Raw genomic sequence first — 56,102 nt, forward strand, 5'->3', positions numbered from 1 at the left:
ATCCGCGTCGCCCAGCGTGTCCTGGCGATGGCCGCCGCGATCTGGCACAACCACATGACCAACGCCCCGACTATCCGGTCACTGATCGCCTACGACCACTGACCGGCGATCGGACTTACTCGTCTAGGGTGAGCGACTCCAGGCGCCCTCCCCCGGCGAACTCGGATGCTGTCAGGCGGACTCGCGGCGTGCCAGCCGGGCGGGGATGATCATCTCGCTGTACGGCTCGCCCACCTTGCCTTCGAGCCGGTCGAGCAGCCTGCGCGCGCCGGCCTGCCCGATCTCCCTGGCCGGGTTGGCCATCGTGGTGAGCCGGGGCGTGACCATGCTCGCCGCCTCGATGTCGTCGAACCCCATGATCGCCACGTCCTCCGGCACCCGCAGCCCGCGCTCGATGGCGACGTCGAGCGCGCCGATGGCCATGACGTCGTTGGCGCACAGCAGCGCGTCGGGCGGCTCGGGCAGGTCGAGCAGCCGCGCCGCCCCCACGGCGCCACCCTGGCGACTGAAGTGCGTGTGCACCACGAGCCCACCCTCCACACCGGCGCCCACGCCCGCCTCCGCCAGCGCGGCCCGGTAGCCGGCCACGCGTTCGGCGGCCGGCCCCTCCTCGGCGGGACCGCACACGAAACCGATCCGGCGATAGCCGCGTTCCCGCAGGTAGCGGGTGGCCTCCCGGGCGCCGCCCTCATCGTCGCTGTGCACGACGTCCACGCCCTGCTGGATGAGCCTGCCGCCGAGCCTGACCACCGGCATCCCCCTCTCGATGACCGGCAACAGGTCCTCGGCGTGCGTGTTGAACACCGCGAACGCCAGCCCGTCGACCTGCCGGGCGATCATCTGCTCCAGCGCGGCCCGCTCCAGCCGCCGCTCGCCGTCGGTGTTGCTGATGATCTGGTCGTATCCGGCGGGCCCGAGCACGTCCTGCATGCCGCGGGCGAGTGCCGGATAGAACGGGTTGGTGATGTCCGGGATCACCAGCCCGATCGTCTGGCTCCTGCTGGTCCGCAGGCTGCGCGCGAGCACGTTGGGCCGGTAGCCGAGCTCCTCGATGGCCTCCAGCACCCGGCGCCTGGTCCGCTCCGCGACCGGACGGCGCCCGTTGAGCGTGTGCGAGACGGTCGTCGCGCTCACCCCGGCCAACTCGGCCACCCGCGTGATCCCGGCCCGCTCGCCGCGCCGCCCGGCAACGCTTTCCCGAACGTCTACACCCAAGGTCGCCTGCGCCTCCGCGGCCCCTCCACCGCCTTCCGCCGCCCGTTCGGCGGCCCCGCGTACGTGCTCACCCCTGGTCAAGCCGGGAAATCCCTGGCCGAGTACGGCGAGCGCTTCGTCGAGAGCCCGAGCCCCCTGGTCGAGGGCGTCCTCGGGCGGCGTGCCCGTGGCCATGCGCGTCAGGACCGTCTCCCACACCTCACGCACGGGGCTCAGCACGACGGCCGCCAGGATCCCCGGCGTGACCCGGCCCGGTCCGCGGTCGCGGGCGAGCACACCGGCCAGCGCCCGCTCCTGCGCGGCGAACATCTCCCGCCCGAACGCCCGCAGCGCCGGACTGCCGTGATAGACCCGCGCCCGTTCCACCAGCGCGGCCGGGTCGGCCACGGCGGCGGGCAACAGAGTGCGCAGGACGCCCACCACCGACTCCCCGGCCACCCGCCCGCTCACCACCTCGGACGGCACTCCGGCCAGCAGCGGCTCATCCTCGAAGAAGAGCTGCTCCTTGGCGGGAAAATAGTTGAACACGGTCTTGGCGGACACGTCGGCCGCCTCGGCCACCTCGACCACCGTCACGGCGTCGAACCCGCGCTCATCGAAGAGCCGCCGCGCCGCGGCGACGATCGCGCGCCGGGTCTCCGCCTTCTTCCGCTCCCGCCTGGCGGGGACCCGCTCACCAGAGGCCATGGCCAGATCTTACATTGACCCGATCCTTACGTTGACTATAATTTACCGTCACTGAACGAACAGCGGCTAAGGCGCCTCCAGACCGCCGTCGGGCCGCCGCACCCGGACGGCCCACCGCTCATGCAGATGCGTCTCCGGCGGATACCGGACGGCCAACGCCTCATCCAGCTCGATCCCCCACCCGGGCGCGTCGTTCGGATAGAGATACCCGTCGCGCGGCTGCAGGGTGCCGGGAAAGACCTCGTGCACGGCGTCCCCGTACACGTGCCCCTCCTGGATCTGGAAGGCGGGCGTGGTCACGTCGAGCGCCACGTTGGCGGCCGCGCCGACGGGCGAGACGTCGGCGGGAGAGTGCCACGCCGTCCCCACACCCGACAACTCACACAAAGCGACCAGCTTGCGCGCGGGCGTCAGCCCGCCGACGGCCGACACGTGCAGCCGCAGCAGGTCCACCCCGCCCTCGCGGACCAGCCTGGCCGCGTCGGCGACGGAGCCGAGCTGCTCGCCCGCCGCGATCGGCATCGGCGCGGCCTCCCGCACCTCGGGCAGCCGATCGTAGAACTCCGGCGCGATCGGATCCTCCAGAAAGAACAGCCGGTACGGCTCCAGCCGCCGCGCCAGCGCCACGGCCTGCTTGGGGCTGAGCCGGGAGTGCACGTCGTGCATGAGCCCGGGCTCCTCGCCCAGCTCGCTCCTGGCCCGCTCGAAGAGCGCGGGGGTGTCGCGCAGATAACGCTGTACGTCCCACCCGTCCGGGTACGGCTGCCCCGGATACCCGCCGGCCGACCCCGGCGCCCCGTAATGCCCCAGACCCGGCGCCCCCACCTGCAACCGGACATGCCGGTACCCGAGCGCCAGGATCTCCCGGGCCGTCTCGATCGTCTCCTCGGCCGTGGCCCCGCCGGCATGCAGGTACGTGTCGGCCGCGGCCCGCACCCGCCCGCCGAGCAGCTCGTACACGGGCATGCCCGCCCGCTTGCCCGCGATGTCCCACAGCGCCTGGTCGATCCCGGACAAGGCGTTGTTCAGCACGGGCCCGTTACGCCAGTAGGAGGAGAAATGCACCATCCGGGTGATGTCCTCGATGTCGGCCGGGTGACGGCCGATCAGCATCGGGCCCACGTGCTCGTCCACGGTGACGGCCACCGCCATGAACCGCTGGGTGAACGTGGCGCAGCCGATGCCGTACAGGCCGGGTTCGCTGGTGTCGACCCGCACCACCACGAGCGGCACCCCTTCGGGAGCGGTCACGACGGCCCGCACCCCGGTGATCCGCAGCCCGTCCCGCCCCGGCCACGGCGCCTGCGTCTCCGGCATCGTGCCGCTCACGAGGCGGCGCCCATGGTGTGCCGGGCGGCGAAGCCCAGCAGGCGTTCGGCGGCGCCGAGGTCGATGGGCACCGTCCTGCCCGGCAACGCGCCCCGCCGTTCGCTCCCCGGATGGAACCGGCTCAGCAGCTCCTCGGTCGGCACGGCCGACAACGTGTCCGGCGCGGCGACCGACACCACGTGATGCCCCTGGACGGGCCGGGTGACCGCGAGCCACGCGGCCCGGGCGGCGTCCCGCAAGTCCAGGTACGCCCACAACTCCCGGGCCCCGGCCGCCGGGTCCGCGGCCCACTCCTCCTCCGTACGCCGCAACTTCCCGTCCACCTCTCCCAGCCGCGGGAACCGCAGCGCCACGGTCGTCATCCCGAACCGCCGCGTCATCATCTCGGCGGTGGCCTCGTCGGCCTGCTTGGACAGCGCGTACGGATCCTCGATCTGCAACGGCAGCCGCTCGTCCACCGGCACGTACGCCGGATGCAGCGGCCGCGCGGCCCAGGCCAGCCCCAGGACCGACAGGCTGCTGGCGACCGCCGCCCGCCCGACCCCGGCCTGCCCGGCCTCCTCCAGCACCACGTAGGTGGCGCGGGCGTTCATGGAGAACACCTCCTCGGGCGGCCCCAGCACCGGCGCGGGCGTGGCGGCGAGATGGATCACGGCCTCCACTCCGTCGAGCGCGTCACGTACCACGCCGGGGTCGCACGCGGTGCCCACGACCACCCGATCCGCGCGTACCTCACCGGGATCGCGGCGGTCGAGCGCGGTCACGGCCACCTCTTCCGCCGCGAGCAGGGCGAGCACCGCCCGCCCCAGCCCGCCTGCCGCCCCGGTCACCAGCACCCGTCGAGGACGGTCGGCCATCCGGCTTCCCCCAATGCAAATCGATTTGGATCAGCTTCCGCAGCATGCCCGCGGAGGGATAGGGGTGTCAATGCTCAACGGCAGAAAGCCATGGCTTACCAGAGATAGTTGAAAGGCGTACGGTTGACGCATGGCTGCGACCCCAGACACGGTGCACTGGCGCGGCGTGCACCACCTAGCCCTGGTGACCGCGGACATGGACGCCACCGTGCGATTCTGGCACGGCGTGCTCGACGCCCGCCTCGTCACCACCCTCGCCATCCCCGCGTTCAAGCACTACTTCTTCGAGGTGGCCCCGGGTAACACCGTCGCCTTCTTCGAATACACCGACCAGCAACTCGACAGCTTCGCCAAGCCCGCCGGCGTGCCGTACGCAAAGGCGGCCCAGTTCGACCACCTGTCGCTGCACCTGCCGGACGAGGACGCGCTCCTCAGGCTGCGCGACCGGCTCAAGGCGCACGGCTGCGAGGTCACCGACGTCATCGACCACGGCTTCCTGCGCTCGATCTACTTCAGCGACCCGAACGGCATCGCGCTGGAGGCCTCCTGGTGGACCGTCGACCCGACGGGCCGCCCCGTGGACTACTCCGACGAGCGGCTGTTCGCCGACCCCGACCCGGTGCCCGCCGTACGCGAGCTGCGCGAGGCCGGCCGCCTCCACCACACGGTGGCCACGCGCCTGGTGGACGGAATCATCGAGGACCTCAGGCGCGAAGGGATCACCCTGGAGTGAGGACGATCGGGCCCGCCGAAACGGGCCCGATCAGCTCAGATCCGGAAGAACAGGTTCAGGTACCGGTCGGCGAGCGCCAGATCGCCCCTGACGGTCCCGGAGTTGCTCCGCCCGAACGTGGTGAGCACCATGCTCCCCGCGTCGAACTCGATCACCGCGGGCAACCCGTCCAGGCTCTCCTTCCGGTACGTCATCCCGCCGGAGCCCATCGAGACCCGGAAGTCACCCCCGTTGACCCCGCCCACCCGGACCCCGACCTCGAACGGCGTGAGATCCGCCCCTGCCTTGACGGTCGACTGCCACAACACGAACATGAACGGCACCAGCAGATCCGCCGCCTCCCCCGACAGCCCGTGCGCCCGGCCGCTCCCTTGGCGGATGTCCCAGGAGTGCACCGCGTAGTCCATGAGCTGCCCAGCCGCGAAGAAGTACGCGGGCAGCGGCCCCATGTAGAAGTGCGGAACGGTCAACCCGCCCCATTCGTCCTCGCCGAGGTCGCGCAGGATCGTCTGCATGCGCTCGAAGTCCGTCTTGAGCCGGTCGAGCAACTCCTTCTGCGGGACCCCGCGCAGCGCCACGGCCTGTTCGTTCACCCGGGCGCCCATCCCGGTCAGCCCGTAGGCGCCCGCCGGGTCCCCGCCGCCGCGGGCCGCGTCGAAGGCGGCGAAGTACCCTTCCGTCGTGTCGACGATGTGCGCGACCACGTCCCGCGTCGTCCAGCCCGGGCAGGCGGTCGGAGCCTCCCAGGCCTCCTCGGGTTCGGCCAGGTCGAACAGCCGCTCGGCCTCGTCCCTGACGACTCGCAGGATGGTGTCCTTTCCCGCGTACGAGGTGGCATCCCATTCGTTCATGCCGTTCACCTCCTATGGCGAACGACAGACCCGAACGGTTTAAATGTCAATATTCCCGCACGAGAGAATCCTCTGGGCGGCACGAAGCCGCCCAGAGGAGATCGATCAGGCGCAGGTGTAGCCGGAAGGCGTCTGCGTGTTCCCGTTCGGCCGGCTGACCTGGTATCCGAAGCTGGTGCTGGCGTTCGGCGCCAGGGTGCCGTTGTAGCCCATGCTCCTGGCGGTGACGGTCTGCCCGCTGACGGTCACCGCGGCGTTCCACGAGCCGCTCAGCGTGTGCCCGGCGGGCAGCGTGAACGTGACGGTCCAGCCGCTGATGCCGGAGGTGCCGGTGTTGGTGACGGTCACGGGCTGGACCACGTATCCGTTGCTCCACTGGGTCTGCACGGTGCCGGTGGCCGTGCAGCCTCCGCCGCCGCCGGGGCCGGCGATGGTGGTGAAGGTGACCAGCGGCGAGTTGGTGGACAGGTTCCCGGCTCCGTCGCGGGCCCGCACGTACACCTGGTACTGCGTGCTCGGGCTGAGCCCGGTCAGCGAGATCGAGTTGGTGCTGCTCTGCCCGAGCACCGGATCGGTGGTGCCCTGCTCGCGGTAGACGTTGTACCCGGCCAGGCCGCTCCCGCCGGCGTCGGTCGAGGCGGTCCAGGTCAGGGTGGCGGAGTTCGAGGTGACGTTGCTCGCGGCAGGCGCGCCGGGCGTGGTCGGCGGCGTGGGATCGGTGGTGGTGCCGCCCGCCAGCGCGTCGTGCACGGCGGTGTAGGAGGGCTTCTGCTGGTAGTTCTCGTTGTAGATCAGCGCCGCGCCCTGCCCGGGGAACGTGTCGGGCACCCAGGAGTACTTGTCGGTGAAGCCCCAGATCGTCACGCCCGCGCAGGCGGTGACGGCCAGGCAGGCGTTGACGACGTTGCGGTAGTAGGTGGCCTGCGTGGCGTCCTTCGTGGCGTCCCTGGGCGTCTGGATGCGCACGTCCAGCTCGGTGATCCGCACCTGGACGCCGAGGGCGGCGAAGCGCTGGAGGTTCTGCTGGAAGTCGTTCGGGAAGCCGTACTGGATGGCCAGGTGGCTCTGGAAGCCCACGCAGTCGACGGGCACGTTCTGCTGCCGCAACGACGACACCAGATTGTAGATCGCGGTGCTCTTGGCGTTGATCCCCTCGGTGTTGTAGTCGTTGATGCACAGGCGCGCGTCCGGGTCGGCGGCGCGGGCGGCGCGGAAGGCGTCGGCGATGTAGCTCTGGCCGAGCGTGTTGTACCAGAACGAGGTGCGCAGGTTGCCGCTGTCGTCGAAGACCTCGTTCACCACGTCCCAGGAGACCACGGTCGGGTTGCTGGCGTAGTGGCCGACGACCTGGCTGATGTGGTTCTGCATCGCCGTGCGCATGGCGGTGGCGCCCAGGTTCTGCACCCAGCCCGGCGTCTGGCTGTGCCACACGAGGGTGTGGCCGTGGACCTGCTGGTTGTTCTGGGTGGCGAAGTTGACGATGGCGTCGGCGCCGGAGAAGTTGAACTGGCCCTGGCTGGGCTCGGTGGAGTCCCACTTCATCGCGTTCTCGGCGGTGACCTGGCTGAACTCGGTGGCCGCCGTGTTGCGGTACGAGGTCTCGTTGGACAGCGGGCTGGTGGCGAGCGCCGTACCGATGAACTTGCCCCGGCCGGCCGCGTGCGTGCGCAGCGGCGCGGACGCGTCGGCCGAGGTGACGGGCAGGAGGAAGGCTGAGAGCATCCCCAGCAAGGTGAGGATTCTGACTAGCGACGACGAATGCACGGACATCTACCTCCGGAGGCAGGCACTCGATTCCGAAAGTTTCGATGCGGTCACGACCGCACCGCAGACGGTATTGACATGCGAGTGCACGGTCAATGCCAGCCCTCCGCGATCATTAAAACAGCAGTTGGAAGCCAGAAATTATCGGCAGAAAAATGAAACTTTCACAAGGCTTGATCGGCTCTGGCCACTCCGGAAGATTGGTACCAATCACCCTCTATGAAGGGCAGGACCGGATGACGGACGGGCTTGTACTGCCCCGGGCCGCCCGACCAGGCGGCGGTGACCGAATTGCGGGCCCGCTACGACATCCAGCAACTCTCGCCTATCGGCCTGGGCTAGAAGCCCCGTTTTGGCTGCTCTAGCGCGACGTACCTACCGGTCGGTATCGTGATTTATCCGGAATAATCGTCTACAGCGGGAGTTCGGCGCATGTCCCTTTCGCACGCCCAGGCCCAGGCCCAGCTCACCGGACCCGGCCAGCTGTTCGAGATGGAGGAGATCGGCGGCACCGGGATACGCACGTGGAAGCACGCCCCCGCCCACTTCCGCGCCCTGCTGGAGATGAGCAGGTTCCACGGCGACAAGGTCTTCCTCGTGTACGAGGACGAGCACATCACCTTCGAGGACCACTTCCGCCGCGCCGCCACCCTCGCCAACCGCCTGGTCGAGGAATACGGCGTGCACAAAGGCGACCGGGTGGCCGTGGCCATGCGCAACTACCCGGAATGGGTGGTCTCGTTCTCGGCCGTGCTGGCCGCGGGAGCCATCGCCGTACCGCTGAACGCCTGGTGGACGGAGGCCGAGCTGGCCTACGGCGTGAGCGACTCCGGCGCCAAGGTGCTGATCGCGGACGGCGAGCGCGCGGCCAGGCTGGCCTCGACCGGCGTGCCGTTGATCGTCACCAGAGGTGAGGCCCCGGAAGGGGCGCACGCGTTCGGCGACGTCATGGGCGAGATCGCGGCCGACGTCAAACTCCCGGACGTCGAGCTCTCCCCTGAGGACCCGGCCACGATCTTCTACACCTCCGGCACGACCGGCCACCCCAAGGGCGCGCTGGGCAGCCACCGCAACCTGGGCCAGTCCCCCATGACGGTCTCCTACGGGTTCCTGCGCGCACTCGCCATGGCGGGCAAGGACCTCGCGGCGGCGACGGGGACCCGCCGGATCACCCTGCTGACCGTGCCGCTGTTCCACGTCACGGGCTGCTTCTCGGCCCTGACCACCACGATGTTCACCGGCGGCGGCCTGGTGCTCATGTACAAGTGGGATCCCGAGCAGGCCCTGCGCCTGATCGAGCGGGAGCGGATCACCGCGATGATCGGCGTGCCGACCAACGCCTGGCAGCTCATGTCCCACCCCGACTTCGGCAAGTACGACCTGTCGTCCCTGACCACCCTCGGGTACGGCGGCGCCCCCGCCCCGCCCAAGCTCCTGGAGCGCATCACCGAGCACCTGCCCAACCGCGCCCCTTCCAACGGCTACGGCATGACCGAGACGAGCGCTCTGGCCATCGGCAACGGCGGCGCCGACTACCAGGCCAAGCCCGACAGCATCGGCCTGCCGACGGCCGTGGTGGACGTGCGCGTGGTGGACCCGATGGGCAACGAGCTGCCGCCGGGCGAGGTGGGCGAGCTGTGCGTACGCGGCCCGAACGTCATCATGGGCTACTGGAACAAGCCGGAGGCCACGGCGCAGACGTTCGTCGGCGGCTGGCTGCACACCGGCGACCTGGCCAAGATCGACGACGAGGGCTTCGTCTACATCGTGGACCGGGCCAAGGACATGGTGATCAGGGGCGGCGAGAACGTCTACTGCGCCGAGGTGGAGGCGGCCCTGTTCGAGCATCCGGCGGTGGACGACGCGGCGGTCATCGGCGTGCCGGACGACGTGCTGGGCGAGGAGGTGGGCGCGGTCATCCGCCTGGCGCCGGGCATGTCGGTCACGGCCGAGGAGCTGAAGTCGTTCCTGACGGGCCGGATCGCCAAGTTCAAGATCCCGGTGCACGTCTGGTTCCGCGAGGGCGAGCTGCCCCGCAACCCCGGCGGCAAGATCCTCAAGACCCACCTGCGCAGGGAGATCCTCGGCGCCTGACCGGCGCTTGATCGCGCCGCCGCGACCTCCACGGGCAAGATCGTGCTCGGGGACTCCATGATCGGCACCAAGCTGCCCGCCCTCGCGCTCAACGGCCGCGAAGGCCAGTACCAGATCCGCGTGCCCTGGTTCCCGTGGAAGGCGAGCATGACGGCGGCCAACGCCTCGTGATCATGGCCTTCCTGCCGGTGACTGTGTCCGCTGTCACATCACTCGCGTTTCCCCTGGTAGGCACCGTGTTGGAGGCCAGCCGAGGCGGTTCCTTTACCTGAGGCGTAATCGCGGGCCCTACGCCGTGGCTGACATCTTTCACATGTCAGCACGAACCACCTCGGCGAAGGAGCCCGACATGACCGCCCTGACCGTCACCACCGACCGGACGAAGTTCCTGCGCCTCGCGCTCTCCGCCGACGCCGTCGTCACCGGCGGCAACGGGCTGGTCTACCTGGCCCTCGCCGCCCCGGTGAGCTCCCTGCTCGGCCCGGAGGCCGGCGTGCTGCGCGGGATCGGCGCCTTCCTGCTCGTGTACGGCGCCGCGGTCGGCTTCCTGGCCACCCGCCGCCCGATCAGCCCGGCCGCGACCAAGGCCGTGATCGCCCTGAACATCATCTGGACCCTGGGCAGCGTCGCCGTCGTGGTCACCGGCGCGGCCGGCCTCACCACGATCGGCGCCATCTGGGCCATCGCCCAGGCCCTGGTGGTCGGCGTCTTCGCCGAACTCCAGATCACCGGCCTCCGCAAGATCCGCTAACTCAAGGAGAATGACCATGAATCTCATCGAACGCTACGTTGCCGCCTGGAACGAGACCGACGCCGACGCCCGGGCGAAGGCGGTGGCCGAACTGTGGACCGAGGACGGCACCTACACCGACCCCTTGGCCGACGTGGCCGGACACGCCGGGATCGCCGCGGTGATCGAGGGCGCGCAGGGCATGTTCCCCGGCCTGGTCTTCACCCCCGGCGAGGTGTACGACGCCCACCACCACATCGCCCGCTTCACCTGGCACCTGGGCCCGGCGGGCGAGGAGCCGGTCGCGATCGGATTCGACGTGGTGGAACTGGCCGAGGACGGCAGGATCCGCAGAGTCCTGGGCTTCCTGGACAAGGCCCCGGCAGCCTGACCCCCAAACAAGGCCCCCGGCCCCCCGGGGGCCTGCGCCGTTCCCACCCACCCAGGCACGCGCTTGGGCGGTTACCGCGCCTGTCACCCCTCGCTCCGCGCCCGACAAACATCACACCCTTCCCTCCCCAAAGGACCTCAGCCCCGGTCGGCGGGACGGCCAATTCATCTCCCTCTCCGAAAATCGACCATCCGGCCCCGAAAATGCATTTGCCTCGATCGCCACATTTGTCGGACAATCTGACCTCGTGCCCGATGGATTGAAGCGCCTTCTCCGTCACCTGCAAATCGACGTGAGCCCGCTGCGCGACTCTCGCGACTATCGCCTGCTCTTCGGGTCCGGCGTCATCACGATGTTCGGCACGTTCATCACCATGGTCGCGGTGCCGTACCAGATGAAGGAGTTGACGGACTCCTACCTCGCGGTCGGTCTGGTCAGCCTGGCGGAGTTCGTACCGATGGTGGTGTGCGGCCTGTGGGGCGGGGCGATCGCCGACGCGCTGGACCGCCGCAAGATCATCATATTCAGCGAGCTCGGCCTGCTGGTGACCTCCACGGCCCTCATGGTCAACGCGATGCTGCCGAACCCGCAGGTCTGGGTCCTGTACGTGATGGGCGCCGTCTCCACGGGCATCGCCTGCCTGCAGCGTCCGAGCCTGGAAGCCGTGTTCCAGCAGGTGGTCCGGCATGACCAGCAGGGAGCGGCGGCGGTGTTGTCGAGCATGCGGTGGAATTTCGGCGCCATCGTGGCCCCGGCTCTGGGCGGCCTGCTGGTGACGGCGTTCGGCACGGCGGTGGCGTACGGCGTCGACACGGTGACCTTCGTGCTGTCGCTGGCGCTGCTGTGGCGGATCCGGTCGTTGCCGCCCGCCGAGGACGCCGCGCCCGCGTCGCTGAAGTCGCTGGTCGAGGGCGTGCGTTACGCGGTGGGGCGCAGCGACCTGATGGGGACGTACCTGGTGGACATCGCGGCGATGGTGTTCGCGATGGCGACTGCGTTGTTCCCGTTCCTGGCCGACGAGCTGAGGGCGCCGCAGGCGCTGGGGCTGCTGTATTCGGCCGCCGCGGTGGGCGCCCTGATCGCCTCGGTCACCGGCGGCTGGGCGGCGCGCGTGCAACGCCAGGGCCTCGGCGTGATCGTCGCAGCCGCGCTGTGGGGCGTGGCGGTGGCCCTGACCGCCCTGGCCCCCAACGTCTGGCTCGTCTTCGTCTGCATCGCACTCGCCGGCGCCGCCGACATGGTCAGCGGCATCTTCCGGATGACCATGTGGAACCAGACGATCCCCCAGGAGCTCCGCGGCCGCCTGGCGGGCATCGAGCTCCTCTCGTACGCCAGCGGCCCGATGCTGGGCAACACCCGAGCCAGCCTGATGGCCAACTTCGGCGGCACCCGCTTCTCCCTCGGCGCGGGCGGCCTGCTCTGCGTCGGCGCCGTCCTGGCGCTGGGCGCCGCCCTCCCGAAATTCCGCAGGTACGACGCCAGAACGGACGAGCACGCCCTGGCCGAGAAGGCCCGCAGAGAGGCGAGCCAGCAGGCCACCGCCTAGCGTTTCTCCGCCTTGGCGAACACCCTCAACGCCTCGGCATCGGAGTAAACGCTCGTGACGAACTCGGCGATGAACTCCTCAATCCCCTCGAACGCACTCTCGGCGACCAGCCTCTCCCCCACCCGCCCCGCATCGAGCGGAGTCGACCGAAGCGTCACGCCCCCGCTGTCCCCGTCGAGCAAGGCCCACTGCGCCCCGTAGTTCCCATAGGGCATCCCAACCGACCCCGGATTGACCACCAGCACCCGATCGACCAGCCGTACAAAAGGCATATGCGTGTTACCGACCACCAGAGTGTCGGCACTCTCCCCCGCCAGCGCCTCCCCCCACCGCTCCAGCGAGCTGTCCACGAGGATCATCTCCTCATCGCTACGCGGCGTGGCATGCACGAACAACGTCCTGCCCAACCGCCCCAGCTCAAGCACCTGCCGATCGGGCAGAGCCGCCAGCAACCCGACCTGATCGTCGCGCAACCGCCCGGCCGCCCACTGGGTCACCGGATATTCGCTGACCTTCCCCCGGGCGACCTCCACCAGCTCCCTGTCGGCGTTCCCATTGACCCACAGCCCCCGCTCCCCCAGCGAGACCAGCACGTCGAGCGTCTCCACCGGCATCGGCCCCGCGGCCATGTCCCCGGTGAGCACGACCAGATCGGCCGCGGCCACGTCGGGCTCGGCCAGCACGGCTTCAAGCGCAGGCAACACCCCGTGAATGTCGGACAGCACGGCAACACGCATACCGCCACTCTGCCCCAGCCCAGCCGCGACGGGGACACTTGTTCGCAACCGACGAACGCTCCCGTGTATGCATCCGTTCACATGGCGTGAGCGAATTAGATTGGTAGCGTTGGATCATGACGGCCGAAGCGGTGATTCATGAGATGACGATTCACTCAATGCCCGACTGGGCCTTTCCACCGCCGGGGGGCTTCGTCGCAGAAGATCTCGATCACATTACGGATTTGCCTGCGCACACAGAGTTGATTGATGGAAGCTTGGTCTTCGTGAGTCCCCAGGCGTCCTTCCACATGCGTGCCTTCCACATGCGTGCCATATCGCTCCTCGAGAGCGAAGTGCGCCGTGCGGCACCGGAGGATCTCCGTGTGCGTCGCGAGATGAGCGTCATCCTCGACACCGACCAGCGTCCAGAGCCTGACCTCACAGTGATCAGGGCCGAGGCGGCAGCCGGCGGTGATGAGACTTTTTACCGGGCGAGAGACGTAGTTCTTGTCGTCGAGGTCGTCTCTCCTGAGTCCAAGAGCCGCGACCGTCGCCGCAAGCCACTACTTTACGCGGAGGCCGGCATCCCTCATTTCTGGCGGGTCGAGAACGACTCGGACAGGCCCGTGGTCTATGTCTACGCGCTGGATCCCGCCACCAGGTCCTACGTCGCCACCGGCGTCTACTACGATTCGCTGAAACTAACGGTCCCTTTCGACCTGGCCATCGACCTTACCGAGATTGACAAGTTCTGAGTCGGCTCAGCCCGATTCCCGCCACCCCTCATACCGCTCCACCAGCTCATCCACCTTCGCCAGCGCCCCCTGCTCGAGCCCTTCGACAACGACCAGCCACTGTGCGTCCTCGGCGTCGTCCTCCCCCGCAAGCGTCTCCCGCACCACCCGCGGCACCCCAAGCGCCGGAAACCACTCCCCCAGCGCCTCCGCGACCTCCTCGGCGTCATCCCGCGCACCGAACACCAGCAGCTGCCTCATGACCAGATCCTCCCGGGTTCAGCCTGCACGTCTCAACTCCGACAGCGATTCCGCTAGCGTGTATGGCCGTTCACCCGGCGTGAGCGCAATAGGTTGGTAGCGTTGGACCATGACCATGGCTGCCGAAGCGGTGATCCTTGAGATGACGCCTCATCCCTCGCTCCCCGACTGGGTCTTCCCGCCACCGCAGGGCTTCGTAGCAGAAGATCTCGATCACATTCCGGATTTGCCTGCGCACACAGAGTTGATTGATGGAAGCTTGGTCTTCGTGAGCCCACAGCGACACTTCCATCAGATGGTCATCCATCGGCTGCACAACGAGCTGGAAGACCTCGTGCCGGCAGACCACGAAGTGGTCCAGGAGATGAGCGTCAAGACAGCTCCGCAGCAGCGCCCGGAGCCCGACCTCATCGTCGTGGGGCCCAAGGCGATGATCGGGAGTGAGGTCACCTGCTTCAAGGCCGGAGACGTGGTCCTCGTTGTCGAAGTCGTCTCGCCGGACTCCGCGGTGCGCGACAAAGTGCGCAAGCCTGTACTTTACGCAGAGGCGGGGATTCGCCATTTCTGGATCATTGAAGAGCTCGACGGCAAGCCAGTCATCTTCGTCTACGAGCTCGATCCTGTCACGAAGTCCTACGTGACCACCGGCGCCTATCACGACAGGCTGAAGATCTCGGCTCCCTTCGACATCGATATCGACGTCACCAAGCTCTACCAGGCCCGAACCCGGTAAGGGCCGGCACGGCACCCACTGTACCGGCCCCTGAAACGGCTCAGGCGCTACGCAGCTGAGCCCCCACCCGGTCGGCCGCCATCGCCACCGCCGCGTCCCGGGCCGCCGTAGTCTCCTCAACCGTCAACGTACGGTCCCCGGCCCGGAACCGCATCGAGTAGGCGAGCGACTTGTTCCCCTCGCCCACCTGCGACCCCGCATAAACGTCGAACAACCGGATCGACTCCAGCAACGCCCCGGCCCCGTCACGCAGGGCGGCCTCCACATCGGCCACCGGCGTGAAGTCGGGCACGATCAACGCCACATCCTGCGTTGCCACCGGATAGGCGGACACCGGCGGGGCGTCGGCAGGCCCGGGCATGACGGCCTCCAGCCGCGACAACTCCAGCTCCATCGCCGCGGTGCGCGGCGGCAGCCCGTACGCCTCGATGACCCGCGGATGCAGCTCACCGGCATGCCCCACCAGCGTGTCGCCCGCGTAGAGGGCGGCGCACCGGCCGGGATGCCACGGCTCGTGCTGGTCGGCGCTGATCGACAACTCGACCCGCGACTCGGCCGCCACCAGCCGCGCGGCCTGCACCGCGTCGGCCCATGAGGCCTGGCGCCCGCCGCCCCACCAGCCGGACCGCTCGAACTCCCCGGTCAGCACGACCGCGACCCGCAGCGGCTGGTCGGGCAGCGCCGCCTCGATCGAGGCCAGCTCCTCGAGGGTGGGCCGCCGCTCGACCCCGAGCACCGGCGCCACCTCGGAAGCACCCTCGCGCGGCCGGTATACCGGCCCCGTCTCGAACAGCGCCACGTCCGCGAACCCACGCCCGACGTTACGCACCAGGGTCTTGAGCAGCCCCGGCAGCAGCGTCGTGCGCATCAGCGGCTCGTCCTCCGACAGCGGGTTGGCCAGCCGCATGGCACGCCGCCGCGCGTCGTCGGAGGGCAACTGCAGGTGGTCGAAGTCGGCAGGACTGATGAACGGGTAGCTGAGCACCTCGACGTAACCGCCCTCGGCCAGCGCCCGTCCGACCCGCCGCCGCAGCCGCTGCCTCTCGGTCAGCCCCGCGCCGGCCGGGGCCGACGGCAGCACTGACGGCAGGCTCTCGTAGCCCTCCAACCGGATGACCTCTTCGGCCAGGTCGTTGGGATCGGTGAGGTCGGGACGCCACGACGGCGGCGTGACCGTGATCATGTCGTCGCCGGTGACGGCCAGCTTGACCGCCAGCGCGCCGCCGGTCACCACCCCGGTCGGATCGACGCCGCCCTTGCGCACGGCCGGGTCGCTGCCGGCCGTCACGACGCAGCCGACCTGCTCCAGCCGCGAGATCACGGTCTCCTTCGAGTACGTGACACCGGCCACGGCGCTCGGGTAGCCCGACGGGATCGCGATGCGCGGCGGTGACACGTCCACCTGGGCATGCGTGACCCCGGGCTGCACGGTCGCGCCGCCCAGCTCGGCCAGCAGGCGCACGGCCCGCCACGAGGCGACGAGCGGCAGCTCCCGGTCCACGCCCCGTTCGAACCGCTTGGACGCCTCCGACACCAGCCCGTGCCTGCGCGACTCGCGCGAGATGCCGGTCGCGGAGAAGTGGGCGGCCTCGATGACGATGTCGGTGGAGACGTCGGAGATCTCGGTCTCCAGCCCGCCCATCGTGCCCGCCATCGAGATCGGCCCCGACTGGTCGGTGATCAGGATGTCGTCGGGGTCGAGCTCGCGGACCACGTGGTCGAGCGTCTCGAGCCGCTCACCGGCCGCGGCCCTGCGTACGACGATCTCCCCGGTCAGCTTCGCCCGGTCGAACGCGTGCAGCGGCTGCCCCAGCTCCAGCATCAGGTAGTTGGTGACGTCGACGGCCAGCGACACGGGGCGCATGCCGGCCCGTGAGAGGCGTACCCGCATCCAGAGCGGGCTGGGCACGGCCGGGTCGAACCCGCTGACCTCGCGCAGCACGAACCTGTCGCACGCCGTCGGGTCGGCGATCGAGGCCGGCCACGACGCGGCGGCCTCCTCGGGCGGCTCCACGTCGGCGGGATCGCGGAACTCCACCCCGAACGCCGTCGCCACCTCGCGCGCCACGCCCCTGATCGACAGCGCGTAGCCGATGTCGGGCGTGATCTCCAGCTCGATCACGTCGTCGCGCAGCCCGAGCAGCTCGACCACGTCGGTGCCGATGGGGGTGTCCGCGGGCAGCACCATGATGCCGTCGTGGTCGTCGCCCAGCCCGAGCTCACGCTCGGAGCAGATCATGCCCTCGGACAGTCGTCCGTACGTCTTGCGCGCCCCCACCTCGAACCCGCCGGGCAGCACGCCCCCGGGCAGCACGACGGGCACCCGGTCACCGGCGGCGAAGTTCACGGCCCCGCAGACGATCTCGCGCGGCGTCGCCTCGCCCACCTCGACCTTGCAGTGCCTGATCGGCTTCTTGAACCCGGTCAGCTCCTCGATCTCGAGCACCTCGCCGACCACGACGTTCTTGACGTCGTGGCCGTGCGAGGCGATCGACTCGAGCTTGAGCCCGGCCGCGGTGAGCTTGTCGGCCACCTCGTGGGCGGTGACCGCCGGGAGATCGACATACTCCCGCAGCCAGGAGAGCGGGACCTTCATCAGATCTCCATTCCGAACGGGAGCGTGAACCGCACGTCTCCCTCGACCATGTCACGCATGTCCTCGGCGTTGTGGCGGAACATCAGCGTCCGTTCGATGCCCATCCCGAACGCGAACCCGGAGTATCGCGACGGATCGACCCCGCATGCGACGAGCACGCGCGGGTTGACCATGCCGCAGCCGCCCCACTCGATCCAGCCCTCCGACTTGCAGGTGCGGCAGGGCGGGTTGCCGGGGATGGCCGAGGCGCCACGGCAGACGAAACACTTGAGGTCCATCTCGGCGGACGGCTCAGTGAACGGGAAGTAGTTGGGCCGGAACCGGGTCGTGATGCCCTTGCCGAACATCACCTCCGCGAACCGGTCGAGCGTCCCCTTGAGGTGGGCCATCGTCAGCCCCTCGTCCACGGCCAGTCCCTCGGTCTGGTGGAAGACCGGGGTGTGGGTGGCGTCGAGCTCGTCGGTGCGGAACGTCTTGCCCGGCGAGATCACGTAGACCGGCAGCTCACGCTGGAGCAGCGCGCGGATCTGCACGGGCGAGGTCTGCGTACGCAACACCATGCCCGACTCGGTGGACCCGACGAAGAACGTGTCGTGGTCGGACCGCGCCGGGTGGTCCTTGGCGATGTTGAGCGCGTCGAAGTTGAACCACTCGCCTTCGAGCTCGGGCCCCTCGGCCACCTCGTAGCCCATGGCCACGAACACGTCGACGATGTGCTCCTGCAGCGTGGTCAGCGGGTGGCGGGCGCCGCGCGACCGCCGGTCCCACGGCAGGGTGACGTCGACGGTCTCCTCGACGAGCACCCGAGCGTCGCGCTCGGCCTCCAGCTCGGCCTGCCGGGCGGCCAGCGCCTCGTTGATCGCTTTGCGCGCGCCACCGACGCGCTTGCCCGCCTCGGCGCGGGCGGCCGGCGGCAGGGCGCCGATCTCGCGGTTGGCCAGGGCGATGGGCGAGCGGTCGCCCGCGTGCGCCAGCCGGGCCTGCTTGAGTGCGTCGAGGTCGGCGGCAGACTTGATCGCCGCGAGGGCGTCGGCCTCCATGCGGGACAGCTCGTCGGCATGCAACGGTGTCACCTCGACGGGGTCGTAGTCAGACAAGAGTGAGCTCCGTATCCAGGGCTTGAGCGGAAATGAGTCTAGTGGGGCCCGCCCACCGGGGCCGACTCGCGCGCTACGGAGTCGCGAAGTCCGGCGTGCCGGCGGGCACGGTAAATCGGAACTCCGCCCCGCCCTCGGGCGCCCGCTGCACGGCGATCGTCCCGCCGTGCGCCTCGACCAGGCCCTTGACGATGAACAGGCCGAGCCCGGTGCCGCCGCGCCTGCGGCTGTTGCCGCCCCGCCAGAACTGCCTGAAGACGCGCGGAGCCAGCTCGGGCTCGATGCCCTCGCCCTCATCGCGCACCGACACGGCAACTCCCCATTCGACGGACTCGATCTCGATTGTCACGGTGCCGCGCCCGTGGCGCACCGCGTTTTCCACCAGGTTACCCAGGATCTGGTCGATCTTGTCCTGGTCGAGCCACATTTCGGGCAGGTCGTCGCCGTCCAGCAGCCGGAAGCGCTCCTCGGCCTCGCCCGCCGCGACCCGGCCCGCGATGAGCCTGCGCGCTCTGGCGGGGAGATCCACGACCTGGCGGCGCACCTCCAGCCGCCCAGACTCGATCCGCGAGACGTCGAGCAGCTCGGTGATGAGCCTGGTGACGCGGTCGGCGTCGTTGTTGACGGTCTCGAGCATGACGCGCTTCTGCTCGTCGGTGAACCGCGTCCACTTCGCCAGCAGCGTAGCCGTGAACCCTTTGACGCTGGTCAGCGGCGAGCGCAGCTCGTGGGCCACGGTGGAGACCAGGTCGGCGCGGCTGCGCTCCAGCCGGGCGCGGGCGCCGCCGTCGCGTAGCGTGATCGCCACCCGCTCGACCTCGCCGCCGCGCTCGGGCTCGCGCACCAGCCGGGCCGCGACGTAGAGCTCCTGGCCGCCCGGCAGGTGCAGCGGCCGCTCCGGCGCCCTGCTCCGGGTACGCAGTCCGCCCTCGGGATCGAGCGCCTTCCACCAGTCGCGCCCGTCGTGATCGCGGAAGGGGAACACGTCGTTCATGTGCCGGCCGACCGCGCGCTCCATCGGAACACCGGTGAGCCTGGCGGCGGCCCGGTTGACGGCGACCACACAACCGAAACCATCGGTCACGATGAGACCGTCGGGAAGGTCGTCGATGGCTATCGTGCACGCGGCGGCCACGACCCGCCCGTCGGTGTCTGCGCCGTGCACGACCTCGCCTCCTCCGCCTACACCGCCGACAATAGCGGGTTTCCAGCCGCCTAGGACACTCGCTGAGCCCTGGCCGAGGAGTAAAGGCATACCGCTGCGGCGGTGGCCAGGTTCAGGCTTTCGGCCTGTCCGTAGATGGGCACTCTGACCACATCGTCCGCCTCGGCGAGTATCTCCTCCGGCAGTCCCCAGGCCTCGTTCCCGAAGATCCACGCGGTGGGACCCGACAGATCGACATCGTCGAGCGTGTGCTTGCCCGTGCCGTCGGCCGCCAGCACGCGCAGGCCCCGCTCCTTCAGTTGACGCACGGCGGCGCTCACCGGTGCACCGATGACGACGGGCAAATGGAACAGGCTGCCGGCGCTGGCGCGTACGCACTTGCCGTTGTACGGGTCGACGGAGGCGTCGGTGAAGACCACCGAGTCGGCGCCGGCGGCGTCGGCGGCCCGCATGACGGTGCCGGCGTTGCCGGGGTCGCGCACGTGCGCGAGCATCGCGACCAAGCGCGGCTCCTGATCCAGGGCCTCTTCCAGCGGGACGTGCACCAGCTTGCACACGGCGAGCAGCCCCTGCGGGGTGACGGTCTGGGACAGCTCCGACATGACCTCGCCGCTGGCCCGGTGCACGGGGACGCCCTGGAGCGTGGCCTCGGTGATCAGCTCGGGGTGGCGCAGCTCAGCCTCGGCCGTGCTGAACAGCTCCAGCGTCACGCCGCCGAGCTTGAGCGCCTCGCGCACCGCCTGCGGCCCCTCGGCCAGGAACCTGCGATCCTGCTCCCTGAAGGCCCGCTTGGTGAGCCGCCTGGCCGCCTTAACCCGCGGCGACCTCAGGTTGGTCAGCTCGGACCCCGCCATACTCTCCCCCTGGATACGGCAAAGGGCCCACCATCATCAGGTGGGCCCCTCGATTAAGGCAACTGCTTCAGCTCGCGGCCGGAGCGTTCACGTTCGCCGGGAGCGCCTTCTTGGCGGCCTCGACGAGCGTGGCGAAGGTCTGGCTGTCGTTGACCGCGAGGTCGGCCAGGATCTTGCGGTCGACCTCGATGTGGGCCAGCCGCAGACCCTGGATCAGGCGGTTGTAGGTCATGCCGTTCTGGCGGGCGGCGGCGTTGATCCGCTGGATCCACAGACGGCGGAACGCACCCTTACGGTCCTTGCGGTCCCGGTAGGCGTACGTCATCGAGTGGAGCATCTGCTCCTTGGCCTTGCGGTAAAGGCGTGACCGCTGGCCACGGTAACCGCTCGCCCTCTCGAGGACGACCTTGCGCTTCTTCTTGGCGTTGAGCGCCCGCTTCACGCGTGCCATGTTGTATCTCCCCGGGGGTTCGCGCTACTTGCCGAGCAGCTTCTTGATCTTCTTGGAGTCGGCGTCGGAAAGGACGACCTCGTTCTTGAGACGGCGCGTCAGCGTGGACGACTTCCACTCGTTGTAGTGCGCGCGGTTGGCACGGCGACGCTTGATCTTGCCGGTGCCGGTGACCCGGAACCGCTTCTTCGCACCGCTGTGCGTCTTCATCTTCGGCATGTCGCCGTCTCTCCTCGTTTCGGTCGTGCCACGGGCCGGGCCGGTGCTGGGCCGGCCCGGTCGCGGCGTCTTCGTCTGCCGGTGGCTTAATCGGGGTGCTTTGTAAGGCTAACCCCAACCGCGGGTCATCCTTCCTGTATGGAAGTGTCCTCGCCGCCACGCTGCGCCTTGGCTGCGGCCTTTTCGGCCTTGGCCTCGGCCTTCTTCTTGTGCGGACCGATCACCATGATCATGTTACGGCCGTCCTGCTTGGCGTGGGACTCCACGAAGCCGAGCTCCTGGACGTCGTCCGCCAGCCGCTGCAGCAGCCGGAAGCCGAGCTCCGGCCGGGACTGCTCGCGACCACGGAACATGATCGTGACTTTGACCTTGTCTCCCGCCTTGAGGAACCGCACCACGTGACCCTTCTTGGTCTCGTAGTCGTGCGGGTCGATCTTCGGCCGGAGCTTGATCTCCTTGATGATCGTGTGCGCCTGATTCTTGCGCGCCTCGCGCGCCTTCATCGCGGACTCGTACTTGAACTTGCCGTAGTCCATGAGCTTGCACACGGGCGGTCGAGCCGTGGCCGCGACCTCGACGAGGTCGAGGTCGGCCTCCTGGGCGAGCTTCAGCGCGTCGTGAATCGAGACGATGCCTACCTGCTCGCCGTTCGGGCCCACGAGGCGAACCTCGGGAACTCGGATACGCTCGTTGATGCGGGGCTCAGTGCTGATGGGGCCTCCTAGGTTTGCGATCCCTACGTGCTCGTCGTACGGGGAGCTCTCGCTGAATGCGAAAAGCCCCGCACGTCGCGCATGCGGGGCCACTGAGCTCGTCGGCTTAGTGACCTCGAGCTCCCCGGAGTAGTCCGGCGTGATCCTGGACCCGGCCACCTATCGGTGACTCAGGTGGGAGGGAGACCTCCGCTTGCGCGTCCAGCAAGGCATGCCGGACCGATCAGGGAGCCACATTACCACAACGACGAGCCTTCCTCGAATCATCCCAGGCGGCCAAGCTCTCCATGCTAGATTTCTGTCCAGAAAAGTAGCCAGAAGGAGGGCATATGACCGTAGAACAGCTCGAAGAGACCACCAAATGGCAGCTCCAGGAGGCCAAGCAGCGCTTCAGTGAGGTCGTCCGGAGGGCGCACGACGAGGGACCTCAGATCGTCACCAGACACGGGCATGATGTGGCGGTGATCCTCGACATGGAGGAATACCGTCAGCTCAAAGGCAAGCAGCCGGACTTCAAAGAGTTCCTTCTCTCGGGCCCTGACCTGAGCGAGCTCGACCTCACCCGCGACAAGAGCACCGAGATGCGGGACCTCGGCTTCGGGAGCACCGAGTGAGCTACATCCTCGACACCAATGTCGTGTCCGAGATGACAAAGCGCACCAGAGACGACCGGATGCAGGCCTGGCTCGACACCATGACCGGCCCCAACCTCTACCTGAGCGTCATGGTGTTCGGGGAGATCCGCAAAGGTGTCGAGCTGCTGCGCCGCCGCGACCCGGCGCAGGCAGGTGGTTACGAGTCCTGGCTGGACCGTCTCCAGCACGAGTTCAGGACCCGGGTGCTACCCGTCACCTCCGTCGTGGCCGAGGAATGGGGGCGGATGCAAGCCCTGCGGCCGCTCCCGATCGTCGACGGCCTCATCGCCGCCACCGCTCGCGCGCACAACTGGACCCTCGTGACCCGCAACGTGAAGGACTTCGCGAGGCTCGACGTGAAAACCATCAATCCCTTCGATTGGCCGACCGCCTAGCGAGTTCGGCCTCGCCGGCCGCGCGCATCGCCTCCACAGCCACATCCGTGCGGGCGGTCATCAGCTCCACCTGCCGCACCGCCTGATGCAGCAACATCGCGAACCCCCCGACCACGACCCCACCCGCGGCCCGCACGGCCGCCGCCGCGCTGGTCGGCCAGGGTGAGTAGACCACGTCGAAGAGCGCGGGCACCCGCGCCAGCCGGTCGGCGAAGGCGTCGGCCGCCCCGCCCGGCAACGTGGACACCACCAGATCCACCCGCGTCCTGGCGTCGAGCTTGTCCAGCGTCTCCACCGCCAGCGCCACGCCCAGCCGTTCGGCCACCGCCACCGTCTCCCCGGCCCGCGCGGGGTCGCGCACCAGCAGGGTGACGGAATAGAGCCCGAGGTTGCGCAGCGCCGCCAGCGCGGAAGCCGCCGTGGCCCCGCCGCCCAGCACGGTCGCCGAGCGCGGCGCGGGCACCCCGGCCTCGGCCAGCGCCCGCTCGATGCCGTAGACGTCGGTGTTGTCGCCGTGGCGCAGCCCGTCGCGGAACACCACGGTGTTGGCCCCGCCGACCTCGACGGCCAGCTCGGACACGGTGTCGAGCAGGGGCAAAACGGCCCGCTTGAGCGGCATCGTCAGTGACAGCCCCGCCCAGGCGTCCCGGTCGTCGGGAGCCTGGCCGCGCAAGGGCACCAACTCCCGCAGCAATCCGGGCAGCCGCGCCTCATCGCACTCGAACGCCTCGTAGATCCACCCGTCGAGCCCCATCGCCTGATAGGCGGCCCTGTGCAGGTAAGGCGAGAGCGAATGGCCGATGGGGGACCCCAAAACCGCAGCCCGCATCCCGACTCCTTCCGAACACGTCGACCCTATCGCCAACTCCCCCACCACCCGGACGGTCCACAGAGCGCGTGTCACGGCGGGACGTCGCGCCGCTGGAGGAGCGTCCCCTGGACGGGCGGCTCCGCACAGCGGCGGGAGGTGCCCACCGTGCGGAGCCGTACAGACTGGGTTTGCCGATGAACGCGAGCCGCGGCCGCCGGACGGCCGCCCGCCCACGTCGGCGGGCGGCCGCGAAGAGGTCAGCCGCCGTTCCTGCGGTATTCGGCCAGGAGAGCCTGGCGCTCGGCCTCCGTCGTGGCGAACTGGGTGGCGTTGCTCTTGGGGTCCGTGGCGACGAACCAGAGCCAGTTCCCCTTCGTCGGGTTCAGCGCCGCCTCGATGGCGTGGTCGCCCGGGTTGGTGATCGGGCCGGGCGGCAGGCCGAGGTACATGTACGTGTTGTACTTGCTCTTGGTCTTCGTCTCGGGGATGGTGGCGGCGGTGCCGTACTTGTTCAGCGCGTACATCACCGTGCTGTCCATCTCCAGCTTCATCTGCGGCTTGCGCTCCAGCCGGTTGTAGATGACGCGGGCGATCTTGGGCATGTCCTCGGCGCGGCCGGCCTCGGCCTGCACGATGCTCGCGATGATCATGATCTCGTGCGGGGTGTGGCCGAGGACCTTGGCGCCGCCTTCGAGGTCCACCTTCTCGGCCGTCTGGTTGTACCGGTCGACCATCTTCGCCAGCATCTGCGACGGGGTGGTCTTCGGCTGGAACTCGTACGTGGCGGGGAAGGCGTACCCTTCGAGCTTGTTCCTGGCGTAGGACGGCAGGTCGAGCTCGCCGGCGTCCTTGGCCGCGGCGGTGAACTCCTTGACGGGCTTGCCCGTCTCCTTGGCGAGCGTGGTCAGGGTGTCGGAGAGCCGCAGGCCCTCCTTGATCGTCACCCTGGCGAGCAGCCGGTTCTCCGGGATGAGCAGCGCCACCGCGCTCGCGGCCGACATCTGCTTGCGCAGCTTGTACGAGCCGGGCTGCAGCGAGGCGCTCTTGCCCGCGTTGCCGATGGCGTTGGTGAACGCCCTGGCGCTGGCTACGACCCCCTGCCGCTCCAGCTCCAGCGCCACGTCGGAGGCGCTCTGGCCGTCCTTGATCTCCACGACGACCTCGCCACTGCCCTGACCGGAGTAGTCGTCGGGCACGAGCGCGTCGCTGAGCCACAGGTAGCCGTAGTAACCGCCGCCCCCGATGATGCCCGCCAGCACGATGAAGGCGAGCAAGGGAGCCATGAAACCGCCCCGGTTGCGGCGCCTGCGCCGCCTGCGGCTGCCGCCGCGTTTACCGGAGCCTCGACTGCGCCGGGTGCGACCTTCGTCGTCCTCGGCGCCGAGCAAGGTGTTCAGATCGAGATCGTTCATAGGTGCGCTGGCCAATCTCCCGGTTCGGCCTGCCGGGCGTCAAGCGGAACTGCCCAACTGGCTGGGGTCACCGAGCGGAACTGGGGGATCCGCCGGACATGCACCCACGACCGGCGGAGATCACTCTGGGTAGCCATGCTAAGGGACGGAAAGAGGAAGCATGCCCCGTTTTGGGGCTTTCGTGTGGGGACAGAGGGGATCCCATCGAACATCAGTTCGTCCCGAGGTTCTTGTTCAACTCTTCCCGGTATCTCACGAACTCGCTCTCTTTGTTGGTGAATTTGGTGATTCTATGCGCCGGATCCGTCGTCACAAACCAATGCCAATCACCTTCCGCCGGGTTCAGGGCCGCTATCAGCGCCTTCTCTCCGGGATTGGCGATGGGTCCGGGCGGCAGTCCTTTGTGGCGATAGGTGTTGTAAGGAGAGTCGACCTTGGTGTCGCGCTCCGTGACTCTCAGGCTGCGGCGGTTCTGGGCGTACAGGACGGTGCTGTCGATCTCCAGCTTGGTGCCCTTCGCCAGGCGGTTGTAGATCACTCTGGAGATCTTCGGGTAGTCCTCGTCGGTCCCGCCCTCGGCCTGGATCAGGCTGGCCACCGTGACGGCCTGCAGGGGTGTCAGGCGCATGCGGGCGGCCTGCTCGGCCAGGTCCACGTGCCGGGCCGCGAGGCCGAAGCGCTCGACCATCGCCGCCAGCACGTCCACGGCCGAGTCCCCGGGCTCGATCTCGTACGTCGCGGGGAACAGGAATCCTTCGAGCCCCTGCGCGTATTTGGGCAGCCCGACGAGGGCCTTGTCGACGCCCTGCAGCTCCTTGAGCGGCAGCCCGGTCTGCTTGGCGAGGCGGCTCAGCACCTCGTTCGTCCGCATGCCCTCAGGCAGCGTCACCCGCCGTACGATCCTGGATGCGGGCGCGAGCAGCAGGTCGAGCGCCGCCCCCGCCGCCATGCCCTTGCGCAGCCGGTAGTGCCCCGGCCGCAGCCGGTCGGCCACCGCGCGGTCCTCGGTCGCGTTCACGAACGACTGCGCGCTCGCCACGACTCCAGCATCGGCCAGCGCGGAGCCGATGGACTGGGCACTGGAGCCGGGCGCGATCCGCACGGTCACGCTCCCGCTGCCGGCGCCTTCGAAGTCCTCAGGACTCAGGTACGGCTTGAGCATCGCGATCGCGACCGCCCCCAGGGCCAGCAGCGAGGCGAGCAGACCGGCGGAGACCAGGCCCGCCTTGCGGATGGCCCGATGCCGCCGCGCGGGCAGCGGTATGACGTCGGCCGCGGCCTGCTCCGGCGCGGGTTCGACCCGCTCGCCCGCCTCGACCCGTTCGCCCGCTTCATCCCGGGAATCGGTGGAGTCGGTGGAGTCGGCAGCGTCCCCCGAACGGAACGGGATCACGTCACCGACGTCGTCCTCGTCTTCCGGCGTACCGTTCACAAGACCACCCCGACCCCCGTGACTCGGGACGCCATCGGCGCGGTCGCGACCCCCGTGGTGCGCGCGCTCATGAGGCAGGTCCGTCGGCCGCCGGTGGCGGTTCGACGGGCCTGCCTGGTGGTCTCTCCGTGGCACGCTCGGAGTCGAGCGCGTCCTGCAGCAGCACGACCGCGGCCGCCTGGTCGACGATGCCGCGCTGCTTCTTGGCCTTCACGCCGCTGGCCCGCAACCCCTGCTGCGCGGCGACCGTGGTCAGCCGCTCGTCGAACAACCGTACGGGCGTCGGCGCGAGCCGGGCCGCGAGGTCGGCGGCGAACTGGCGCGCCAGCGTGGCCGCCGGCCCCTCGCGCCCGGACAACGAGGTGGGCAACCCCACCACGACCTCGATCGCCTCGTGCTCGGCGACGATCGCGGCGATGCGGTCGAGGGTGCCTTTACCCCGCCTGACCGTCTCGACCGGCGTGGCCAGCATCCCGGAAGGGTCGCTGCGGGCCACGCCGACACGTACGGAGCCGACGTCCACGCCGATCCGTGAACCGAACCTCATGTCAGCCGAGCTATCCCGTGATCCGCTCAGCGATGGCCTGCTCGACCAGGCGAAGCGCGTCGCCGATCGCCTCCGGTCGTGTGCCGCCGCCTTGCGCGACATCGTCCTTGCCGCCACCGCCACCCCCAAGAGCCTTGGCGGCGACGCCGACCAGTTGCCCGGCCTTGAGCCCCCGCTCGCGCCCCGCCTCGTTGACCGCGGCAACCACCACCGGCCGGTCGGAGGGGGCACCGGCGATCACGATGACCGCCGGCCTGTCGGCCGGGAACCTGCCACGCACATCAAGCGCGAGCTTACGCAGGTCATCGGCGCTGGTGCCATCAGGCGCGCGGTGTGTCACGACGGAGACGCCCTGCAGGTCACGAGGCTGGGACGCCAGATCGCCAGCCACCTGGAGCACCTCAGCGGAGCGAAGCTTCTCCAGCTCCTTCTCCGCCGTGCGCAGCCGGGTGACGATGCCCTCGATGCGCTCGGGCAGCTCCTCGCGGCGCGCCTTGAGCTGCTCGCTGAGCTGCGCGACCAGCACGCTCTCGCGGGCCAGGAAGCGGAAGGCGTCGATGCCGACGAGCGCCTCTACGCGGCGCACGCCCGCGCCCACCGACTGCTCGCCCAGCACCTTGACCAGACCGAGCTGCCCTGAGCTGTGGACGTGGGTGCCACCGCACAACTCGCGCGAGTAGTCGCCGATCTCGACCACGCGGACCTCGTCGCCGTATTTCTCCCCGAACATCGCCAGCGCGCCCATCGCCCTCGCCTCAGCCTGCGAGGTGTAGAAGGCGTTGACCTTGAGGTCGTTGATGAGCACGGCGTTGACCTCGTCCTCGACGTCACGCAGCACGCTCTGCGGCACCGCGCCCGCCGCGGTGAAGTCGAAGCGGAAGCGGCCCGGTGAGTTCTCCGAGCCCGCCTGCGCCGCCGTCTCGCCGAGCGCGTTCTTGAAGCCGCGGTGGACGAGGTGGGTGGCGCTGTGGCTGCGCGAGATCGCGCGGCGGCGCTCGAGGTCGATCTCCGCCTGCGCCTCGTCGCCGACCCTGAGCTCGCCACTGCGGACCTTGCCGCGGTGCACGACGAGCCCCGCGATCGGCGACTGCACGTCGACGATCTCCACCTCCGCGCCGCTGGTGCGGATCACACCCTGGTCGGCGAGCTGGCCGCCGCCCTCGGCATAGAACGGGGTACGCCCGAGCACGACCTCGACGGTCGAGCCCGCATCCGCCGCGGGCACCGGCAGGCCGTCGACGAGGATGCCCACCACGCTCGTGTCGGCCTCGGTCTGGTCGTAGCCGAGGAACTCGACCTTGCCCGCCGCCTCAAGCAAGTGCCCGAACACCGAAATATCGGCATTGCCGGTCTTCTTCGCCGCGGCGTCCGCCTTGGCCGCCTGCCGCTGCTCCTTCATGAGGCGGCGGAAGCCCTCCTCGTCGACCTTGAGCCCGTGCTCGGCCGCCATCTCCAGCGTCAGGTCGATCGGGAAGCCGTAGGTGTCGTGCAGCTTGAACGCCTGGTCGCCGGGGATGGTGGCGGCGGACCTGCGCTTGGTCTCCTCGACCGCCACGTCGAAGATCGCCGTGCCGGTGCGCAGCGTGCCGAGGAAGGACGCCTCCTCCGCGTCGATGATCCCGTGGATCTGCGGCGCGTCGGCCTTGAGCTGGGGGTATTGCTCGCCCATGACGTTGATCGCGACGTCGGTCAGCTCGTGCAGGTAGCGCTCGTCGCCGGAGCCGAGCAGCCGCAGGTTGCGTACGGACCTGCGCAGGATGCGGCGCAGGACGTAGCCGCGGCCCTCGTTGCCGGGCAGGACGCCGTCGGCGACCAGCATGGTGCCGGTGCGCACGTGGTCGGCGATCACCCGCAGGCTGACGTCGGCGCGGTGGTCGCGGCCGTAGCGGGTCTTGGTGAGCTCGGCCGCCTTGTCGAGGATCTTGTAGGTGGTGTCGATCTCGTAGATGTTGTCGACGCCCTGCAGGATCGTCGCCATGCGCTCGAGGCCCATGCCGGTGTCGATGTTCTTCGCCGGCAGCTCGCCCGCCACGTCGAAGTCGACCTTGGTGCGGACCTGGCTGAGCTGGTATTGCATGAAGACGAGGTTCCACACCTCGAGGTAGCGGTCCTCGTCGGCGACGGGCCCGCCCTCCTTGCCGTATTCGGCGCCCCGGTCGTAGTAGATCTCCGAGCAGGGGCCGCCGGGCCCGGGCACGCCCATGTGCCAGTAGTTGTCCTCCAGGCCGCGCCGCTGGATGCGCTCGGCGGGCAGGCCGACGCGGTTGCGCCAGATGTCGTACGCCTCGTCGTCGTCGAGGTAGACCGTCGCCCAGAGCCGCTCCTCCGGGAAGCCGAAGCCACCGTCGGACTCGGACCTGGTGAGCAGCTCCCACGCGAACGGGATCACCTCGGCCTTGAAGTAGTCGCCGAAGGAGAAGTTGCCGAGCATCTGGAAGAACGTGGCGTGCCGCGCGGTCCTGCCGACCTCTTCGATGTCGGGGGTGCGCACGCACTTTTGCGCGGTGGCCAGCCGGGACGCCGGAGGCTTGCGCTGCCCCAGGAAGTACGGCTTGAACGGCGCCATACCGGCATTGACCAGGAGAAGCGTGGGGTCCTCAGCGATCAGGCTGGCCGAGGGCACTACCTTGTGCCCACGCTCCTCGAAGAAGCGCAGGAAGCGGCGGGCGATCTCTGCCGACTCCATGGTGGCCATCCTTTGCGTTAGAAAGCGATTGTGTTCAGCGGGTCGTCTTCGGCTTGTTGTCTTCAGCGTTGTCGAGCCCGAAGCGTGCTCGCAACTCGGTTTCGCGCTCCGCGGCCTCGCCGAGCGCGTCAGAAGTAAAGTCTCTCACCCGCCGGAGCATGCCCGCGGCGCCGTCGGCGGTCCTGCGGGCGACATGGTCGGGGTGCAGCGCCTGCAGCCTGCGCATCACCCAGAAGGCGAGGAACGCGCCGAGCGACAGGTAGAACAGCCTTCTGATCATCGCGGCCGCCTCTGCCCGGGCCTGACCTTGTGCGGCCGGCGGGCCTCGATGGCGCGCCGCACGCCGTAGCCGAGCGACGACACCTTGATCAGCGGCCCGGTGAAGATGGTCTGCGTCACCGCGCTGAGCTTGGCCGCGGAGCCGCTGACCTGCTTGACGTCCTTGGCGATGGCCTCGACGGCGATCAGCTGCCTGTTGGTCTCGTTGACCGTGACGCTCATGTCGTCGAGCAGCGGCGTCAGGCGGTTGTTCAGGTCGGAGACCGCCTTGGTGGTCTCCGTGAGCAGCCTGGCGAGCTTGACGAGCACCATGGCGAGAACGCAGACCAGGACAATCCAGCCCGTGGCGGCGATCAGCCCGGCGACCTCTCCAGCGGTAAGCATCCGCTCATCTCCCTCGTACGCTGGGCCGGAACGGCAAGACCCTATCGCGTTCGAGTGACAACGTTGGTGAGGACGCCGGGCTCGATCAGGCCGCCCCCGGAGGTAACCGTCGCCCTCACACGGTAGTGCTTCCCCGCCACCGCCCGTTCACCACGGCATTCCGCTGCCTTCTCACGCCGGCAGGCGGGCGTAGGCGCGTACCGGGACGCGTCCCACACCCATGAGACGCGGGGGCGCCGCCGTGAACCTGGCCCCGGTCGGCGGGAGGCTATCCAGCCCGGTCAGCCTGTCGACGACGGGAACGCCCGCGCCGAGCAGCACCTGCCGCGCGGGCCGCTCTTCGTGCGCGCCGTCGTCGAGCCCGTCGGCGTCGGTGCCGACCAGCGCGACGCCGTGCTCCACCAGCCAGCCGGCCGCCGCGGGCGTGAGGCAGTGCCCTTCGCGCACCCCCGTGTGCAGCAGCACAGCATGATCGCGTACGTCGAACGCGGCCAGCGATCCGACGTCGATGGCAGGCCGCTCGGCCCCGACGACCCGCACCACCACGGCCGGGAGATCGACGGTCCGTGACAGGGGGATGGCGAGGAGGTCGCCGTAGGGGGCTTCGAGGTAGGTGCCGCCTTCCTGCGGGAGGTGGTTGAGCTCGACCACCTTGCCTGGATTGTGTGCGCCCTGGTGCGATCGCGGATTGTGGATTGCCCGGTCTGAGCTTGGATCCTGGCGGCTCCGGTCGGATGGACCGCCCCTGGTGCCTTTGTGCGGCTCGGCGAAGATCCGCACGTTGGTGAGCTCGGCGGTGTCGGTCATCAGCAGGCCGAGCGAGGCCACGAACAACGCCGCGATCTCGCTCTTCGGGGTGTCGGGACCGGGCAGGTCGACGCGGAACCCGTGCACGGTGAGATCGCCGCCGTTGCTGAAGGCGATGACGGCGTCGAAGGAGGCGCGGTAGTCGGGCATGGCGCAAGGGGCGGGGTCAGGAGCCGCGGAGGAAGTCGCGGATCTTCGCCCACCGGTCGGCGACCGGGGCCTCGGCGCCGTGCCGGGTCGGCTCGTAGTAGCGCCGGTCGCGCACCTGCTCAGGCGCGTAGTCCTGGCGCACCAGCCCGTGGTCGAAGTCGTGCGGGTATTTGTAGCCGTCCCCGTGGCCGAGCTTGGCCGCCCCCGGGTAGTGGGCGTCGCGCAGGTGGCCGGGGACCTGGCCGATCAGGCCCCGCCGTACGTCGCCGATCGCCGCCCCGATGGCCTTGACCACCGCGTTGGACTTGGGCGCCATGGCGCAGTGGATGACCGCGTGCGCCAGGTTGATCTGCCCCTCGGGCAGCCCGATGAGCTGCACCGCCTGGGCGGCGGCCACCGCGGTCTGCAGGCACGTGGGATCGGCCAGGCCGACGTCCTCGGAGGCGAAGATGACGATGCGGCGGGCGATGAACCGCGGGTCCTCCCCCGCCTCGATCATGCGGGCCAGATAATGCAGCGCCGCGTCGGCGTCGGATCCGCGCATCGACTTGATGAACGCGCTGATCACGTCGTAGTGCTGGTCGCCCTGCCGGTCGTAGCGCACGGCGGCCTTGTCGACGGCCTTCTCGACGACTTCGACCGTCACGCGGGGAGCTTGCTCCCCGCGCGAGTAAGACGCCTCTTCCGTGCTTTTGGGGGGGGACGCGGGGGGCTCGCCCCCCGCGGGTTGCAGCGCCGCTGCCTCCAGATAGGTCAGCGATCTGCGAGCGTCGCCGCCGGCGAGGCGTACCAGATGCTCCAGGGCCTCGGGGGCGAGCGTGACGCGTCCGTCCAGGCCGCGCGGGTCGGATACCGCCCGCGCCAGCACCGCGCGGACGTCGTCGTCGGACAGCGACTCCAGCGTGAGCAGCAGCGAGCGCGACAGCAGCGGCGAGATGACCGAGAAGAACGGGTTTTCGGTGGTCGCCCCGATGAAGGTGACCCAGCGGTTCTCCACGGCGGGCAGCAGGGCGTCCTGCTGGGCCTTGTTGAAGCGGTGCACCTCGTCCACGAACAGCACGGTCTGGCGGCCGGTCATGCCCAGCTCGCGCCGGGCGTTGTCGATGGCGGCCCGCACGTCCTTGACGCCGGCCGACACGGCGGAGACCTCGACGAAGCGGCGTTTGGTGACGTTGGAGACCACGTAGGCGAGCGTGGTCTTGCCGGTGCCGGGCGGCCCCCACAGGAACAGCGACATGGGAGCCTCGCTCTCGACCAGCCGCCGCAGCGGGGTGCCTGGGCCGAGCAGATGCCGCTGGCCGAGCACCTCGTCGAGCGTGCGCGGGCGCATCCGTACCGCGAGCGGCTGGGGGGTGGCCTCCTCGGCCGCCGAATCGAACAAGCTCTCCACAACGCGAGATTACACTCCCCAAACGGCTCTCGCTCCGGAGTCTCCAGCGCGGAAGACGTAATAGCCCGCCACCGCCGCCAGCACCAGCGTCAGGCCCGACAGGACCAGCGTCGCTCCGCGGCCGAATCTGTCGCGGCCGATCGAGTCGCGGGCCGGGCGGGTGGCGTACACGAGCAGCAGCGCCGCCACCGCCAGCCCGAGCACTGACAGCAGCAGCGGGGTGGCGAAGCTCTGGTGGGTGGTGATGCGGGCGCCCAGGCTGCCGTCCGCCGTGGCGAAGCGGGCCGCCCTGAGGCTCTCGCCGCTCTCCTTGGCCGCGAAGACCGCCCCGGGCGCGGCCAGGGAGAGCAGCACCACCGCCCACGCGACGTACGGACGCCAACGGGACAGCAGCGCGTAAGCCGCGGCGGCGACAACGAGCAGCGGAGTCAACACCACGGCGAAGTGAATGATCAGGGGGTGGGCCGGCAGGCCCAGGATCTGGTCGAACATGAGGCGCTCCTTAGTGCTTATTTCAACTACGAATCCGAGCGCCGTATGGTTCGCGGTCACTGTCGCCACAGTCACCAGATTTCGTCACTTATGTCAGGCAGATCTCGAAGGCCGGTAGCATGCGCGGAGTTGTTTGGTCATGTGTCGGCAAAGATGAAGGAGACACCGGTGAGCGGCGAGGACCGCCAGAGCGAGCTGGCGCGGGAGCACAAGGAGCGGCAGGAGAAGCGCGCAGCAGCCGAACAGACCGCCAAGGGAAGGCGGAACACCTTCATCGGCGCGGGCGTGGCCGTGGTCGTGGTGGCGGGCGGCATCTTCGCCGCGACCACCCTGGTCGGCAATGACAGCACGGACCCGGCCTCGGCGGCGAGCACGCCATCGGCCTCGGCCTCGGCCTCGGCGTCGGCCTCGTCCGCCGCGCCGACGGAGCTGCCGAGCACCACGCCGCCCAAGAAGGCGGGCGCGGTCTCCTGCACGTACAAGAAGGACACGTCGGTTCCGAACAAGTTCGTGGGGCTGCCGGGCAAGAAGCCCAACATGAAGCTCAAGACGATGACCGTGCGCACCAACCACGGCGACATCGTCATCGAGGTGGACCCGAACGCCACCCCGTGCTCGGTCAACTCGATGGACTTCCTGTCGAAGAAGCACTTCTACGACAACACCAAGTGCCACCGGCTGGTGACGCCGGAGACGGCCGGGCTGTTCCTGCTGCAGTGCGGCGACCCGCAGGCCAAGGCGGACGGCAAGAACCCGACGGACGGCCAGGGCACGGCCGGGTACGTGTACGGCGACGAGGCCGTGGGCGCCATCCCCTACACCAGGGGTGTGGTGTTCCTGACGCAGCCCCAGGACGCGGCCGGGCAGAACAGCAGCCAGTTCGCCATCTCACTGTCGGACGAGAACGCGCAGCTCGAGCCGCAGTTCTCGGTGCTGGGCATGGTCCGGTCCGGCTTGGAGATCATCGAGAAGGTCGCCAAGGACGGCATGCTGGTCAACCCGGACGACATCACGGGCGACGGCGGCTCCACCGCGCCGAAGAACCCGATCATCATCAAGAGCGTCACGCTCAAGTAGAGGTCCACGCGAAAACGGCAGGCACCGACCGGTGCCTGCCGTTTTCGCGTGGTACGGCTCTCGCGCACGGCCGGGCGTCATTCGGCGCCCGGCCGTGCCTTCGTCTACGCCTCGACCTTGGGCTTGGCGTCGACGCCCGCCTCCTTGCGCTGGTCGGCCGTGATCGCCGTGGGCGCGCCCGTGAGCGGGTCGAAGCCGGAGGCCGTCTTCGGGAACGCGATCACGTCACGGATCGACTCGCCACCCGACAGCAGCATGCAGATCCGGTCCCAGCCGTAGGCGATGCCGCCGTGCGGCGGAGGGCCGTACTTGAACGCCTCCAGTAGGAAGCCGAACTTGCTCTCCGCCTCCTCCTTCGAGATGCCGAGCACGTCGAACACGCGCTGCTGCATCTCGGCCCGGTGGATACGGATCGAGCCGCCGCCGATCTCCATGCCGTTGCAGACCATGTCGTACGCGTACGCCAGCGCCTGCCCAGGATGGTCCTGGAAGTTGTCGGCCCATTCCGGCTTGGGCCCGGTGAACGGGTGGTGCACGGCCGTCCAGCCGCCTTCCCCGTCCTCCTCGAACATGGGCGCGTCCACCACCCACAGGAACGACCACTGCGACTCGTCGATCAGCCCGCAGCGCCGCCCGATCTCCAGCCGGGCCGCGCCGAGCAGGTCGCGGGAGGCGTTCGCGGAACCGGCCGCGAAGAAGATCGCGTCACCGGGGTCCGCTCCCACCTTGGCGGCGAGCCCGGAGAGCTCCTCGTCCGACAGGTTCTTCGCGACCGGACCGCCGAGCGTGCCGTCCTCCTGGACCAGCACGTAAGCCAGGCCCTTCGCGCCGCGCGAGCGGGCCCACTCCTGCCAGCCGTCGAGCTCCTTACGGGTCTGCGAGGCCCCGCCCGGCATGACCACGGCGCCCACGTAGTCGGCCTGGAAGACGCGGAACGAGGTGTCGGCGAAGTAGCCGGTCATCTCGACCAGTTCCTGGCTGAAGCGCAGGTCCGGCTTGTCGGAGCCGAAGCGGGCCATCGCGTCGGCGTACGTCATGCGCGGCAGCGGCGTCGGCACCTCGTAGCCGGCGATCTCCCGCCACAACCGGCGGATCAGCGTCTCGCCGACCTCGATGACGTCGTCCTGGTCCACGAAGGACATCTCGACGTCGATCTGCGTGAACTCCGGCTGCCTGTCGGCCCGCAGGTCCTCGTCGCGGTAGCACTTGGCCAGCTGGTAGTAGCGCTCCAGGCCGGCGACCTGGAGAAGCTGCTTGAACAGCTGGGGCGACTGCGGCAGGGCATACCAGTTGCCGGGCTGGAGGCGTACCGGGACCAGGAAGTCGCGGGCGCCCTCGGGCGTGGAGCGGGTCAGCGTCGGCGTCTCGACGTAGACGAAGCCCAGCTCGTGCATCACCTCGTTGGCCAGGTAGGTGGCCTTGGAACGGGTACGCACCGCGTTGGCCACCTGCTGGCGGCGAATGTCGAGATAGCGGTATTTGAGGCGCGCCTCCTCCGACACGCCCACATTGCCCTCGATGGGGAACGGCAGCGGCGCGGACTCGCTCAGCACCACCACCCGCTCCGCCACGACCTCGATCGCGCCGGTGGGCAGGTCGGGGTTCTCGTTGCCCTCGGGACGCAACCTGACCTGGCCGACGACCTGCACGCAGTATTCGGCGCGCAGGTCGTGCGCGTGATCTTCCTCGCGGAAGACCACCTGCGCCGAGCCGGAGGCGTCACGCAGGTCGATGAAGACGACGCCGCCGTGGTCACGGCGGCGGGCCACCCATCCTGCGAGCGTCACCTGCTGCCCGGCGTGCCCCTCGCGGAGCGACCCGGCGGTATGCGTGCGGATCACTGCACTTTCCCCTTCAAGACGTCGACGACCTCGGCCAACGGCACCTCGGTCTGTTCAGCGGTGGTCAGGTCTTTCACTTGCACGGCCTCGGCCGCCAGGTCACGCTCGCCCAGGATCAGCGCGAACCGGGCGCCGGAACGGTCGGCACCCTTCATCGCACCCTTGAGCCCCTTGCCACCGAAAGCCATGTCGGCGGCGACACCGGCCGCGCGTAGGTCGCTCACGAGCTTGAACATGACCCGCGCCGCCTCGTCGCCCAGCGCCACACCGTACACCTCGCAGCGGGGCGGGGTGGCGAGCGCGACGCCTTCCCGCTCCAGGGCGATGACGGTGCGGTCGAGGCCCAGGCCGAAGCCGATGCCGGGCAGTTGCGGCCCGCCGATGGCCTCGGAGAGCCCGTCGTAACGGCCGCCGCCGCCGATGCCGGACTGCGCGCCCAGCAGCGGGTGGTCGAACTCGAAGGTGGTGCGGGTGTAGTAGTCGAGCCCGCGCACCAGCCTGGGCGCGTCCTCCCACGGGATGCCGAGGTCGGCCAGGAGCTGCTTGACCCGGTCGTGGTAGGCCTTGCAGTCGGCGCACAGGTGGTCGCCGATGAGCGGCGCGCCCTCGAGTTGCGCGCGCACTTCGGGACGATTGTCGTCGAGCACGCGCAACGGATTGATCTCGATCCGCGCCCTGGTGGCCTCGTCGAGGTCGAGCGCGCGCAGGAACTCCTGCAGCCGGGCCCGGTAGATCGGCCGGCACTCCTTGCAACCCAGCGAGTTGAGCAGCAGCCGCACCTTGGTGAGACCGAGCGTGGAATACCACTGCCAGGCCACCGCGATGGTCTCGGCGTCGACGGCCGGGTCCTCGCTGCCGATCGCCTCCAGGTCGAGCTGGTAGAACTGCCGGTAGCGGCCCTCCTGAGGTGCCTCTGCCCGGAAGACCGGCCCGTGGGTCCACAGCTTCACCGGGAGCTGGCCGCGGTGCAGGCCGTATTCCAGGACCGCGCGCAGCACGCCGGCGGTGAACTCCGGACGCAGCGTCAGCGACCTGCCGCCGCGGTCGGTGAAGGTGTACATCTCCTTGCTCACGACGTCGGTGGACTCGCCGACGCCGCGTGCGAACAGCTGGGTGTCCTCGAAGACCGCGGTCTCCAGGTAGGCGTAACCCGCGCGCCTGGCCATCTCCGCGAACGCTCCGCGAATCGCGTAGAACGTCGAGGCCTGCGGCGGAACGTATTCCTTGACCCCTTTTGGTGCTTGGAAGCTCATTAGATCCCTCGTGTGGGACCGGCGTGCGGCGCCGCCTCTTTCAGGTATGGGTTGGTTGCGCGCTCGCGGCCGATCGTGGTCTGTGGTCCGTGGCCCGGCAGGACGACCGTATCGTCAGGCAGCGGCAGGCACTTGGTGGCCAGGCTGCGCAGGATGGTCGGGTAGTCGCCGCCGGGAAGGTCGGAGCGGCCGATGGACCCGGCGAACAGCAGGTCGCCCGAGAGCAAGACCCCTTGGGGGGCTTCGCCCCCCAAGTCCCCCCCAAAGTCAAAGGCTTGGAAGATTGCCCTCTCTGCCTCGAAGCTAGCTTCGAGGCGGAAACTCACCGACCCCCGGGTATGGCCAGGTGTGTGGTCGACCACGAGCTCCAGGCCCGCGAGCCGGAGCACGGCTCCGTCGGACAACTCCCGCACGTCGTCGGGCTCGCTCAGCGTGAGGCCGCCGAACAGCTGCGCGCTCGTGTCGGACCAGCCCGCGGCCGGGTCGCTCAGCAGGTGGCGGTCGTCGGGGTGGATCCACGCGGGTACGTCACGCGCGCCGCAGACCGGGGCCACCGACCAGACGTGGTCGAGGTGGCCGTGGGTGAGCAGGACCGCGACCGGCTTGAGCCGGTGCTCCCGCAGCAGCTCGTCGACCCCGTCGGCCGCGTCCTGACCTGGATCGACGATCACGCACTCCTCGCCGGCCGCGGGCGCGACAACGTAACAATTGGTCTGGAAGGCCCCTGCGGGGAAGCCGGCGATGAGCATCTGCCTCAGGTGATCTCGTCGAAAAGCCAATGGGAATGTAACCGAAGGGTACCGGTGCGGGTCGCCGGGCTGCGAATCATTACCCGTTGGCCGATACGATTCGCCCACCTCAGTTGATTCACTATGGGAGGCAAAGCGGTGGCCACGGGGAAGGACCGGCAGAAGCAGCTGGCGCGCGAGCACTACGAGCGGCAGATGCAACGCCGCGTGGAGCGCGAGCAGAAGGCCAAGCGCACGGCGATCATCGGCTCCACAGTGGGCGTGGTGATCGTGGTCGGCGGCATCGTGGCCGCGGTCGCGCTGCTGGGCGGCGGAAACACGGGCACGGACGCGGCCGCGTCGCCCACGGCGTCCCCAGAGGACACCGCCACGGCGCCGCCGACGACGGGCCCGAAGCCGTACAACGCGGCGGCGGGCACCTGCGACTACGTCAAGGACACCGCGGGCGGTCAGGTCAAGGACGTCGGCCTGCCGCCGGCGAAGGTGAAGACCACCCCGGCGAAGAAGACGATGACGTTCAAGACCAACCTCGGCGACATCGTCGTCGACCTCGACAACGCCAAGGCGCCCTGCACGACCAACTCGCTGGAGCACCTGGCAAAGAAGAAGTACTACGACGGCAGCAAGTGCCATCGGCTCGGCAGCGGCCAGTTCCCGATGCTGCAGTGCGGCGACCCGACGGCCAAGGCCGACGGCAAGAGCCAGGACGGCTCCGGCGGCCCCGGCTACGTGATGGCCGAGGAGAACCTGCAGGGCGCCCAGTACAAGCGCGGCGTGATGGCGATGGCCAAAACCCAGGCGCCGGGCAGCACGGGAAGCCAGTTCTTCCTCGTTTTCGGCGACATCCAACTCACCCCGGATTACACGCCGGTGGGTACGATCACCAAGGGGCTCGACATCCTGGACAAGGTGAGCAAAGCGGGCGTCATCGCCGACATGGGGGATGGGACCGGGGCGCCAAAGCAAACCGTCGAAATCAAAGACGTGACAATCGCCGGCAAGAGCTGACGTAATACAAACTAGGGACGAAGTAGTCCCGAAGGGTCTGATGGATAGTGCGGGAGGACACGGTGAGCACCGACCCGTGGGGCCGGGTAGACGACGACGGCACCGTCTACGTGCGTACGGCTGAGGGAGAGCGGGCCGTCGGCTCCTGGCAGGCCGGTGAACCCGAAGAGGCACTGGCCTACTTCCATCGCAAGTACGACGAGCTGGCCGGTCAGGTCGCGCTGCTCGAGCAGCGCATGAAGGGCACCGATCTGGCTCCGGCGCAGGCCGAGGCCAGCATCGCCAAGCTGCGCGAGGCCGTCGCCGACGCCCACGCGATCGGCGACCTGGCCGCGCTGACGGCCCGGCTCGACGGCCTGACGGAGCTGGTCGGCCACCGCCGCGAGGAGGTCAAGGCGGCCCGCGAGCAGGCTCGGGCCGAGGCCAGGTCGGTCAAGGAGCGCATCGTCGCCGAGGCCGAGCGCATCGCGGACGAGACCACCCACTGGAAGTCGGGCGGTGAGCGGCTGCGCCAGCTCGTCGAGGAGTGGAAGGCCGCCGACCGCATCGACAGGGTCACCGAGGCCGCGCTGTGGAAGCGGCTGTCGGCCGCCAGGACGGCGTTCGCCAAGCGGCGCAAGCAGTACTTCGCGGGGCTCGACGAGCAGCGCGAGGGCGTACGCGCGGCCAAGGAGCGCATCGTCGCCGAGGCCGAGGCGATCGCGGACTCGACCGACTGGGGCGCGACCGCGGCGATCTACCGCGAGCTGATGCAGCAGTGGAAGAACGCCGGGCGCGCCTCGCGCGAGGCCGAGGACGAGCTGTGGGCCCGCTTCAAGGGCGCCCAGGACCAGTTCTTCCAGGCGCGGTCCGCGGTGTTCGCCGAGCGCGACGCCTCCCTGGCGGCCAACGCGGAGATCAAGGAGGAGCTGCTGGCCGAGGCCGAGAAGATCCTCCCCGTCACCGACGTGCGCACTGCGCGCGGCGCGCTGCGGCACATCCTGGAGCGGTGGGAGGCCGCCGGGCCGGTGCCGCGCGAGCAGCGCGACCGGCTGGAGGGCGGGCTGCGCAAGGTGGACGAGGCCGTGCGCAAGGCCGAGGACGCCGAGTGGAAGCGGTCCAACCCCGAGGCCAGGGCCCGCGCCCAGAGCACGGTCGACCAGCTGCGCACCTCGATCGAGCAGTTGGAGAAGCGGCTGTCCAAGGCGCAGGCCGCCGGTCGCGCCAAGGACGTCAAGGAGGCCGAGGAGGCCCTGATCGCCCGCCGCTCGTGGCTGGAGGAGGCCGAGCGCACGCTGACCGAGTTCAGCTGAGCCGGGGGCCCCCGCCCCTCACTGCGGAATCCCGCAGGCGGGCGGGGGGCTTGATCTAGGCTGGCCGTATGGATCCCGTCAGCGCCGCGCGTGGCCTCGTCGAGGAGATGTTCCCGGGGGCCCTGTACGCCTTCGTCGGCGGCAGCGTGCTCACCGAGCGCCGCACCAGCACCTCGGACCTCGACGTGGTGGTGGTGCTCGACGGCCTGGCGACTCCCTACCGCGAGTCGCTGCGGTGGCGCGAGTGGCCGGTGGAGCTGTTCGTGCACAGCGAGACCAGCCTGCACGCCTACCTCGACAAGGACTTCGACCGGCGGCAGCCGAGCCTGGCGCGCATGTGCGCCGAGGGCGCCGTGCTGACCGACAGGACTGGCGGGCGGGCCAGCGACCTGCAGAGCGCCCTGAGCGAGCGCCTGGCGGCCGGTCCCGGCGGTCTGACACCCGGCCAGGCCGAACGGGCCAGATACGCGCTCTCCGACCTCCTGGACGACCTGTCGGGGACGACGGATCCCGGCGAGCAGGCGTTCATCCGCTGGGAGGTGGTGCAGGCCACCGCCAGGACGGCGCTCGGCGTGGGGCGCAGGTGGCAGGGGAGCGGCAAGTGGCTGCTGCGCGAGTTGCGCGCGCACGACCCCGTGCTGGCGGACGAGCTGCTTTCCGCCCATGAGGATCCGGTACGCCTGGCGGCCGTCGCCTCGGATGTGCTGGAGCGGGCCGGAGGGCGTCTCTGGGAGGGTTACCGGGCCGAGGGGGACCCGTTCCACCGGCCGCTGCGTCACGTCGCCTCTGGGGAGCTCTCGGGCGAGACGGCGCAGAGTCCGGGCATGCGCCGGCTGGCCGCGATCAGCGGCGCCACGGCCGGATCCTCGCGCCTCTGGATGGGCCAGACCCACGTGGCCCCCGCCACCCGCTCGTCCGACCACCACCACGGGGCTTCCGAGACGGCCATCTACGTGGTCAGCGGCACGCCGTCGTTCGTGTTCCTGGAGGACTCGCGGGAGGTGCGCCTCGACGCCGAGCCCGGCGACTACATCTACGTACCGCCCTATACGCCCCATCGGGAGGAAAATCGGGATCCGTCCCAGGAGGCGGTCGTGGTGATCGCGCGCAGCACCCAGGAGGCGATCGTGGTCAACCTCCCCAGCCTGGCCGGATAGCCCTCAGCTGCTGGCGCCGCTGACCCGGTAGACGTCGAAGACGCCCTGAATGCTGCGTACGGCCTTCAGCACGTGTCCCAGATGCTTGGGATCTCCCATCTCGAACGTGAACTTGCTGATCGCCACCCGATCCCGGGAGGTCGTGACGGAGGCGCTCAGGATGTTCACGTGCTGGTCGGACAGTGTGCGCGTGACGTCGGACAGCAGCCGCGGCCGGTCGAGCGCCTCCACCTGGATCGCCACCAGGAAGACGCTGTCGTCGCTCGGTGACCAGCTGACCTCCACCAGGCGGTCGGGCTGCGTCTTGAGCTGCTGCACGTTGGTGCAGTCGGCCCGGTGTACCGAGACGCCGTGGCCCCGGGTGACGAATCCGACGATGTCGTCGCCGGGCACCGGGGTGCAACATTTCGACAGGCGTACCCACACGTCGGCGTCGCCCGCCACGACCACGCCCGCGCCGCCGGCGCCCCGGGGACGGCCGCGCAGCCGCGTCGGCAGCGAGGTCTCGGCGATGTCCTCCTCGGCGCTGTCGACGCCGCCGATCGAGGCCACCAGCTTCTGCACGACGGCCTGCGCCGCGACGTGGCCCTCCCCCACGGCCGCGTAGAGCGCGGACACGTCGGGATAGCGCAGGTCGCGGGCCAGCGCCAGCAGCGACTCGCCGGACATCAGCCGCTGCAGCGGCAGGCCCTGCTTGCGCATGGCGCGGCCGATGGCCTCCTTGCCGGCCTCGATCGCGGTCTCGCGGCGCTCCTTGGAGAACCACTGCCGGATCTTGTTGCGGGCCCGGCCGGACTTGACGAACTTCAGCCAGTCGCGGGACGGCCCCGCGTCGGGGGACTTGGAGGTGAAGATCTCGACCGTGTCGCCGTTGCCGAGCCGCGACTCCAGCGGCACCAGCCGCCCGTTGACACGCGCGCCGATGCAGCGGTGACCCACCTCGGTGTGTACGGCGTAGGCGAAGTCGACCGGCGTGGCCCCCTCGGGCAGGGCGATGACCTGACCTTTCGGGGTGAACACGTAGACCTCGGACACCGACAGGTCGAACCGCAGCGACTCCAGGAACTCGCCCGGGTCGGAGGTCTCCTTCTGCCAGTCGAGGAGCTGGCGCAACCAGGCCATGTCGCTGCCCGGCTTGACCTTGCCGGTGGGGCCGGGAGCACCGACCTCCTCCTTGTACTTCCAGTGCGCGGCCACGCCGTATTCGGCCCTGTGGTGCATCGACTGGGTGCGGATCTGCAGCTCGACCGGCTTGCCCTCGGGACCGATCACCGTCGTGTGCAGCGACTGGTACATGTTGAACTTGGGCATCGCTATGTAGTCTTTGAACCGCCCCGGCACCGGATTCCACCGCGCGTGGATCGTGCCGAGCGCCGCGTAGCAGTCGCGCACGTTGTCGACCAGCACGCGGATGCCCACCAGGTCGTAGATGTCGTCGAACGCCACATCGCGGGCGATCATCTTCTGGTAGACCGAGTAGTAGTGCTTCGGCCGGCCCTTGACCACGGCCCGGATCTTCGCCTCGCGCAGGTCGCCCGAGACCTTCTCGATGACCTCCTGCAGGAACAGGTCCCTGCGCGGCGCCCGCTCCGACACCATGCGCGCGATCTCGTCGTAGCGCTTGGGGTAGAGCATGGCGAAGGCGAGGTCCTCGAGCTCCCACTTGATCGTGTTCATGCCCAGGCGGTGCGCCAGCGGGGCGAAGATCTCCAGGGTCTCGCGCGACTTCTGGTGGCGCTTGTGCTCGGGCAGGTAGCGCATGGTGCGCATGTTGTGCAGCCGGTCGGCCAGCTTGATGATCAGCACCCGGATGTCGCGCGACATGGCGACGACCATCTTGCGCACCGTCTCGGCCTGCGCGGCGTCGCCGAACTTGACCTTGTCAAGCTTTGTGACGCCGTCGACCAGGGACGCGATCGTGTCGCCGAAGTCGCCGCGCAGCTCGTCGAGGCTGTAGGCGGTGTCCTCGACCGTGTCGTGCAGCAGCGCCGCGCACAGGGTCTCGTCGTCGGTGCCGAGCTCGGCCAGGATGGTCGCCACGGCCAGCGGGTGGGTGATGTAGGGGTCGCCGGACTTCCGCTTCTGGTCGCGGTGGTGGTAGGCGGCGACGTCGTAGGCACGCTCGATCACGCGCAGGTCGGCCTTGGGATGGGTGGCCCTCACGGTCCGGAACAACGGCTCCAGCACCGGATTCATGGCCCCACCCCCAAACCGCCTTCGACGCACCGCTGGAACGCCGGCCGCCTCGGCACTGCCGGAGTCGGTTACGTCGGGCGCGACCACATCACGGGGCACACAGACTCCTCACGCAATTGCTCCTCACGTTCGAGTCCAGATCCCCTTAGTGTATCCAGGCGGCCAACCTGCACCGTCGCGGGCCGGGCTCAGACGATCACGAGGGAGTGCAACCCCACTCCCGCCAGCCGGTCACGTCCGTTGAGAAAGGCCAGCTCCATGAGCACGGCGACGCCGACGACCTCGGCTCCGGCCCTCTCCACCAGCTCCACGGTGGCCTTCGCCGTGCCGCCCGTGGCCAGCACGTCGTCGACGATGAGAACGCGGTCGCCGGGCGTGAAGGCGTCACGGTGGACCTCGATGGTCGCGGAGCCGTACTCCAGATCGTAGGACTCTTCGAGGGTCGCGGCGGGCAGTTTCCCCTTCTTCCGCACGGGCACGAATCCGGCCGCCGCCCGGTACGCCACGGGGGCGGCCAGAATGAACCCCCGGGCCTCGATCCCCACGATCTTGTCCACCTGCTGGATCCCGGCCAGCGCGTCCACCACGGCCGCCATCGTGACGGGGTCGGCCAGGAGCGGGGTGATGTCCTTGAACACAATGCCCGGCTTGGGGTAGTCGGGGACGTCCCTGATCCGGTCCAGGATCATCGTGCTCAGCTCACTCATGGCGTTTCCTCGCATTTCTACCGGCCGTCTGCCGGGCTCCATGATGCTGCATCCCGCCCCACTCCCGAACCGCCCAACGTCCGATCCACCACCCGCACCGGACGCAAGGCACGCGGGCCGCCGCTGTTGACGCTGCTTGGGTGCCCGATCGCGTCCCTCCGCGTCCCCAGGACGTCCTCTGAGGCGCCGCAGACGACCCCATCCTGTCCCGCGGACACCTGGCACTCGTTACGTCCCCATGCGCCCGATCAGGGCTCCGGGTGGACATGGCGACGCCCCCGACCCGTGCAGGGCCGGAGGCGTCGTACCTTGCGCAGGAAGCGGCTATCCCTTGGCTACCGCCGCGCTTTTGGAACCCTTCCCACCCCCGGTGGAGGCGAGCCTGCGGGCGATGGCCCGGTACTTCGGCTCCCGCTCCTTGAGCGTCACCAGCAGCGGCGTGGCAACGCACAGCGACGAGTACGTACCGACGATCATGCCCACGAACAGCGCCAGCGACAGGTCCTTCAGCGTGCCCGCCCCGAGCAGCGTCGTGCCGATGAACAGGATCGCCGCCACCGGCAGGATCGCCACCAGCGACGTGTTCAGCGACCGGATCAGCGTGTGGTTGAGCGCGTTGTTGGCCGCCATCGAGTACGTCTGCTTCGACGTGTGCCCCAGCTTGGCCGTGACCTCCTTGATCATGTCGAACACCACGACCGCGTCGTAGAGCGAATAACCGAGGATGGTCAGGAAGCCCAGCAGCGTCGCGGGCGTCACCTCGAAGCCCGACCAGGCGTAGATGCCGGCCGTGATGACGAGGTCGTGGATGAGCGCGACGATCGCGGCCAGCGCCATCTTCGGCTCGAACGCCATCGACAGGTACAGGATGATCGCCAGCATGAACACGCCCAGGCCGATCCAAGCCTTCTGGGAGACCTCACCGCCCCAGGACGCGCCGATCGACTGGATGCTGACCTGGCTGATGGGGACGTTGAAGTCCTTGGCGACCGCGGACTGCACCTGGTTCATGGTGCCTTCCGAGAGGGTCTCGGTGGTGACCCGCCAGCCGTCGCCGGCCGTCTGCACGATCGGCTGGTGCACGCCCTCGTCGAGGAAGACCGTACGGACCTGCTCGATGTTGGTCGTAGACGCCTTGAACGAGAAGACCGACCCGCCGGTGAACTCCACGCCCAGGTTGAGCCCGTTGAACAGCAACCCGGCCAGCGAGACGACCAGCAGGATGCCGGACAGGCTGTACCACAGCTTCCAGCGGCCGACGAAGTCGACGTCGATCTCGCCGCGGTAGAGGCGACGCCCCAGTCCCATCTCAGGCCTCCTGCGGATTGGTCGTGCGGCCGGTCGAGCCCGCTTCGCTCATGCGCTCGGCGTCGAGACCGGACAGCGGGTGCCCCTTGGCGAAGAACTTCAGCCTTGCCAGCAGAGCGATGAACGGCTTCGTGAACAGGAACACCACCACGATGTCGATCAGCGTGGTCAGGCCCATCGCGAACGCGAACCCGGCCACACCGCCCACCGCCAGGAAGTAGAGCACGATCGCGGCGATGAACATGACGGCGTCGGCGATCAGAATCGTGCGCCGGGCACGGACCCAGGCCACCTCGATGGCCGCGCGAAGCGTCCGCCGCCCTTCCTTCATCTCATCACGTATGCGTTCGAAGTACACGATGAAGGAGTCGGCGGTGATGCCGATCGAGACCACGAGGCCGATGATGTGCGGCAGCGACAACCGGAAGTTGGCGTTGTGGCCGAGCACGACCACCGCCGTGTACGTCAGGATCGAGGCGACCACGAGGCTCAGCACCGCCACGATGCCCAGGCCCCGGTAGTAGAGCAGGCTGTAGAAAACCACCAGCGCCAGGCCGATGATGCCCGCGATCAGGCCGCCCTGCAGCTGGTCCTGGCCCAGGGTCGAGGAGACCGTGTCGATCGAGCTGCGGTTGAACTTCAGCGGCAGCGCGCCGTATTTGAGCTGGTCGGCCAGGTTGGTGGCGCTGATCTGGTCGAAGCCGCCGGTGATCTCGGCCCGGCCGCCGGGGATCGGGCTGATGATGTTGGGGGCGGTGATGACGACGCCGTCGAGCACGACCGCGACCTTGTTGCGCGGCTCCTGGGCGTTGTAGGCGGCGGTGGTGAGCTTGCTCCACTCGCCCGCGCCCTTGCTCTTGAAGTCGAGCTGGACGAGCCACTCGGTGGTGCCCTGCTGAACGCCCGCCGAGGCCGTGTTGATGTCGGTGCCGACGACCTTGGCGACGTCGAGGACGTACTTGTAGCTGCCGTCGGTCTCGCAGGCGGCGTACTGCTTGTTGGGGTCGTCCTGGACGCCCTGGCCGCGGTTGGCGGGGTTGGCGCAGTCGAGCTTGTTGAACTGGGCCAGCACCGCGGGGTCGATGCCGTTGGTGTCGATGCCGGCGTTGGGGTCCTGGGTGGGCGGCTGGCTGGCCTGCCCGGTCGGCGTCGCCGTCGGCGTGGCCTTGGCGTCCTGGCCCTTCTTGCCGTCCTGCTGCTGCTTCTGGCCGCTCTGCGTGGCCGAGGGCGCCGCCGACGGAGAGGCGGCGGGGCTCTGCGCGGTCAGCGCCGACGACAGCGCCTTGCCCGTCGGGGACGTGCTGGGCTTCGGCGCGGAGGCCGACTGGGAGGTGGACGGCTGGGCCGGCTGCGTCGCCGAAGAGGACGGCGCGGCCGTGCCGCTCGGCGTGGGGGCGTTAGTGGCCAGGTCCTGCGGGACCTGCGTGGCCGCCATGGCGAGCACCTGGCGGAAGCGCAGCTCCGCGGTGGTGGCGACCAGCTTGACGGCCTCGCTCTGCCCGACGCCCGGAATGGAGATGATGATGTTGTCGCCGGACTTGGCGACCTCCGCGTCGGAGATGCCGGTGCCGTTGACCCGATCGCGGATGATGTTGACCGCGCGGTCGAGGATCTCCTCTGGCGGAGACGCGTTGTTCTGCGTCACGGGAGACAGAGTCACCGTCGTGCCGCCGGCGAGGTCGAGCCCCAGCTTGGGCGTGAACGCCCGCTGCAGGAGCATCGTCCCGCCCAGGGCGAGGATGAGCGCCAGCAGCACCAGGAGCGTACGCCCCGGTCGGCTGTGGCGGCTGGTCGGTCGGGCCACTGGTCGTCAGTTCTTTCAGATAGAGGTTTGTCGCAGAGCTTAGTCAGGACTGCTTGGTGCTGGAGTCCTGGTCGCCGTTGCGATCCACGGTGGCCCCGGACTCGTTCGTGTCCTCCTCGTCGGGTTCGGCCTGCTCGTCGGCCACGGGAGCGTCGCCGGGCGTGACGACGCGGCCGATGGCGGCCTTCACCCAGCGGGTCTCGATCCCTGGAGCGATCTCGAGGACCACGTCCTCATTGTCCACCGTGACCACGGTACCGAACAGACCGGTCGTGGTCATGACGCGCGCGCCGGGCGCAAGCGAGTTTTGCATCCGGACCGACTCTTGCTGGCGCTTTCGCTGGGGGCGGATCAGCAGGAAGTAGAACACCACCACCAGCAGAATCAGCGGCAGGATGCTTCCGAGTTGTCCCAGTTCCATAAGGGGCGACCTTCCATTGTCGTACAAGAAGTTGACACCGGCCTCGCGCCGGAAATTCCGTTGCGTTGCGTCGGGCCGCGCCGCTCAGCCCGTCAGCCTACACAGCCAGCCAAGCCACGGAGTGTAGGCGCTTGTTGCGAAACGCGGCAACGAGGCAGCGTTTCGGCGCGCGGGGAAGTTCCCAATTCGAAACGGTTGCAACCGTTCTGTAATCAGTCGAAAAGCGTCGCTCCGAACGCGTCGGGGGGCGGGGTCATACCCAGGTGGCTCCACGCGGCCGCGGTCGCGACCCGGCCGCGCGGGGTCCTGGCCAGCAGACCTTGGCGTACGAGGAACGGCTCGGCCACCACTTCGACCGTCTCCGGCTCCTCCCCCACGGCCACCGCCAGCGTGGACAGCCCGACGGGTCCACCGCCGAACTTCCGCAGCAGCACGCCCAGCACCGCCCGGTCGAGCCGGTCGAGCCCTTCGGCGTCGACTTCGTACAGGTTGAGCGCCGCCGAGGCGATCTCCCGGTTGATCAGCCCGTCGGCCCGCACGTCGGCGAAGTCGCGCACCCGCCGCAGCAACCGGTTGGCGATGCGGGGCGTGCCCCGGGACCTCCTGGCGATCTCGTGGGCCCCTTCACCGGGCAGCGTGACCCCGAGCAGCCTGGCCGATCGGTAGAGCACCTGCTCCAGCTCGGCGACCTCGTAGAAGTCCATGTGCGCGGTGAACCCGAACCTGTCGCGCAGCGGCGCGGGCAGCAACCCGGCCCGCGTGGTGGCTCCGACCAGCGTGAACGGCGCGATGTCGAGCGGGATGGCGGTGGCTCCCGGGCCCTTGCCGACGATGATGTCGACCCGGAAGTCCTCCATGGCGAGGTAGAGCATCTCCTCGGCGGGCCTGGCCATGCGATGGATCTCATCGATGAACAGCACCTCGCCCTCGGCCAGCGTGGACAGGATGGCGGCGAGGTCTCCGGCCCGTTCCAGGGCGGGCCCGGAGGTGATCCTGAGCGGCGCGTTGAGCTCGGCCGCGATGATCATGGCCAGGGTGGTCTTGCCGAGCCCGGGAGACCCGTTCATCAGCACGTGGTCGGGCGGCCGCTGCCGCCGCAGAGCGCTCTCGAGGACCAGCGACAGCTGCTCGCGCACGCGTCCCTGGCCGATGAACTCGCTGAGCCGCTTGGGCCGGAGCGCCGCCTCGATCTGCAGCTCGTCGCCCTCGGCATCGGGCGAGACCAGCTCCCGCTCAAACCCCACGCGCGCACCTCCTCCCGGCAGCCCCAAAGCTAACGGCGACCCGCCTGCCACGCCACCATGACGCGCCACGGAGCACACGCTCCGGCACATCGCCGCGGCGGCGGGACCTAACGGCGGGTTGCGGCGTCATCGCACGCTCAGCAAGCGGAGTGCGGCCTTCAACAGCACGGCCACCCGCGGCTGGCGGCCCGCCGCGAGGTCGGCGTCGGCGTCCGGCTCCACGGCGGCGATGGCCTCGTCGGCGTCCTTGCTGGAGTAGCCCAGCCCGACCAGGCCCGAGTGGACCTGCTCCCGCCACACCGCCACCCGCCGGTCGCCGTTGAGGGCCGCGTTGACCGCCTCCTCGGGCGTGCCGAGCCGGTCCTTCAGCTCCAGCACGATCCGCTGCGCCCCCTTCTGCCCGATCCCCGGCACCTGCGTGAGCGCCTTGAGGTCGGCGCTGGCCACGGCGACCCGCAGCGCGTTGGGCGAGTGCACGGCGAGCATCGCCAGCGCCAGCTTCGGCCCGACGCCGCTGGCCGTCTGCAGCAGCTCGAACACGGCCCGCTCGTCGTCGTTGGCGAACCCGTAGAGGGTGAGCGACTCCTCGCGCACCACCAGCGACGTGGCCAGCCGCGCGTCCTCGCCGACCCGGAGGGTGGCGAGGGTGCCAGGAGTGCAGTGGGTGAGGATCCCGACGCCGCCGACCTCGATCACGGCCCCGTCGGGCGCGATCGCGGCCACCTTGCCCGCCACCGACGCGATCACAGCTTGGCGTCCTTCCGTGTGGCCTTGGCCAGGGCTTCGGCGAGGCGGTGCTGGGCGCCGCCGCGCCAGACGTGGCAGATCGCCAGGGCGAGCGCGTCCGCGGCGTCGGCCGGCTTGGGCATCTCGGACAGGCGCAGCAAGCGGGTGACCATGGCGCCGATCTGCTTCTTGTCGGCGGTGCCGCTGCCCGTGATGGCCGCCTTGACCTCGGACGGCGTGTGCAGCGCCACGGGGAGCCCGCGCCTGGCCGCGCACAACACGGCGATGCCCGCGGCCTGCGCGGTGCCCATCACGGTGCGTACGTTGTGCTGACTGAAGACCCGCTCGACCGCGACCGCGTCGGGACGCACGTCGTCTAGCCACCGCTCGATCCCGGCCTCGATGCCGACGAGCCGGGCGCCGAGCTCCTCGTCCGAGCCGGTGCGCACCACCCCGACGGCCACCAGCGTCAGCGGCGCGCCCGGACGCCCTTCGACCGCGCCCAGGCCACACCGGGTCAGCCCCGGATCGACGCCCATCACCCGCACCGGCATGCCCTCCCGCGCCGCCGAACATCAGTTCGGCACGAGACTCTACTCCGGCTGAGGTGGCCGTGCACCGGGAAACGCCTGTCAGAAGTACTCAAGCATGTACGGCTTCGCGGCGAAGGCCGAGTCGAGGGCCTCGTCGTATCGGTCATCTCCGGACATGAGCCCGCCGAGTCGCAGCGTGGCCGTCGGGATTCCGGCGTACAGGGCGGAGAAGCCGTTCACGCTGAGCTGAACGCCGGGCGATGAGACCGGCGTGGCCGCGCCCGAACCGCCCGAGATCTCCAGCCGCCACGTGCCCCCGCCGCTGAGCGGGTCGTCCACGGTGACGACGGCGTCGCAGGCCACGTGCTCCGGATAACCCCTGCGCTCGGCCGCGGCGGCCACGTCCAGCACCCTGAACATCCACCGCACCTGCGTGACCCGCTCCTTCGAGCGCTCGCGCAGCAGCCACAACACCGGGTCGTCGGGAGCCACGGGCGCGATGACGTCGTGCGCGATCGACGAGGCGGTGCCCACCAGGGACCACAGCGCCCTGAGGGTCTCCCCCGATCCGGCGACGAGGCTTTCGACCCGGATGTCGTCGCCGCGCCACCGGTAGATGACGTAGCCGTCGTCGGCGAGGTAGAGGAAGTCGTCCTCGTTGCCGAGCCACAGGGCCCAGGTGCGTACGTCCCAGGAAACGGGACCGCTGGCGCGGGCGGCACCGTGGACGCGGTGCAGCACGGCGACCACCTCCGCCGCGTCACCGGGCCCCATCCTGCGCAGCTTGACCTGCCCGGACGGCCGGATCTGGCGCAGCGACTCGGCCGGGAGCGTCACGTTGTGCTGCGCCCCGGCGTGCTCGTAGCCGAGCGCGCGGTAGATGGGCGTGGTGGCCGGATAGAGCGCGGACACCGCGTCGCCGAGCGCCACGCCGCGGTCGATGACGGCCCGCATGAGCCGGGTGCCGACGCCGCGCCCGCGGTCTTCGGGGTTGACGGTGACCCCCGCGATCCCCGCCATCGGCTGCGGCCTGCCGTGCCACCACTGGGTGAACTGCCGCAGCCGGGCCGCCCCGGCGAGCCTGGACCCGTCGAACACCCCCAGGTAACGCCCCTCGGCGAGCACCGGGAGCACGGCCCGCCGCCACTGCGCCTTGTCGGCCGCCGACAGCGGGCCGAACGAGCGCCTGCGCAGGTCAAGGACGCCGTCAAGGTCATCGGGAGTCACGTCGCGAATTTCCACAACGACACAATCTATGCAGCGGGCGTACGAGGCCGCGAACCGTTTGTCGTGACGGCGAGCCTGTCGAGGTAGAACACCTGCGCCGCCACGGCGGCGACCAGCGCGACGACCACCACGACCAGCGGCGTCGCGGCGCCGACGTCGGGCGTGGCCACGGTGAACCCGCCGAGCTGGGCCATCTGCGCGACAGGAGCGGTGAACAGCTCGGACTTCTGGGCCACGAGCAGCGGCCAGAGCAGGTCCTGGGCGTTCATCAGCGCGACGGCCCCGGCGAGGATGCCCGCCATGGGGAGCGAGGGCAGGAACACGCCGCTGAAGAAGTCCCGGTCGGTACGCTCCGCCAGCCCCTTGCACAGCAGCGTGAGCACCAGCAACGCCGGGACGCTCACCAGGAGGGGCGGGAACAGGGCGAGGAAGGTGTCGATGAGGCCCATGTTGCGCATGTTCTGCCAGTTCGCGACGCCGAGCGGGCCCGGGCCGACGAACAACCAGGGCGCGAACACCAGCAGCGACCACTCACTCCCCCGCCCGAGCGGCCGCAGACCGCCGATGCCGAGCGCGGCCAGGTAGGCGACGCCCACCGACACGAGCGCCCCCGCGACGGCGGGCACCCAGGTGTTCAGCTGCGCCCGCAGGCCGCCCACCCCGTTCTCCGGCACGGCCAGCACGCCGTCGATCCAGGGCCAGGTGCACACGAGCGCGACGGCCACGACGACGACCAGCACCGTCACGCCGACGGCCACACCGACCGGACCCGGCCTGCGCTCGGTCAAGCCGCCGGCGGGCGGGTACGCGGCGCTGGGCGCGACTCGCGGGGTCAGCGTGATCCGCGTGCGCGAGGCCACCGCGATGACCGTGGCGACGATGCCGAGCACGCCCACGATCACCCCCGTGAGGGCCGCGACGGCCGCACCAGGGCCGAATTCGGCCAATCTGAAGGCGTAGTCGTACTGCAGGCCCGCGAGCGTCTCTGTGGAGCGCTCAGGCCCTCCCCTGGTGAGCACCAGCCCGATCGAGAACACCTGGAGCCCCACCGCGACCGTGGCGAGCCCGACGAGCGCCCCGACCACGAGCATCGCGGGCGCGACGCTGCCGCCGCGCAGGGCGGGCAGGAACGCGGTGAGGGCCAGCGCGCAGACCACCCCGAACGTGGCGGCCACGATGATCAGCCGGAGCGTTCCCGGCGCCGTGGCCGGATCACGCAGCCCCTCGGCCAGGGTGGCCACGCCGGACGCGTTCGGCATCGCCCCCCGGATCCAGGCCGCCGCCACCCCCACCGGGGAGAACGTGACGACGGCCAGCGACAGCGCGATCCGCCCGGCCCGCCGCGGCCAGGTGCCCGCCCGGTCGAGTGACAGGGCCAGCAGTGGCCCCACGACCAGGGCCACCAGCAGCGGCATCACGATCAGCGAGAGCGTGAACCCCAGCGCCCGCCAGAACTCGCCCTCGCCCAGCAACTCGGCGTAGTTGGCCGGCCCGACGAAGGTGCTCTCCCGTAATACGCCACCGCTCTGGAGGCTGAGCCAGATCGTCTGCCCCGTCGGCAGCACGAGGGAGATCAGGGTGCCGAGCAGCGCAGGCACGGCCAGCAGCCAGCCGAGCGCGGGAGAGGGTGCCTGTGGAGGGGTGGGGGAAGTCACGTCAGCCGACCCTACGCCGCCGCGACCCTCCCTCGCACGCCAAGACCCCACGTGAAACGCGTCCGAGCGGGCGCGCGGCACACCAGGGGACCGGCGGAACCGAGCCCCTGCGGAAGCGAACCGCTTAGTCCAGCGCCGCCAGCACGTCGTCGGAGACGTCGAAGTTGGCGAAGACGTTCTGCACGTCGTCGCTGTCCTCCAGCGCGTCGATGAGCCGGAACACCTTCTTGGCGCCCTCCTCGTCCAGCGGCACGCTCATCGTCGGCAGGAAGCCCGACTCGGCCGAGTCGTAGTCGATCCCGGCCTCCTGCAGCGCCTTGCGCACCGGCACCAGATCCCCGGCCTCGGAGACGACCTCGAACGACTCGCCCAGGTCGTTGACCTCCTCGGCGCCCGCGTCGAGCACGGCCATGAGCACGGTGTCCTCGTCGAGCCCTTCCTTGGGCACGATCACGACGCCCTTGCGGTTGAACATGTAGGAGACGGACCCGGGGTCGGCCAGCGAGCCGCCGTTGCGGGTGAGCGCGACGCGCACCTCGGAGGCGGCGCGGTTGCGGTTGTCCGTGAGGCACTCGATGAGCACGGCGACGCCGCCGGGCGCGTAGCCCTCGTACATGATGGTCTGCCAGTCGGCGCCGCCGGCCTCCAGGCCGCCGCCGCGCTTGCGGGCCCGCTCGATGTTGTCGTTGGGCACGGAGTTCTTCTTCGCCTTGAAGATGGCGTCGAAGAGGGTGGGGTTGGCGTCCGGGTCAGGGCCACCGGTCCGGGCCGCCACCTCGATGTTCTTGATGAGCTTCGCGAACAGCTTGCCGCGCTTGGCGTCGAGCGCGGCCTTCTTGTGCTTCGTCGTCGCCCATTTGGAGTGGCCGGACATTACCTAGAGCTCCCTCAGCATGTCTACGAAGTAACGGTGCACGCGCGTGTCCCCGGTCAGCTCGGGGTGGAACGACGTCGCGAGCAACGGCCCTTGCCGGACCGCGACGATCCTATCCCCAGGCTCGCACCTGCCCAGCACTTCGACGTCGGCGCCGACGGATTCGACCCAGGGCGCCCGGATGAACACCGCGTGCACCCGCTCCCCGGCGAAGTCCAGGTCGGACTCGAACGAGTGGACCTGGCGGCCGAACGCGTTGCGCCTGACCACCATGTCGATGCCGCCGATCGTCTGCTGGCCCGCGACGCCGTCCTCGATCCTGTCGGCCAGCATGATCATGCCGGCGCAGGAGCCGTAGGCGGGCAGGCCTTCCTTGATCCGCATCCGCAGCGGCTGCAGCATGTCGAAGGTCTCGGCGAGCTTCCACATGGTGGTGGACTCGCCGCCGGGGATGACCAGGCCGTCGACCGCGTCCAGCTCGGCGGGCCGGCGTACGGCGGTGGCCGACGCGCCTGCCTCCTGAAGCATGCGCACATGCTCGCGCACGTCTCCCTGGAGAGCGAGTACACCGATCGTGGGCACAGTCGATCCTTCCGTCCGGGTGCGGGTTCCGACAATTCAACACCAGGATGGCCCGGGATCTTCCTACGGGGCCGGCGCGACAGGGCCGGACCAGGCGCGTGCCTGGTCCGGCCCTGTGCCGGTCTGGGAGGGTTACGGGCGTTCGGTCTCCAGGCGGACCGTCTCCTCCGCCGTCATCGGCTGCATGCGCAGCGCCGGATCCAGCGGCCGCAGGTACGTCTGCCGCACCCCCGCCACCCGATCCTCGATCACGAACGTGGCTCTCGTGTAGACCTCGGACCCGGGCGTCTGCACCTGCGGCACGACCTTGAAGTCCGCCGTCAGCTGGTCGCGCTCGATCTTCGTCAGCACGTACCCGCGCTGGTTGTTGTAGAACTTCAGGTGCGGGTTGATCGCCAGGAACGGGTGCGTGGCCGGGTCGGAGTCGGCGCCGTTGCCGCCGGTGGAGATGGAGGTGGCCACCAGCTCGGAGCCGACGGAGGGCCCGGTCGGGTCGTCGTAGTCGAGCTTGAGGTCGCTGGCCCAGTGGGCGTGCACGTCACCCGTCAGGACCACGGGGTTGCGGACCTCGGCGTCCACCCAGCCCTGCGTGATGCGCCGGCGGGAGGCGACGTAGCCGTCCCAGGCGTCCATGCTGGTGATCTTGGCGGGGCCGGCGTTGTTGTCGCGCTGGGCGAAGAACACCTGCTGGCCGAGGATGTCCCACTGCGCCCGCGAGTGGCGGAAGCCGTCCAGCAGCCACGCCTCCTGCGCCGCCCCCGTGAGCGACCGCGCGGGGTCGACGGCGGCCGGGCAGTCCTGGTAGCCGTCGCCGCAACCCTGGTCGTCGCGGTACTGGCGGGTGTCGAGCATGTGGAACGTGGCCATCCGGCCCCACCTGACGCGCCGGTAGAGCTGCATGTCGATGCCGCGCGGGATCGAGGTGCGGCGCAGCGGCATGTTCTCGTAGTAGGCGCGGAAGGCGGCCTCGCGCCTGGTCAGGAAGTTCGGCTGGGGCACTTCGGGCTTCTCGGGCACCTCGTCGGCCCAGTTGTTGTCCACCTCGTGGTCGTCCCACACGACCAGCCACGGCGCGGCGGCGTGCGCGGCCTGGAGGTCGGGGTCGGCCTTGTACTGGGCGTGGCGCTGGCGGTAGTTGGCCAGGGTCTCGGTCTCGGGGCCCTCGTGGTGGCGGACGTTGCCGCCGGGGATGGTGTAGGTGTTCTTGGTGTACTCGTACTGGTAGTCGCCCAAGTGCAGGATGGCGTCGGGGCGCTCCTCGGCCAGCCTGCGGTAGGACGTGAAGAAGC

At 69.6% G+C, this 56,102-nt stretch carries 54 protein-coding genes and 1 pseudogene (1 of these 55 running past the window's edge); 15 read left to right on the forward strand and 40 right to left on the reverse strand.

The window, feature by feature from the left end:
• Positions 1-102: pseudogene (locus ACFLIM_RS43430) on the forward strand (IS982 family transposase); the annotation flags it as partial.
• Between the two features lie 69 nt (positions 103-171).
• On the opposite strand, the gene ACFLIM_RS43435 reads toward ACFLIM_RS43430, so the two are convergent.
• The 3 genes from ACFLIM_RS43435 to ACFLIM_RS43445 form a co-directional block, all read right to left on the reverse strand.
• On the reverse strand, positions 172-1,902 hold the full coding sequence (locus ACFLIM_RS43435; protein ID WP_393175431.1) for a substrate-binding domain-containing protein: 1,731 nt from the start codon (positions 1,900-1,902) through the stop codon (positions 172-174).
• A 66-nt stretch (positions 1,903-1,968) separates the two neighbouring features.
• Positions 1,969-3,231, reverse strand: coding sequence for an enolase C-terminal domain-like protein (locus tag ACFLIM_RS43440; protein WP_393175433.1), 1,263 nt, complete (start codon positions 3,229-3,231; stop codon positions 1,969-1,971).
• Positions 3,228-4,088: an NAD-dependent epimerase/dehydratase family protein gene (locus ACFLIM_RS43445; protein WP_393175435.1), complete on the reverse strand. Its 861-nt coding sequence runs from the start codon at positions 4,086-4,088 to the stop codon at positions 3,228-3,230. The genes ACFLIM_RS43440 and ACFLIM_RS43445 overlap by 4 nt, the downstream gene beginning before the upstream one ends.
• Positions 4,089-4,218: 130 nt before the next feature.
• Between ACFLIM_RS43445 and ACFLIM_RS43450 the strand changes: the two genes are divergently transcribed.
• The gene (locus ACFLIM_RS43450) at positions 4,219-4,821 is read left to right on the forward strand and encodes a VOC family protein (protein ID WP_393175437.1); all 603 of its coding nucleotides are present in this window, start codon (positions 4,219-4,221) and stop codon (positions 4,819-4,821) included.
• 35 nt (positions 4,822-4,856) lie between these two features.
• On the opposite strand, the gene ACFLIM_RS43455 is transcribed toward ACFLIM_RS43450, so the two are convergent.
• Positions 4,857-5,672, reverse strand: a complete 816-nt coding sequence (locus tag ACFLIM_RS43455) for a maleylpyruvate isomerase family mycothiol-dependent enzyme (RefSeq protein WP_393175439.1) — start codon at positions 5,670-5,672, stop codon at positions 4,857-4,859.
• 105 nt (positions 5,673-5,777) lie between these two features.
• Entirely contained in the window at positions 5,778-7,394 is a 1,617-nt protein-coding gene (locus ACFLIM_RS43460; protein WP_393175441.1) for an endo-1,4-beta-xylanase, read from the reverse strand.
• Between the two features lie 474 nt (positions 7,395-7,868).
• Here ACFLIM_RS43460 and ACFLIM_RS43465 point away from each other — a divergent pair, with 474 nt between their 5' ends.
• The 5 genes from ACFLIM_RS43465 (at position 7,869) to ACFLIM_RS43485 (ending at position 12,197) form a co-directional block, all read left to right on the forward strand.
• Positions 7,869-9,530, forward strand: coding sequence for a class I adenylate-forming enzyme family protein (locus ACFLIM_RS43465; protein WP_393175443.1), 1,662 nt, complete (start codon positions 7,869-7,871; stop codon positions 9,528-9,530).
• 42 nt (positions 9,531-9,572) lie between these two features.
• The gene (locus ACFLIM_RS43470; protein WP_393175445.1) at positions 9,573-9,701 is read left to right on the forward strand and encodes a hypothetical protein; all 129 of its coding nucleotides are present in this window, start codon (positions 9,573-9,575) and stop codon (positions 9,699-9,701) included.
• Positions 9,702-9,843: 142 nt separating this feature from the next.
• Positions 9,844-10,281: a hypothetical protein gene (locus ACFLIM_RS43475; protein ID WP_393175447.1), complete on the forward strand. Its 438-nt coding sequence runs from the start codon at positions 9,844-9,846 to the stop codon at positions 10,279-10,281.
• A gap of 16 nt (positions 10,282-10,297) precedes the next feature.
• Complete coding sequence (locus ACFLIM_RS43480; protein WP_393175449.1) at positions 10,298-10,651, forward strand: nuclear transport factor 2 family protein; 354 nt, start codon at positions 10,298-10,300, stop codon at positions 10,649-10,651.
• 247 nt (positions 10,652-10,898) lie between these two features.
• Positions 10,899-12,197, forward strand: a complete 1,299-nt coding sequence (locus ACFLIM_RS43485; protein WP_393175451.1) for an MFS transporter — start codon at positions 10,899-10,901, stop codon at positions 12,195-12,197.
• On the opposite strand, the gene ACFLIM_RS43490 is transcribed toward ACFLIM_RS43485, so the two are convergent.
• Positions 12,194-12,934 (reverse strand): metallophosphoesterase family protein, encoded by a 741-nt coding sequence (locus ACFLIM_RS43490; RefSeq protein WP_393175453.1) that lies wholly within the window; start codon positions 12,932-12,934, stop codon positions 12,194-12,196. The genes ACFLIM_RS43485 and ACFLIM_RS43490 overlap by 4 nt on opposite strands.
• 116 nt (positions 12,935-13,050) lie before the next feature.
• Between ACFLIM_RS43490 and ACFLIM_RS43495 the strand changes: the two genes are divergently transcribed.
• Positions 13,051-13,671, forward strand: a complete 621-nt coding sequence (locus tag ACFLIM_RS43495; protein WP_393175455.1) for a Uma2 family endonuclease — start codon at positions 13,051-13,053, stop codon at positions 13,669-13,671.
• A 6-nt stretch (positions 13,672-13,677) separates the two neighbouring features.
• Here the strand turns inward: ACFLIM_RS43495 and ACFLIM_RS43500 are convergent, their stop codons facing one another.
• A complete protein-coding gene (locus tag ACFLIM_RS43500) occupies positions 13,678-13,911 on the reverse strand; it encodes a hypothetical protein (protein ID WP_393175457.1) in 234 nt (77 codons plus the stop codon).
• A gap of 109 nt (positions 13,912-14,020) precedes the next feature.
• Here ACFLIM_RS43500 and ACFLIM_RS43505 point away from each other — a divergent pair, with 109 nt between their 5' ends.
• Complete coding sequence (locus tag ACFLIM_RS43505; protein ID WP_393175459.1) at positions 14,021-14,644, forward strand: Uma2 family endonuclease; 624 nt, start codon at positions 14,021-14,023, stop codon at positions 14,642-14,644.
• Positions 14,645-14,684: 40 nt separating this feature from the next.
• On the opposite strand, the gene ACFLIM_RS43510 is transcribed toward ACFLIM_RS43505, so the two are convergent.
• The 7 genes from ACFLIM_RS43510 to infC form a co-directional block, all read right to left on the reverse strand.
• Complete coding sequence (locus tag ACFLIM_RS43510) at positions 14,685-17,240, reverse strand: phenylalanine--tRNA ligase subunit beta (RefSeq protein ID WP_393175461.1); 2,556 nt, start codon at positions 17,238-17,240, stop codon at positions 14,685-14,687.
• On the reverse strand, positions 17,240-18,280 hold the full coding sequence (gene pheS, locus ACFLIM_RS43515) for a phenylalanine--tRNA ligase subunit alpha (RefSeq protein WP_393175581.1): 1,041 nt from the start codon (positions 18,278-18,280) through the stop codon (positions 17,240-17,242). The genes ACFLIM_RS43510 and pheS overlap by 1 nt, the downstream gene beginning before the upstream one ends.
• A 130-nt stretch (positions 18,281-18,410) precedes the next feature.
• Entirely contained in the window at positions 18,411-19,502 is a 1,092-nt protein-coding gene (locus ACFLIM_RS43520; RefSeq protein WP_393175463.1) for a sensor histidine kinase, read from the reverse strand.
• A 50-nt stretch (positions 19,503-19,552) separates the two neighbouring features.
• The gene (locus tag ACFLIM_RS43525) at positions 19,553-20,356 is read right to left on the reverse strand and encodes a TrmH family RNA methyltransferase (protein WP_393175465.1); all 804 of its coding nucleotides are present in this window, start codon (positions 20,354-20,356) and stop codon (positions 19,553-19,555) included.
• A 67-nt stretch (positions 20,357-20,423) separates the two neighbouring features.
• Positions 20,424-20,807, reverse strand: a complete 384-nt coding sequence (rplT, locus tag ACFLIM_RS43530; RefSeq protein WP_393175467.1) for a 50S ribosomal protein L20 — start codon at positions 20,805-20,807, stop codon at positions 20,424-20,426.
• 24 nt (positions 20,808-20,831) lie between these two features.
• On the reverse strand, positions 20,832-21,026 hold the full coding sequence (rpmI, locus tag ACFLIM_RS43535) for a 50S ribosomal protein L35 (RefSeq protein WP_393175469.1): 195 nt from the start codon (positions 21,024-21,026) through the stop codon (positions 20,832-20,834).
• A 125-nt stretch (positions 21,027-21,151) separates the two neighbouring features.
• Positions 21,152-21,760 carry a translation initiation factor IF-3 gene (infC, locus tag ACFLIM_RS43540; protein ID WP_449291498.1) on the reverse strand — a complete coding sequence of 203 codons (609 nt, stop codon included), beginning with the start codon at positions 21,758-21,760 and terminating at the stop codon, positions 21,152-21,154.
• A 308-nt stretch (positions 21,761-22,068) separates the two neighbouring features.
• On the opposite strand from infC, the gene ACFLIM_RS43545 reads away from it, so the two are divergent.
• Together ACFLIM_RS43545 and ACFLIM_RS43550 are read left to right on the forward strand one after the other, a co-directional pair.
• The gene (locus tag ACFLIM_RS43545; RefSeq protein WP_393175471.1) at positions 22,069-22,353 is read left to right on the forward strand and encodes a type II toxin-antitoxin system Phd/YefM family antitoxin; all 285 of its coding nucleotides are present in this window, start codon (positions 22,069-22,071) and stop codon (positions 22,351-22,353) included.
• A complete protein-coding gene (locus ACFLIM_RS43550) occupies positions 22,350-22,769 on the forward strand; it encodes a type II toxin-antitoxin system VapC family toxin (RefSeq protein ID WP_393175473.1) in 420 nt (139 codons plus the stop codon). Before ACFLIM_RS43545 ends, ACFLIM_RS43550 begins: the two co-directional genes overlap by 4 nt.
• Here ACFLIM_RS43550 and ACFLIM_RS43555 read toward each other — a convergent pair.
• The 10 genes from ACFLIM_RS43555 to ACFLIM_RS43600 form a co-directional block, all read right to left on the reverse strand.
• Entirely contained in the window at positions 22,741-23,598 is an 858-nt protein-coding gene (locus ACFLIM_RS43555) for a shikimate dehydrogenase (protein WP_393175475.1), read from the reverse strand. The two genes, ACFLIM_RS43550 and ACFLIM_RS43555, sit on opposite strands and share 29 nt — an antisense overlap.
• 239 nt (positions 23,599-23,837) lie before the next feature.
• Entirely contained in the window at positions 23,838-24,992 is a 1,155-nt protein-coding gene (mltG, locus tag ACFLIM_RS43560; protein ID WP_393175477.1) for an endolytic transglycosylase MltG, read from the reverse strand.
• A gap of 211 nt (positions 24,993-25,203) precedes the next feature.
• Complete coding sequence (gene mltG / locus ACFLIM_RS43565) at positions 25,204-26,424, reverse strand: endolytic transglycosylase MltG (protein ID WP_393175479.1); 1,221 nt, start codon at positions 26,422-26,424, stop codon at positions 25,204-25,206.
• A 67-nt stretch (positions 26,425-26,491) separates the two neighbouring features.
• Entirely contained in the window at positions 26,492-26,971 is a 480-nt protein-coding gene (gene ruvX, locus ACFLIM_RS43570) for a Holliday junction resolvase RuvX (protein WP_393175481.1), read from the reverse strand.
• Between the two features lie 10 nt (positions 26,972-26,981).
• On the reverse strand, positions 26,982-29,657 hold the full coding sequence (gene alaS, locus ACFLIM_RS43575) for an alanine--tRNA ligase (protein ID WP_393175483.1): 2,676 nt from the start codon (positions 29,655-29,657) through the stop codon (positions 26,982-26,984).
• Between the two features lie 34 nt (positions 29,658-29,691).
• Positions 29,692-29,937, reverse strand: coding sequence for a hypothetical protein (locus ACFLIM_RS43580; protein WP_393175485.1), 246 nt, complete (start codon positions 29,935-29,937; stop codon positions 29,692-29,694).
• The gene (locus ACFLIM_RS43585; RefSeq protein ID WP_393175487.1) at positions 29,934-30,320 is read right to left on the reverse strand and encodes a DUF948 domain-containing protein; all 387 of its coding nucleotides are present in this window, start codon (positions 30,318-30,320) and stop codon (positions 29,934-29,936) included. Before ACFLIM_RS43585 ends, ACFLIM_RS43580 begins: the two co-directional genes overlap by 4 nt.
• 171 nt (positions 30,321-30,491) lie before the next feature.
• Positions 30,492-31,277: a cyclase family protein gene (locus tag ACFLIM_RS43590; RefSeq protein ID WP_393175489.1), complete on the reverse strand. Its 786-nt coding sequence runs from the start codon at positions 31,275-31,277 to the stop codon at positions 30,492-30,494.
• Between the two features lie 16 nt (positions 31,278-31,293).
• Positions 31,294-32,607: a replication-associated recombination protein A gene (locus ACFLIM_RS43595; protein ID WP_393175585.1), complete on the reverse strand. Its 1,314-nt coding sequence runs from the start codon at positions 32,605-32,607 to the stop codon at positions 31,294-31,296.
• Between the two features lie 69 nt (positions 32,608-32,676).
• Entirely contained in the window at positions 32,677-33,159 is a 483-nt protein-coding gene (locus ACFLIM_RS43600) for a DUF2231 domain-containing protein (RefSeq protein WP_393175490.1), read from the reverse strand.
• A gap of 168 nt (positions 33,160-33,327) precedes the next feature.
• On the opposite strand from ACFLIM_RS43600, the gene ACFLIM_RS43605 reads away from it, so the two are divergent.
• Positions 33,328-34,236 (forward strand): peptidylprolyl isomerase, encoded by a 909-nt coding sequence (locus ACFLIM_RS43605; RefSeq protein ID WP_393175492.1) that lies wholly within the window; start codon positions 33,328-33,330, stop codon positions 34,234-34,236.
• 104 nt (positions 34,237-34,340) lie between these two features.
• Here ACFLIM_RS43605 and aspS read toward each other — a convergent pair whose 3' ends face one another.
• From aspS to ACFLIM_RS43620, 3 genes are read right to left on the reverse strand one after another with little or no spacing between them, the layout of a single operon-like run.
• The gene (aspS, locus tag ACFLIM_RS43610; protein ID WP_393175494.1) at positions 34,341-36,077 is read right to left on the reverse strand and encodes an aspartate--tRNA ligase; all 1,737 of its coding nucleotides are present in this window, start codon (positions 36,075-36,077) and stop codon (positions 34,341-34,343) included.
• Positions 36,074-37,330 (reverse strand): histidine--tRNA ligase, encoded by a 1,257-nt coding sequence (gene hisS / locus ACFLIM_RS43615; protein ID WP_393175496.1) that lies wholly within the window; start codon positions 37,328-37,330, stop codon positions 36,074-36,076. The genes aspS and hisS overlap by 4 nt, the downstream gene beginning before the upstream one ends.
• On the reverse strand, positions 37,330-38,079 hold the full coding sequence (locus ACFLIM_RS43620) for an MBL fold metallo-hydrolase (RefSeq protein ID WP_393175498.1): 750 nt from the start codon (positions 38,077-38,079) through the stop codon (positions 37,330-37,332). Before ACFLIM_RS43620 ends, hisS begins: the two co-directional genes overlap by 1 nt.
• 138 nt (positions 38,080-38,217) lie before the next feature.
• Here ACFLIM_RS43620 and ACFLIM_RS43625 point away from each other — a divergent pair, with 138 nt between their 5' ends.
• The 3 genes from ACFLIM_RS43625 to ACFLIM_RS43635 all read left to right on the forward strand — a co-directional run bounded on the left by ACFLIM_RS43625 (position 38,218) and on the right by ACFLIM_RS43635 (position 41,536).
• Positions 38,218-39,087: a peptidylprolyl isomerase gene (locus ACFLIM_RS43625; RefSeq protein WP_393175500.1), complete on the forward strand. Its 870-nt coding sequence runs from the start codon at positions 38,218-38,220 to the stop codon at positions 39,085-39,087.
• Positions 39,088-39,149: 62 nt separating this feature from the next.
• Positions 39,150-40,379: a DUF349 domain-containing protein gene (locus ACFLIM_RS43630; protein ID WP_393175502.1), complete on the forward strand. Its 1,230-nt coding sequence runs from the start codon at positions 39,150-39,152 to the stop codon at positions 40,377-40,379.
• A gap of 68 nt (positions 40,380-40,447) precedes the next feature.
• The gene (locus tag ACFLIM_RS43635; protein WP_393175504.1) at positions 40,448-41,536 is read left to right on the forward strand and encodes a cupin domain-containing protein; all 1,089 of its coding nucleotides are present in this window, start codon (positions 40,448-40,450) and stop codon (positions 41,534-41,536) included.
• 3 nt (positions 41,537-41,539) lie between these two features.
• Here the strand turns inward: ACFLIM_RS43635 and ACFLIM_RS43640 are convergent, their stop codons facing one another.
• From ACFLIM_RS43640 to ACFLIM_RS43700, 13 genes are all read right to left on the reverse strand, one after another.
• The gene (locus ACFLIM_RS43640) at positions 41,540-43,732 is read right to left on the reverse strand and encodes a RelA/SpoT family protein (RefSeq protein WP_393175506.1); all 2,193 of its coding nucleotides are present in this window, start codon (positions 43,730-43,732) and stop codon (positions 41,540-41,542) included.
• A gap of 188 nt (positions 43,733-43,920) precedes the next feature.
• Positions 43,921-44,439: an adenine phosphoribosyltransferase gene (locus ACFLIM_RS43645; RefSeq protein WP_393175508.1), complete on the reverse strand. Its 519-nt coding sequence runs from the start codon at positions 44,437-44,439 to the stop codon at positions 43,921-43,923.
• A 324-nt stretch (positions 44,440-44,763) separates the two neighbouring features.
• Positions 44,764-45,747 carry a protein translocase subunit SecF gene (gene secF, locus ACFLIM_RS43650; protein WP_393175510.1) on the reverse strand — a complete coding sequence of 328 codons (984 nt, stop codon included), beginning with the start codon at positions 45,745-45,747 and terminating at the stop codon, positions 44,764-44,766.
• A gap of 1 nt (position 45,748) precedes the next feature.
• Positions 45,749-47,551, reverse strand: coding sequence for a protein translocase subunit SecD (gene secD / locus ACFLIM_RS43655; protein ID WP_393175512.1), 1,803 nt, complete (start codon positions 47,549-47,551; stop codon positions 45,749-45,751).
• Between the two features lie 43 nt (positions 47,552-47,594).
• Positions 47,595-47,972 carry a preprotein translocase subunit YajC gene (gene yajC, locus ACFLIM_RS43660; protein WP_393175514.1) on the reverse strand — a complete coding sequence of 126 codons (378 nt, stop codon included), beginning with the start codon at positions 47,970-47,972 and terminating at the stop codon, positions 47,595-47,597.
• A 212-nt stretch (positions 47,973-48,184) separates the two neighbouring features.
• The gene (gene ruvB, locus ACFLIM_RS43665) at positions 48,185-49,216 is read right to left on the reverse strand and encodes a Holliday junction branch migration DNA helicase RuvB (RefSeq protein WP_393175516.1); all 1,032 of its coding nucleotides are present in this window, start codon (positions 49,214-49,216) and stop codon (positions 48,185-48,187) included.
• Positions 49,217-49,342: 126 nt separating this feature from the next.
• Positions 49,343-49,963, reverse strand: a complete 621-nt coding sequence (ruvA, locus tag ACFLIM_RS43670) for a Holliday junction branch migration protein RuvA (RefSeq protein ID WP_393175518.1) — start codon at positions 49,961-49,963, stop codon at positions 49,343-49,345.
• Positions 49,960-50,490, reverse strand: a complete 531-nt coding sequence (gene ruvC, locus ACFLIM_RS43675) for a crossover junction endodeoxyribonuclease RuvC (protein WP_393175587.1) — start codon at positions 50,488-50,490, stop codon at positions 49,960-49,962. Before ruvC ends, ruvA begins: the two co-directional genes overlap by 4 nt.
• Before the next feature lie 84 nt (positions 50,491-50,574).
• On the reverse strand, positions 50,575-51,702 hold the full coding sequence (locus ACFLIM_RS43680; RefSeq protein WP_393175520.1) for a GNAT family N-acetyltransferase: 1,128 nt from the start codon (positions 51,700-51,702) through the stop codon (positions 50,575-50,577).
• Between the two features lie 26 nt (positions 51,703-51,728).
• Positions 51,729-53,357, reverse strand: coding sequence for a hypothetical protein (locus tag ACFLIM_RS43685; protein ID WP_393175522.1), 1,629 nt, complete (start codon positions 53,355-53,357; stop codon positions 51,729-51,731).
• Positions 53,358-53,481: 124 nt separating this feature from the next.
• Positions 53,482-54,231, reverse strand: coding sequence for a YebC/PmpR family DNA-binding transcriptional regulator (locus ACFLIM_RS43690; protein WP_393175524.1), 750 nt, complete (start codon positions 54,229-54,231; stop codon positions 53,482-53,484).
• 3 nt (positions 54,232-54,234) lie between these two features.
• Positions 54,235-54,813, reverse strand: a complete 579-nt coding sequence (pdxT, locus tag ACFLIM_RS43695; RefSeq protein ID WP_393175526.1) for a pyridoxal 5'-phosphate synthase glutaminase subunit PdxT — start codon at positions 54,811-54,813, stop codon at positions 54,235-54,237.
• Between the two features lie 132 nt (positions 54,814-54,945).
• On the reverse strand, positions 54,946-56,102 hold the 3' portion of the coding sequence (locus ACFLIM_RS43700; RefSeq protein WP_393175528.1) for an alkaline phosphatase D family protein. The gene runs 535 nt beyond the window's last position; the window shows 1,157 of its 1,692 coding nt (coding positions 536-1,692); the start codon falls outside the window, past its right edge; the stop codon is at positions 54,946-54,948.

The sequence above is a fragment of the Nonomuraea marmarensis genome (assembly GCF_043197025.1).
In the GTDB taxonomy this organism is placed as follows: domain Bacteria; phylum Actinomycetota; class Actinomycetes; order Streptosporangiales; family Streptosporangiaceae; genus Nonomuraea; species Nonomuraea marmarensis.

Bases quoted from the DNA above. Each gene is read 5' to 3' on its own strand.
- ACFLIM_RS43435 (WP_393175431.1), bottom strand. From the start codon at position 1,902: ATGGCCTCTGGTGAGCGGGTCCCCGCCAGGCGGGAGCGGAAGAAGGCG.
- ACFLIM_RS43445 (WP_393175435.1), bottom strand. From the start codon at position 4,088: ATGGCCGACCGTCCTCGACGGGTGCTGGTGACCGGGGCGGCAGGCGGG.
- ACFLIM_RS43450 (WP_393175437.1), top strand. From the start codon at position 4,219: ATGGCTGCGACCCCAGACACGGTGCACTGGCGCGGCGTGCACCACCTA.
- ACFLIM_RS43455 (WP_393175439.1), bottom strand. From the start codon at position 5,672: ATGAACGAATGGGATGCCACCTCGTACGCGGGAAAGGACACCATCCTG.
- ACFLIM_RS43460 (WP_393175441.1), bottom strand. From the start codon at position 7,394: ATGCTCTCAGCCTTCCTCCTGCCCGTCACCTCGGCCGACGCGTCCGCG.
- ACFLIM_RS43465 (WP_393175443.1), top strand. From the start codon at position 7,869: ATGTCCCTTTCGCACGCCCAGGCCCAGGCCCAGCTCACCGGACCCGGC.
- ACFLIM_RS43475 (WP_393175447.1), top strand. From the start codon at position 9,844: ATGTCAGCACGAACCACCTCGGCGAAGGAGCCCGACATGACCGCCCTG.
- ACFLIM_RS43480 (WP_393175449.1), top strand. From the start codon at position 10,298: ATGAATCTCATCGAACGCTACGTTGCCGCCTGGAACGAGACCGACGCC.
- ACFLIM_RS43490 (WP_393175453.1), bottom strand. From the start codon at position 12,934: ATGCGTGTTGCCGTGCTGTCCGACATTCACGGGGTGTTGCCTGCGCTT.
- ACFLIM_RS43495 (WP_393175455.1), top strand. From the start codon at position 13,051: ATGACGGCCGAAGCGGTGATTCATGAGATGACGATTCACTCAATGCCC.
- ACFLIM_RS43500 (WP_393175457.1), bottom strand. From the start codon at position 13,911: ATGAGGCAGCTGCTGGTGTTCGGTGCGCGGGATGACGCCGAGGAGGTC.
- ACFLIM_RS43505 (WP_393175459.1), top strand. From the start codon at position 14,021: ATGACCATGGCTGCCGAAGCGGTGATCCTTGAGATGACGCCTCATCCC.
- ACFLIM_RS43510 (WP_393175461.1), bottom strand. From the start codon at position 17,240: ATGAAGGTCCCGCTCTCCTGGCTGCGGGAGTATGTCGATCTCCCGGCG.
- pheS (WP_393175581.1), bottom strand. From the start codon at position 18,280: ATGGAGGCCGACGCCCTCGCGGCGATCAAGTCTGCCGCCGACCTCGAC.
- ACFLIM_RS43525 (WP_393175465.1), bottom strand. From the start codon at position 20,356: ATGGCGGGGTCCGAGCTGACCAACCTGAGGTCGCCGCGGGTTAAGGCG.
- rplT (WP_393175467.1), bottom strand. From the start codon at position 20,807: ATGGCACGCGTGAAGCGGGCGCTCAACGCCAAGAAGAAGCGCAAGGTC.
- rpmI (WP_393175469.1), bottom strand. From the start codon at position 21,026: ATGCCGAAGATGAAGACGCACAGCGGTGCGAAGAAGCGGTTCCGGGTC.
- ACFLIM_RS43545 (WP_393175471.1), top strand. From the start codon at position 22,069: ATGACCGTAGAACAGCTCGAAGAGACCACCAAATGGCAGCTCCAGGAG.
- ACFLIM_RS43555 (WP_393175475.1), bottom strand. From the start codon at position 23,598: ATGCGGGCTGCGGTTTTGGGGTCCCCCATCGGCCATTCGCTCTCGCCT.
- mltG (WP_393175477.1), bottom strand. From the start codon at position 24,992: ATGAACGATCTCGATCTGAACACCTTGCTCGGCGCCGAGGACGACGAA.
- ruvX (WP_393175481.1), bottom strand. From the start codon at position 26,971: ATGAGGTTCGGTTCACGGATCGGCGTGGACGTCGGCTCCGTACGTGTC.
- alaS (WP_393175483.1), bottom strand. From the start codon at position 29,657: ATGGAGTCGGCAGAGATCGCCCGCCGCTTCCTGCGCTTCTTCGAGGAG.
- ACFLIM_RS43580 (WP_393175485.1), bottom strand. From the start codon at position 29,937: ATGATCAGAAGGCTGTTCTACCTGTCGCTCGGCGCGTTCCTCGCCTTC.
- ACFLIM_RS43585 (WP_393175487.1), bottom strand. From the start codon at position 30,320: ATGCTTACCGCTGGAGAGGTCGCCGGGCTGATCGCCGCCACGGGCTGG.
- ACFLIM_RS43590 (WP_393175489.1), bottom strand. From the start codon at position 31,277: ATGCCCGACTACCGCGCCTCCTTCGACGCCGTCATCGCCTTCAGCAAC.
- ACFLIM_RS43595 (WP_393175585.1), bottom strand. From the start codon at position 32,607: ATGCGCCCGCGCACGCTCGACGAGGTGCTCGGCCAGCGGCATCTGCTC.
- ACFLIM_RS43600 (WP_393175490.1), bottom strand. From the start codon at position 33,159: ATGTTCGACCAGATCCTGGGCCTGCCGGCCCACCCCCTGATCATTCAC.
- hisS (WP_393175496.1), bottom strand. From the start codon at position 37,330: ATGAGCTTCCAAGCACCAAAAGGGGTCAAGGAATACGTTCCGCCGCAG.
- ACFLIM_RS43620 (WP_393175498.1), bottom strand. From the start codon at position 38,079: ATGCTCATCGCCGGCTTCCCCGCAGGGGCCTTCCAGACCAATTGTTAC.
- ACFLIM_RS43635 (WP_393175504.1), top strand. From the start codon at position 40,448: ATGGATCCCGTCAGCGCCGCGCGTGGCCTCGTCGAGGAGATGTTCCCG.
- ACFLIM_RS43640 (WP_393175506.1), bottom strand. From the start codon at position 43,732: ATGAATCCGGTGCTGGAGCCGTTGTTCCGGACCGTGAGGGCCACCCAT.
- ACFLIM_RS43645 (WP_393175508.1), bottom strand. From the start codon at position 44,439: ATGAGTGAGCTGAGCACGATGATCCTGGACCGGATCAGGGACGTCCCC.
- secF (WP_393175510.1), bottom strand. From the start codon at position 45,747: ATGGGACTGGGGCGTCGCCTCTACCGCGGCGAGATCGACGTCGACTTC.
- yajC (WP_393175514.1), bottom strand. From the start codon at position 47,972: ATGGAACTGGGACAACTCGGAAGCATCCTGCCGCTGATTCTGCTGGTG.
- ACFLIM_RS43690 (WP_393175524.1), bottom strand. From the start codon at position 54,231: ATGTCCGGCCACTCCAAATGGGCGACGACGAAGCACAAGAAGGCCGCG.